Origin of the sequence: Brevibacillus laterosporus, assembly GCF_030489605.1 — a bacterium.
GTDB classification, from domain to species: domain Bacteria; phylum Bacillota; class Bacilli; order Brevibacillales; family Brevibacillaceae; genus Brevibacillus_B; species Brevibacillus_B laterosporus_E.
The window spans coordinates 173,014-230,684 of sequence record NZ_JAUKFY010000005.1 but is presented as its reverse complement, the minus strand read 5'-3'; the positions used below and the strand labels follow the sequence as shown (position 1 = coordinate 230,684).

The following is a 57,671-nucleotide window of genomic DNA, read 5'->3' as shown; positions in this document are numbered from 1 at the left end:
GGCCCGTTAGCATATAGAATTATGAAAAAACCGACTGCAGGCTGTACAGATCCCCCGCGGTCGGTTAGCTTTTCCTCGTTAGATTACATCGATCATGTCCCTCATGATGTTAAAGCCTTTGCAATAGCAATCTGCAGTAATTGGGCATTTTGCTTTGCAAAAACCTGTAGCATTTCCTCGTGCTGACCGATCCCCTGTTGTTCTGTATAGGAGGTGGTGGTGGCTTCGTTCCAAGCATCCACTCCTGCTGGCAGCGTAGTTATACTCTCTGATTTTAACAAACAGATCGGAGCCGCTATTTTCCCCTTATTAATCAATTGCTCGTAATACTGGTGGTAAGCTTTTGTTTTGTTTACAAGCCCATCGCGTACCCTGTGTATATCAAGGTAAGCTGTCACCATCTCATGATTCGCTTCAAGGATAGATTGGACGGTTTTCTCTCGTTCCTCGGAGGGCTGGTTCAGTTCGATCAGCTTACGGTACGAATCAATGAGGAGCAGTAGCGAAACACTTCTGCCTTGCTCCTCCAAAGCTTTGACTACCTCGAACGCCAAATTCCCACCTGCAGAAAATCCCCCTAAAACAAGGGTATCTGTCGGTGCCATTTGCTCAATCATTTCTACATAGCGACTAATTCTGTTTTCACTTTCCATAAAATCAAAGGCATGAACCCGAAAATGATTGAACTGGGAAGCGAACCGGTTGTACATGATTCCGTAGCCTAGCACGGGAGGAAACAGAAAGATGGATTGCTCCTTGGCAGCATGAAAGGTGATCATTTCAGGATATGCATGCAACTGCTGTTGGTCTGAAGGATTTGCCTGATGATCCAAATATCTAGCGATCGCTTCAACAGTAGGCGATTCAAACAACAGCGCTAGAGGAACCTCCATCCCCCATTCCTGAGAAATATGTCCGATCAGTTTCAAAGCATTTAATGAATTTCCGCCGTTTGTAAAGAAATGATCGGCTACCCCCACTTTCGCTATGCCGAGTACATCTTGCCAAATTTTCGCTACCTTTTCCTCCGTATGATTCCGCGGAGCGATGTAGCCAGCTTCCCTAATTACCTCTTGAGGTGAAGGTAAAGAACTACGGTCTGCCTTTCCATTAGACGTGATTGGAATCTCCCTGACAAAAACGAGGTAGGAAGGAAGCATATAAGCTGGGAGTTTTTTGGTTAAAAATGTTCGAAGCTGTTGATCATCCAACTCGCCATTTCTCACCACGTACGCACATAACGCCTGATCTCCCTGCTTGTCGTTGATCGTTAGAACAAGACTTTCCCGCACATCTGGATGAGAAAGAATTGCTGTCTCAATCTCACCAAGCTCCAAGCGATACCCGCGTATTTTCACCTGCTGATCCGAGCGCCCCAGATACTCAAGCTCCCCATTTGGCAGGTATCGAGCTAGATCTCCTGTCCGGTATAATATATCTTCTGTCTTGTAAGGATGAAAGATGAATCTGTCCCTTGTCAGATCTGCCCGATTCATATACCCTCTCCCAACCCCATGTCCCCCAATGTATAATTCTCCCGTTACTCCCATAGGGACCAGCCGTTTCTTAGAATCGAACAGATAACAACTCAATGTAGGCAACGGGACTCCAATATTGCTTCGATTTGTTATCAGCTCCTCATCTGTCAGCTCCTTATAAGTAACGTGCACAGTGGTTTCTGTTATCCCATACATATTGATGAGACGGGTAGATGGATAATGCGACTGCCAAGGGCGAAGCAGCATGGGTTGCAATGCCTCTCCTCCCAAAATCATATACCTTATCTGCGGTGATAGACCCTCCAGCTTGGTGAGTCTGATCATTTCGTCTTGCAAAGCGTATAGGGCTTTTGGCGTCTGATTTAAAATGGTTACCTTCCGATCAATCAATAGTTTGGCAAACTTTGCAGGGTTTTGTACAACCTCTGTTGGTACCAAAACTAATTCACCGCCATAGAGCAACGCCCCATACATTTCCCATACCGAAAAGTCAAAGCAATAGGAATGAAACATGGACCAAACATCTCGTTCATTAAAATCAAAGCAAGACGGGGTATGTCGTATTAGCTGGACAACCTGACGATGCTCAATCATGACACCTTTAGGCTTTCCGGTAGTTCCAGACGTATAAATGATATAGGCAAGCCGATGCGAGGTGTTGGTGCACAAAATATTTTCGTTATTCCCACGATATATTTCGGGAGCTTCTACATCTAGAACCGTACAATCAAATAGCTGATCCGTTATACATTCTCCGGTTGTAAGTAAAAGAGTAGCTCCACTATCTGCTACCATATACGAAATCCGTGACTCGGGATAATGCGGATCGATTGGCACATAAGCTCCTCCCGCTTTCAAAACAGCAAGGATAGCGATGACCATGAGCGGCGATCTATCCAAAAGCAGAGCGACGCGATCCTCAGGAGCAATACCTATATGCTGTAGCCTTCGAGCGAGCTGATTGGCTTTTTGGTTCAGCTCCTTGTAAGAGATGCTTTTCCCCTGATGCCAAACAGCAATCCGCTCGGGGTGAAGAGTTACCTGATTTTCAAACAATTGATGGATGGTTTTATCTCGTGGAAAATCACATTTCGTATCCCTATGAAGCAAGGTGTTTTCCTCTGCCTGAGTCAGTAGGCTGAATTCGCTCAGCTTGTCGTCCGGCTGACTTAGCATCTTGCTGATCATGATCTCTAAGTGACCTGCAATCTGCTTAATCAGTAACAAGCTATAACATTCGACTTGATATTCTAATTCAAGGGTGATTTGATCTGGCTGTCGGAGAAAATGAAATTGAAGTCCAGTTGCTACTAGCTTTGTGTAATCCTTTTCTTGAATGGAATCAAGGCGTACAACAGTTGGGCAAATGGGGGTACTATCCGGTGCTTTGTTGAATGAAAATAGCTCGGCAATCGCCTGAAACGGGATATTTTGATGATCATTAGCTTCAAGCAGACTCCCTTTGACCTGCTGTAACCATTGTTTGCAAGTTAGGTCATCATCTCTTGTCGCCGTCACTAATACAAGACAGTTAATGAAATCATTTTTTGGATCATTCTGCCGAAAAACAGGCATTCCCACAACAACGGTTGGCTGTGCCGTATATACAGCAAGCAGGGCTTTAACAGCGGCTAACAGCACTGTAAAAAGGGTATAATCAGAGCCTCCGCTAAGCCTGCATAATCGGTTACTCATTTCATGCGTAAATGTTTTTTGAAAATATGCCGTTCTGTTGCTCCCCCTGCCTAAGGAAAGACCATCAGTTGGAAATGCAGATAAAGCTACATCTTCTGTGCTCTTCTCTCGCCAGAAATCCCATTCCCTTTTCCAATGGACAAATCTCGCATCATGGGTTATACGAGCCCTCATCTCAGACTCCCTCCCTCTAAAAATGAAACTCAATTGTATCGGTCAGCATGTTTGCAAGCTGAGACGGCTGGTTTTTTATGATTACATTCTGAAGTGGCTGATCCAGATTTGCCAACATGTCTTGCAATAAGGTGAGATAATCCTGAGAGAGCATTGTAATGGTTTGTGTCTTAAATAAATGAACTGCATATTCCCATTGAATGAGAAGTCGTTTTTGTCTTTCTTCTGCCTTTAACGCTAAATCAAATTGCGCTACTTGCAGCTTTGCTTCGAAGGGCACTATCCTCAGTTCTCGAAGCTGTGCTACTTGCCAATCATTTGAATTTTGCATGCCAAATAGTGTATCAAATAACGGATTTCGTCCGAGGTCACGCGCTAAGCCTAGCTTTTCAATCAGCATTTCCAAGGGATAATCCTGGTGATCATAAGCATCAAGGAATCGATCTCTTACTTGTGTTAAAAACGTGCGGAAATCATCATGTGGATGAACCACACAGCGAATAGCCAACGTATTTACAAACATTCCGACCATTGATGGTACGTCAGGATGCGCTCTGCCTGCAATCGGGACCCCTACAATGAAATCATGCTGTCCCGTGTACTTATAAAGAAGCAGGTTATAGACAGCATATAAAAACATGTGCAGAGTTACCCCATTTTCAGCCGCCCTCTTATGGATCAATGCGGTCAGCTCCTCGTCAATCCACGTGCTAACCTGTTTCCCCTGAAATTGCTGAATAGCGGGTCGGGGAAAATCCATAGGAAGCGCCAGAGTTGGCAATGGCTCTTTTAAAAGGGATAACCAAAATTGCTCCTGTTGCAAAAATAATGCTGAATCCCTAAATCGCATACTCCAATCGGCATATTCTTTATATTGAATAGAAAGCGGTGCAAGCTCCTCCCCCTGATAAAGGGCAAACAGCTCTTGTAGAAGAATAGCCACGGAGATACCATCTGCAATAATGTGATGCAGCTCTAAGATGAACAAATAATGCTCTGGCTTCGTTTGAAACAATCCTGCTCGCATTAAAGGAGACTGGTGTAAATCAAGCGGTTTTTCAAAATATTGAAAAGCAAGGTCCAGCTTATGCTCGTCAATCTGTTCGAACAGTAAAGGAAAAGAGACGTTCTCCTCTACCCGCTGCACAATCTCACCTTGCACTACAGCAAAGCTAGTGCGCAGAGGCTCATGTCTATCTATGAGCTGTTGGAAGGCTTGCCGGAGTGCCTCCACGTTCAGGTTCCCTTCCAGCCAATACATAACCGGAATATGATAGCTTTTTCCCACGCTTTTATATTGGCTTACGATATACATTCTCTTTTGTGGTGAAGAGGTTTCGTAATAGTCCCTTTGGTTTAATGAAAGCAACGGCTCATAAGCATGCTGTTGCTTTTGACTTTGTACATATAAGGTGGTTGCCGCTACGTTTGGATTCTCAAAAACCTGACGGATCGGAATGCTAACCCCGTATTCCTTCTGGATTTGCGAGCACAGTAGCATCACCTTAAGGGAATGACCGCCGCGCTCAAAAAAATTATCATAAATGCCGATGGAAGTCACTCCGAGTACATTTGCCCAAAGCGATGCCATTCGGGCCTCATCTGTATTCCGAGGAACCCCTGCTTCTTTTGTTGAGTAAGTGGACTGCGCAGTTGGTGTCGGCAGTAATGAATCGTTGATTTTGCCGTTCTGATTAAGGGGCAACTGCTCCATCATGAAATAGAACTGCGGAAGCATGTAATCTGGCATCACTTGCTCTAAAAAAGAGCGTATTTCCCCCTCTTGCAAAGCCATTCCGTGTTGTTTGACAACATAGGCTGTTACTATCACATGACCTTGGTCGTTTGTAATAGCACGCACTACCGCTTCCTTTACTTTCTCAAGTGTCAATATACATGACTCAATTTCCCCCAGCTCAATCCGATGCCCGCGGATTTTGACCTGATGGTCGCTTCGTTCCAAAAATTCAAGGTTCCCATCAGGGAGTAATCTGACAATATCACCTGTCCGATATAATCTGGCTCCAGAGATAAAAGGATGCGGGATAAATTTTTCGGCTGTCAGCTCCGGACGATTCAAATAACCGGATGCAAGCCCCAGTCCGCCCAAGCATAATTCTCCCGGAGCACCGAGCGGTTGCAAACAATTACCGGGCCCTAATACATAAGAGGACGTATACGATAGCGGTTTGCCAATAGGCAGATTTATCATTTCATCAGATAATTGATTTATTTCATAAGAGGTGGCGCAAACCGTTCCCTCCGTTGGTCCGTATACATGAAACAGCCTGGTATACGGCAGCTTCGCTATTGCTTTACGAGCATGTTTAAGCGATGCGCGTTCACCGCCAAACAAAAGTAATCTTATCCCTTGTAAAAAGTCTCTTTCCTCATCTATTAGCAAGTTGAAAAGAGCAGTCGTCACAAACATGACAGATACTTTTTCTTCTACAATGATTTGTCCCAGACGTTCCAATTGTAAAATGGTTTCTTTGCTTGGAAGAAAGAGCTTCGCGCCATGTAGCATCGCCCCAAACAAATCAATTATAAAGCCATCAAACGTATAAGGAGACAAAGAAAGGAGAGTGTCCTGCGAAGTTATGCCAAAATCCTTGAGTTCTTCACAAAATGCTGCCATATTTCTCTGACTGATACCTACCCCTTTAGGCAGTCCTGTTGTTCCTGAGGTATACACGATATAGGCAATGTGGTCAGGATCAGCCTCGACACCCGTATAACTGCAACTGGTCGGCTGGAATAATCCTTCCTCAGCAACGAACACTGCTTCCTCATGGAGAAGCTCAAGACCTTTTGAATATTGCTTTTTGTCTGTTAGCAGCAGAGACGCTTGTGCATCTTCAACCATATATCTCATGCGAGACAAGGGATAATCTGGATCGATTGGGAGATAAGCCGCTCCTTGTTTGACTGTCGCCCAAATGCTGACAACCAGCTCCCAGCCCCGTTGAAATAGCAGCCCCACAATACTGCCTGGTCCTATCCCTTTTTTGTTTAACGCAAGAGCTAGCTGATTAGCTCTGTTGTTTAATTCTCTATAGGTAAAACGTTGCTCTTCTGTAATTAAAGCGATCTTATTTGGATGCTTCTGAACCTGTTTACCAAACTGTTCAACAGGAAGCTTCCCGCTAAGCCAAGTTGTGTTATTGCTCATCTCCTGTTCTCTAGCAATCTCTTTTTGCTGCTCTATTTCTGTTACAAGGCTCATCTCCGCTACCGATCGTTTAGGCTGACGCGCCGCTTGTTTTACTACCATCAGCCATTGATCCTTGATACGTTGAATAAAATCTGTAGGATATATCTGCTGATTGTACGAGATTTGAAACGTCAGTTTTTTCCCTGGCATGACTAGGATGTTCAGATCATAGTTTGTACGCTCAAATACACTTATCCTTCCAATTTGGAACCCTAATCGTTGCCCATTTTCATCCTCAACGCTCTCAAAAGGATAATTTTCAAAAACAATAAGGTGATCAATTAACTCTGCCTTGTCCGCCTGACTTCCTTTAATTTCATAGAAAGGAATATATTGGTGCCTCTCAGCTTGGAGTACCTGCTCTTGTAATGCTGTGACCAATTCTAAAAACGAGCTCTCCTGATTAAATCGAACGCGAGTCGGAACAACGTTAATGAAAGGTCCGATCATAGCTTCCACGCCTTCCAGCTCGACAGGACGCCCTGAAACAATGGTGCCAAAGATGACATCATTTTTGAGATGATAGCGGCTGAGCAAAATCGCCCAAGCCGCTTGAATAGCCGTGTTTATCGTAAAGGAATGCTGACTGGCTAACTCATGTAAGGCAAATGTATCCTCCTCGCCCAACACGAACGTTACCTCACCTGATATATATTCTTCGGCAGAATTTTCTGCTCTATTGCCTCTCCTTCTCTGTTCTTTAAAGGTGATCTGTCCCTCAAATTCGTCCAGATAGGCTTTCCAATAGGCCAACGAGGGCTTTTTGTCTTGGGTCTGCAGCCACTTAATATATTCCTTGTATGGTTTAACAGCAGTCAGAGAAATCGGTTGTACCAAGCGACTCGATTCATAATAGTGGAAAAGCTCAGAAATGACCTTGCCTAAGCACCAGCCATCTAGCAAAATATGGTGATAACTCCAAATCCAGATATATTCTTCCCTGCCTGTTATAAATACCGCCATCCGCATTAACACGTCTTTTGACAAATCAAAGCCTGTTTCTCTGTCTTGCTGTTTGTAGGCTTTGATTATGCGTTCCTGCTCTTCCCTTGCCAGATGGGAGATATCCTTCTTACGGATCGAAAAATCACGCTCTCTTAAGACTACCTGCACGGGACGTTTTACTTTTTCATGAATAAACACCGTGCGAAAGATATCATGACGATTACATAACCTTTGAACGCTTTGTTCCAGCAAATCAACCTGAAAAGGGCCTTTAATGGGAATGCTCATCTGCTCCACATAGTAGCTTTGCTCCGGATGAAGCAATGTATGAAACAGCATTCCCTCCTGCATAGGTGACAAATAATAAATATCCTGCACCTGATCCTGCTGAAATGTACCCATATTATATTTCACCTCGCCTTCCGATTAATTCCAGTCCGCTCTTCCATCACTTGATCACAGCTTATCTTCTAAGAGTGAAAAAATGTTTTCCACTTCCTCCATCTCCAGATCGCTCGCACTAAAATCACTTGGAGTTCGAATTGTCTCTTTCTGAGAAACGCAATGCTCAATGACGGCACGCAAGTCACTATGGAACCGATTCATCCAATACATGATCGTGTCTTCTGTGAACTCGTAGGGATGATAGGAGCATGTCATAATAAGCTGACCCTTGCGAATTAGTCCACTGATCATAAGAGCATAGGGAGACATAGAATCAGGTGATATCTGATTACCCATCGAATAAGGAGATGTCTGAATCGACGAGGGGCTGTTTTCATTATCAAATTGTCCTAAGTAGTTAAAAGCTATCTGTGGTGCTAGCGAAAATGTAAGCCCCTTACGAAGCTCTTTTTTCGTCAAGTATCGGAGCATTCCATACCCAATGCCTTTATTAGGGATTGTACGCAGCTGCTCTTTAACAGACCTAATCGAAGCTGAGATATCCTCCTCATCCATCTGAAAGACAACAGGATATTGAGTGGTAAACCAGCCTACAGTGCGGGAGATGCTCAGATTCGGCAAAATCTCCTCTCGTCCGTGCCCTTCCAGCAACACTCCCACTTGGGAGCTCTTCGTCCAAAATCGAAGGCTTAGCGCCAGCGCAGTTAGTAAAATATCGTTGATTTCCGTCAGATAAGCTTGATGTACCTTCGTTGTTAGCTTAATCGTGTCTTCTGCTGACAGCTCAAATGAGTAGCTAACAAGCTCTTTTTGCCTTCTTTTTTGTATCACGCGATCCCTTGGCAATGGCGTAAGCTCCAAGCTCTCTACGTGCGACCAATAAGGGAGCTGCTGAAGAAAGTCTTCTGTATTGGCATATTCTTTTAGCTTTTGCGACCATTCCAGAAAAGAATTTGTTTTTTCCGTTAGTAAAGGCACCTGTCCCTGTTCAATCTGAGCATATGTTTGAGCAAAATCCTCTAATAAAATCCTCCATGACACCCCATCTATTACCAAGTGATGAATAATGATCAGCAAATGATCCCCATCCGATGCATGATAAAGTGCCAGTTTTACTAGGGGGCCGGACTGTAGCTGTAAACTCTCCTGCATCTTATCGGCATGTTCTTCAATGGCTTGGGCTGGATGCTGATGATGGCGAACATCAACCTCGACTATTTGAAACGCCTCGCGGTTTGTTCCAGCATTATAGGGACGAATTAATTCAGACGAGATGTCATACACCATGCGAAGGGCATCGTGGTGACGTACTAGGTGCTGAAAGCTTTGGTGAACGATTTTTTTATGAAGACCATGAGACGAGTGAATCATCATAGATTGGTTCCAATGATGCTGATTGGTGAATTGTTGTTCAAAAAACCACCGTTGAATCGGTGTCAGCACTGCTTCCCCTTCTACTGGCCCTTGATTTGCTTGTGCCCCCTTTATCCATTGCAGATGTGAAGCTACTTGTTCAATAGTGGGAGAACGAAACAGCTCCTTCATCTCAAGCTTCCAGCCTTGTTTATATAAACGACTGGACATCTTGATGGCTTTGATGGAATCTCCCCCCAGCCAAAAGAAATGATCGGTGATGCCGATTCGTTCGACGCCTAAGACCTCTTGCCAAACCTCTACAAGAAGACGCTCCTTCTCATCGCGTGGGGCCTGATATCGTTCTGTTTGTGTCAATAAGTTGATAGCTGGCAATGAGGAGCGGTCTATCTTTCCATTGTGATTGAGCGGAATCTGGCTGATTTCTTGCCAGTACGTTGGAATCATAAATTCCGGTAATACACGAAGGAGATCTGCTCGCAGTTTCATAGGCTCCATTCTATCTGCCGGGACAATATAGGCACACAGGGACACTGCACCCTTTGCATCCATTCTATCTAAAACGGCTGCTGACTTGACCATTGGATGCTCAAGAAGCTGGCTCTCAATCTCGGCTAGCTCGATTCGATGCCCGCGAATCTTTACTTGCTGATCTATTCGTCCTGCATAATCGATCAGTCCATTTTCTGTCCATTTTGCTCGATCACCTGTTCGATACATTCGTTCGTTAGGATAAAATGGATCGGTAACAAAACGTTCGGCTGTTTCCTCTTGCCGATTTATATAGCCACGAGCTATCCCTTTGCCAGCAATGCACAGCTCTCCCGTCACTCCAATCGGAGCTAATTGATTCATTTCGTCTAGTATATAAACCCTTGTGTTATATACAGGTTTCCCGATTGCGATTGGATCTGCATTTGTGTCGATCACAGTGGACGTTGCTACAACTGTGGCCTCCGTCGGACCATAATTGTTTACTACTGTATAAGGAGTGGACAAAGCACGTTTTAGCTTTTCTCCTCCTGTTAACAAAATTCGCAGGGACAGAGAATGAGCCGGCAGTTCGATGAATTGTTCACATACCTGAGTCGGCAAAAAGCTGATCGTGATCTTTTCCTGCTCAAAAAATTTATGAAGCAGCATGAGATCATTTCGTATTTCCTCTTTTACCATGCAAACCGTTGCCCCAGCTAACCAATAGGGGAACATTTCCCATACAGAAGCATCAAAGCTGAAACCAGAGAATTTAGCAGATCGATCCTGCTGTGTTACGTTGAAAGTATGATTATGCCAGTAGCAAAGATTGACTAGCGAATGCTGTTCGATCATTACTCCTTTCGACATTCCAGTCGTCCCAGACGTATAAATAACATAAGCCAAGTCATTTACAGAAGCTTTTCCTTTTGGATTTGCTGCATCAAATGGTTCTTCTGGACAATCTCTTACACAGTCTTCAATCCAAATTACTTCGCCGTGATAGTGTTCCGGCACTCGTAATCCTGCTTGAATTAATAGGCAGGAAGCTTCACTGTCCTCTAGCATGTAAGAAATACGTTCAGAGGGATATTTGGGGTCAAGCGGGAGAAAGGCCGCACCCGTTTTTACAATTGCTAGAACACCCTGTGCCATTTGTAGCGATGGTTTAACCATAATTCCTACCCGCTGATTCGGTCTTATCCCCTTTTGAATCAGCACGTGCGCTAACCGGTTTGCCTGAGTATTTAATTGGCGATATGTCCATTCAGATGCTTCATACCTCACAGCGATTCCATCGGGTGTCAGCAAAACCTGCTCTTCAAACATTTCCTTGACGGTTTTGTTTGACGGTAGATCGGCAGCAGTTTGATTCCAATCCTCAAGAAGCCTCTTTCGTTCCTCTTCTCCGATTAGATCAATCTCTCCGATCGTAACATCTGGATGATGGACAACCTGTTGAATAATCGTCAGCAAATACCTGCTCCATCGTTTTATGGTCTCACGTTTAAATAAGACGGTACTATATTCAAATTGCAGCATGAGACACTCCGGCTGCTCAGCTGCAGCGAGAGTCAGATCAAATTTTGTTGTTCGGTGCTCTAATGTATAAGGAGTAATTGTAAGGCCGTCTAAATTCAACGCAGGTAACTCCATATTAGCTAGCGTCATCATTACATTCACAAGCGGGCTGTGACTCATATCCCGTTCCAGATGCAATTTACCAATCAATTCCTCAAAGGGATAGTCTTGATTTTCAAAAGCTGCCAGGCTTGTTTCCTTAATTTCCTGTAGAAATTGAGCAAACGTTTTTTCAGACGTTGGCCGTGATCGTAGTACGACTGTGTTGACAAACATGCCTAGCATATCCTTCGTCTCGCCATGTGTTCTACCTGCTACGGCTGTGCCAACCAGCATATCTTCCTGTCGGGTGAGCTTGTGAAGAAGAACGTAGAAGCAGGCCAGCAGAAACATAAACAGCGTTGTTTGCGTATCCCCGGTTACTTGACGAATCCCCCTCGTGATTTCCTTGGTCGTCTGGAAGAGCAAAAGATCACCCGAAAAGCTTTGCACGAAAGGACGTTTATCATCTGCGGGCAATTCTAAAACATGCGGAGCCTTCCCAAGCTGTTGCAGCCAATAGCGTTCCTGGCGTTTCATCCATTCTTGGCGGAGAGAATCTGCCTGCCATACAGCATAATCCTTGTACTGTAAGCGTGGCAGCTCTGCATCCACGCCTGCATAAAATCGCGCAAGCTCCTTCACGATCAAAGTCGTAGACACTCCATCGGTAATAATATGGTGCATATCTAGTAAGAGCAGATGATGATCCTTCTGCAAACGAATTACTTTTGCCCGCAATAAAGGAGCTTCCTGAAAATGCATGGGACGCATAAATTGTCTTATGTGCTCCTCCACACTCTCTTTGCTGCCTTGTGTAAGCGGCAATTGAAAATGAACCTGTTTGTAGATGACCTGAGCCGGAATTCCCTGCTGTTCAACAAAAGCGGTACGCAGAATCATATGCCTATCTATCAACATCTGAAACGCTTGCTCAAGGCGTCGATGATCAAAGTCCCCATGAAGCATGAGAGCTTGCGGAAGGTGGTAGCTCATGTTCTGTAAATCCAGTTGCTGCAAGATATACATTCGTTTTTGCGCTGATGACAGCGGATAATACTCTTGGTCATCTGCAACCTCGATAGGGAGGTAGGTATTTATCTGGTTTTTCTCCTGTTGCTCAATATACCTTGCCAAATCTTGTAGAACAGGACGCTCAAATAACACACGAAGCGGCAATGTTCGCTTGGTTTCTTTTTGCAAAGAACTAATAAATGTCATTGCTCGCAAGGAGTGACCACCTAATGTAAAGAAATGATCCCGTCTCCCTACTCTAGCTACGCCTAGAATCTCCTGCCACATCCCTGCCAATAGCTTCTCCCATTTTGTTTGCGGCGCGACATATTCCCTCGGATCAGCTTTACTCTGCGGAGTGGGCAATGCTTTACGGTTCACTTTGCCATTGCTTGTCAGCGGAATGAATGGGATTTGTACAAAAAAGCTCGGAATCATATAACTAGGTAACTCTGTTTGGAGGAATTCACGCAATTTATCAACAGAAATGGTCTGATCTGCTGTGAAATAAACACATATGTCCTCTACGACTCCATGGTCTGGATAGGCAACAGCTATTGTTGACTTTATTTCCGGATACTTGTAGATTACTGCTTCCATTTCCCCTAGCTCAATCCGAAAGCCACGACATTTTACTTGGCGATCCATGCGCCCTAAGAATTCAATTTCGCCATCAGGCAACACTCTTGCTAGGTCACCTGTCCGATACCGAATCTGTTTGGTTTCTTTCGGGTTTGCAACAAACCTTTCAGCTGTCATCTCCGGGCTAGCCCAATATCCACGACCTACGCTAGGTCCTGAAATGCACAATTCCCCAGGAATGCCGACTGGTTGCACACGACCTCGCTCATCCACAACAAGAAGCTTATTTTCCCCTAATGCTCTTCCAATCGGTACATAAACTCTTTTCTCATTAGCAGCAGTCTCTCGTTGAACATGATGGTACGAAACATCTACACAACACTCTGTAGGCCCGTATACGTTGGTAAGAAGAGGAACCTGCTCTTGGTAAGTAAAGCGACGGTACCATTCCCTGACGGCCGAATAGGACAGGGCTTCTCCACCAATAATCAAATGGCGCAGCGACAGCGTATTTACATTGTCTACCTGGGCAAGCATTTGTAAATGGGCAGGTGTTCCATCGGTTATCTCAATGGCATTCTCTTGATAAAATCTCACCAGCTCAAACGGATCGGCACTACTCTCCTGTGGTACTACATAGAGTGTATGGCCTTGCAAGAGCGCAGCAAAAATCTGTTGAACAGAGGCATCAAAATGAAAGGGTGCTACCATAGCTACTTTAAGCCTTTGTGGATGCTTGGCATAAATATGCTTGCGCAGACCTGCGACCAAGTGGCAAACCTGTCGGTGCTCAATCATGACTCCTTTTGGTTTTCCTGTTGTACCAGACGTATAAATGAGGTAGGCTAAGTCTTCTATTTGATTGATTCGTTCAGGATTTTTCGTTCCTTTTGCCAGTCGAATCAGCTTCTTTATATCCAATATTTTCCCGTGGTTGCTATCTGGAAGCTGAGCAACGTATTTCTCCTTGGTCAACATAACGCAGGCTCGACTATCTTGAATCATATAGCCCAGGCGATCGGCCGGCCATTTTGGATCTAGAGGCAGATATGCCCCTCCTGATTTCAACACTGCAAGAATCCCTACAATCATTTCAATCGATCGATCCAGAAGAAGTCCTATGATTTCATTTCGTTCCACACCCCTATTCCTCAGCTCTAGGGCAACCCGGTTGGCCTGCTCATTTAACTCTTGATAGGTAACCATTTTACTTTCACAAAAAAGGGCTGGAGCATGTGGAGTCTGTCTTGCCTGATCTTCAAATTGAATGTGCAGTGGATCAGTCCGGAATGTCATATTTTCATCCATATTTTTGTCATAAGTCATTTCGTTATGATCATCTGGAGATATCAAGCATAGTTCATTTATGGGAAGCTCCGGATTATCCACAGCGCTTTTTAACAGCCGTAAAAAAAGCTTGGTGTAGCACTGAATGGTCTTAGGTGAATACAGATCAGTGCAGTATTCCCAATAAAATTGAAGTCCTTCTTCTCCTTTTACTGCTGTCAGCGTCATATCGAATTTGGCGGTAGGGTTTCGAAGTGGATAAGGGGTAATCGTAAGTCCCTCAAGTTGAAGCTTAGACAGCTTGTTGTCCTGGACATTTAACATGACCTGAAATAAAGGAGATCTACTCGTGTCACGCTCTAACGGAAGCTTCTCCACCAACTCCTCAAACGGAAAATTCTGATGTGAAAACGCCTGTAGACTGGACGCTTTTACCTCCTTCATATATTGCAAAAAAGTAAGCTCTCCTCTAGGCTGATTTTGCAGAGCCAGCGTATTTACAAACAATCCCGGGATTTTTTCCATGTCAGAATGCGTCCTACCCGCTATGGGCGTACCTACTACGATATCTTCCTGCCTGGTTAATTTAGCGAGAAAAATTTGAAATGTAGCGAGCAAAACCATAAATAGCGTACAGTGATTATCACTGCACCACTTGTCTAAGCGTTTGCTGTACGCGCTATCTAGCGTAAAGACACAGCGGTCTCCCGCGAAGCTTTGCAGAGCTGGTCGGGGATAATCAGTCGGTAAATGAAGGACTGGGATGTCATGAGCAAACTGCCCCAGCCAATATTCCTTGGAGGCCTCCATGCTTTCCTGATATTCCTGTTGCTTTTGCCATACAGCCACATCCTTGTAGTGAAGAAGGGGCTTTGGCACCTCTATGCCTCGGTATAATTGGATGAGGTCGTTAACAAAAAGCTCCATCGAGATGCCATCTGTAACAAGATGATGTATATCGATAAACAGGAGATGCTGTTGCGCTGATAAGCGAATAATTGTAGCGCGAAACAGCGGGGCTCTTTCCAAATCAAAAGGGAGTAACAGCTTCCAGAGCAGCTCGTCAATCGAATCCTCCATTTCCTCTATAACATCTACAGTTGCCTCCGCCTTAGAATGAATGCGTTGAACGAGTTCACCCTCCACCATGTGAAAAGAGGTTCGCAGGGTTTCGTGTCGATCAACCAACTGTTGTATTACAGAGATAAGGTGATTGGTGTCTACATTACCTTCTAGCAAAAGAGCAGTGGGGATGTTATAGGCTACAGACTCATGCTCCATTTGACTAACAATGTACATACGCCGTTGTGCGGATGAGACTGGATAGTTTAACATTTCCGGGGTAGGCAAAATAGGTGCGTAGTTACCCTTGATGGGCTGATTCTGAATATCCTGATTTTGCTTTGTTACGTAAGCGGCTAAAAGTCGAACAGTTGGATTTTCAAACAGCTGTCTGATGGGAACTTCTTTTCCCAGCTTTTGATGAATGCTGGACGTGAGCATCATGGCCTTTAATGAATGCCCGCCTAACTCATGAAAAGAATCATCTAAGCCCGCGTGTTTAACTTGCAGGACTTCCTTCCAAATCTCAGCAATTGCGATTTCCATTTCCGTCATAGACTCATTTTGTTGGGGGGTAGTCTGAATTTGCTCCGGCTGAAAGGTTGGTTTTGGTAGCGCTTTGCGATCCACTTTACCACTAGCCGTTAGAGGGAATTGATCCATTATTGTATAGGTGTGGGGAAGCATATAAGGGGCGATTTTTTGCTGCAAAGATGCTTTAACGTGTGATAAAGAAAAGCTGTCCTTCACCAGAAGATATGCACATAGCACATTCTGCATGGAGCTGTCCGTCCAGACCGATACAACCGCTTCTTTTACCCCTTCGCACGAATAAATAGCCTGCTCAATTTCTCCTAGTTCTACACGATAACCGCGGATTTTTACTTGATCGTCCATCCGATCCTTGAATTCTATTGTGCCATTTGCTAGCCATCTCACCAGGTCTCCTGTTTTATACATAACAGCGCCTTTCGTAAAGGGAGTGGTTATGAAACGTGCTTGCATCTCCTCCGGTCGATTTACGTAGCCTTTTGCCAGGCCTTTACCTACAATGCACAATTCTCCAATCGCCCCAATCGGCTGGAGCTGCCCTTGTTTCCCTATAATGTATACTTTGGTATTGGCAACTGGTCGGCCAATCGTAATCTCATCGGGACTCATCCGACGCAGGATAGTGGTGTTTACGCTATTTTCCGTTGGACCATACTCATTGATTAATTCAATAGCGGCGTTTTTCTCCTGAGTCCGCTTCAGGAGAGCAGGAAATACCTTTTCTCCCCCAAGCGTAACCATTCGCAGAGAGCTTGCCTGTGTACTCGTGATTGCCTCGATAATGGTAGAGAAGAGTCCAGGAACACTAAATAGATAGGTTACTTGGTTCGCCTCGATTAGTCGGCAAATGGCAAGGGGATTCTGATAATCGTCCTCGGAAACAAGCACGTTTGCAGATCCAGATAACAGCGGGGTGAACAAACTAGTGACGAAAGCATCGAACGAGTAAGCAAGCACTTGTAAAGCAACGTCTTCCTGCGTAAAACCATATTCCTCTCTTCTCCATTGCAACCGGTCCGCTATACTGTGATGCTCGATTAAAACACCTTTAGGCTGACCTGCTGTTCCTGATGTATATATGACATAGGCTAAGCTTCCCGGTTGTTCTGGCAAGAGCAAGTTAGCATTGTCATACTCAGCGATCCTTTGATCCTCAATGTCAACCCTTTTACCTGTAAAAGCGATAGATTGTAGAAATTCAGCCTGTGCCAGCAGAACCTTGGCTTCGCAATCCTTTAACATGAACTGGATTCGTTGATCGGGTAGGGCAGGATCGATAGGCAGGTAGGCACCACCCGCCTTTAATGTTGCTAGAATTGCGATTACCTGTAAACAGCCCCGCCTGCTCATGATTCCTACTATCGTATCGTTTCTTACTCCTTTATCTCGCAATAAACGCGCAAGCTGATTGGCTGCTTGGTTCAGTTGATTATACGTATATTTATGTTTCCCCATGATCAGTGCCACCTGATGAGGGGTTCTTTCGACCTGTTCTTCAAAAAGAGCATGCAGTGTCCGATCTGGGTAATTAACAGTGGTATTGGTAAACTCTTCCAGAAGAGTATGTGTTTCGTTCGGTGTTAACAAATCAATGTCCTCTAAGAGTATTTCTGGCTGTTTCACGATACATTTGGCAATTTGCTTTACATGTTCAAGCATATGCTGGATGTCAAGCTGATCAAACTTATGAGCATTATACATCGCTTTTAACGTCCAGCTCTTTCCTGGAAACACAGAAAGCGTGAAGTCAAAATTTGTTTGTTCATAAGCGTTTATTACTTTTGCTGTAAATCCTAGTCTTCCTCCCCATTCCTCACTCTCTAGCTTTTGATCAAATGGATAATTTTCATACGCAATTAGATGCTGCACTAGCCCCTTCTGTGCTGCCGTCAGCTTTTGTATCTCGTACAGGGGGAGATATTCATATTCCTTCGCTTCCAGCGCTTGCTTGTGTACCCACTGAAGCAATTGTGCAAAGGTTTGTTTCTCATGCATCTGAATCCGTACAGGAATCGTGTTGATAAACAAGCCCACCATGCTCGCGATGCCGGGAATTGTAGAGGGGCGTCCCGAAACTACCGTTCCAAATGCAACATCATCATGATTATTATATCTGCCGAGCTGAATGCCCCACATTGTATGAAGCAGTGTTGAAGGCGTTACCTGATAGCGATCCGCAACGAGCAGTAACGCTTCTGTCAGAGTCTCCTCCCATTCTGACGTATATTCGGCATGCTTATAAACAGCAGTTGCAGCTGGGGCAAGCTTTTGTTCTAATAAGGTGCTGGGATGTTCAAAACTAGAAACTCGATTTTTCCAAAACGTTACTGCCTCCGTCTGATCTTGTTGCTTTAACCATTTCACATAGTCTCCAAAATCTCGCTGAGAAAAGGAAGGTAAAGGTTGCCCGAATCGGAGTGCTTCGTAGCTGGCAAATAACCTTTGGATCAAGAGTCCCTGACTCCACCCATCCAGTACAATATGATGATTGGACCAGATTAGCTGATAGGATTGATCTGCTAGGAAAAAGACGGCTAGGCGGATCAGGACATCTCTTTCCAAATGAAACCCTCTTTTTTTATCGTTTTCCATATACGTACGAATATGACGTTGCTGTTCCTCTGACGTCAGATGTATGAGATCTTCTATCCAAAAATCAGCTTTGCGTGTTGTCAAGACGATCTGACGCGGCCGGGACAGGTCTTGATAGACGAACGCTGTACGAAGCACATCATGAGTATCCATGATATGCTGCAAGCTCTTTTCTAACAGGACAGCATCAAGCTGTCCTGTTAGGTGCAAATTCAACTGAATCACATACGCTAAGGAATCCGAATCAAGCTCAGCATGGTAAAGCATTCCCTCCTGCAAAGGTGTTAAGGGATACAATTTCTGAATTTTTGATTGCCCCATATGTCACCTCATTTAGAAAATGTTTGCCTTTCATTGAAACGATTGAAATAACTTATCCATCTCTTCTATGGTCAGTTCATCATCCCCGAAATCACTGGGTGTCCGCTGACTCTCCTTCTGTTCTGCACAATGCTTAATAATCATCAATAAATTTTCCTGAAGCCGCTCGCTGAAAACATGCATGGTCTGTTGTTTGTACATGTAAGGATGGTATGAGATTCGCATGTGAAGCCTCTCATTTTCTATAAATCCAACGATTTCAAGCGGAAATAATTTTTCCGATCTGGGACTGATGTTAGGACCTACAGAAAGCTCTGATCGAGTAAATAGTCCATTCCCTTCCCTTTGCTGAAATTGACCTAAGTAGTTAAAGCTAATCTCTGGAGTCAATTGCAAAGAAAGCCCCTGCTTGTTTCGCTTCTCCGTTACATATCGCAATATTCCGTAGCCGATTCCTTTATGAGGAATACTGCGAAGATGCTCTTTTATTTGCTTGATTTGAGAGGGAAGCTGACTAGCTTGTGTTACGGGAAGAATGACAGGATATTGACTGGTGAACCATCCAACCGTACGTGAGATGTTCATTCCTTCTATAATTTCTTCGCGTCCGTGCCCTTCCAGATTGATTAAGAATTGCTCTTCACCCGTCCAAGCATGTAAGGCTAAACCCAGAGCTGTTAACAGAATATCATTCATTTCGGTATGGTATGCTTGATGCACCTTTGTCAGTAATTCTAGCGTATCGTCTTTACTCAATTGAAATTGCAGATGCAGCTCCTCTTGTCTTTTACATGACTCGATTTCCCCGTCTTTTGGAAGACGAGGTACTGTTGTCTGCTCAATGCTTTTCCAGTACTCCATTTCTTTTACAAAAGCTTCGCTATTTGCATAGGCCGCTACATTTCTGGCCCATTCCTGATAAGAATGCGTTTTAGCAGGAAATATAATTTCTTCTCCCCGTTGTGCCTGATAGTAGCCTGCTGTAAAATCCTCTAGCAATATGCGCCAAGACACTCCATCCACCACTAAATGATGAATAACAAATAGGAGATAATCGCCTTCCTCGGAAGTAAAAAGCCCTGCTTTACATAAAGGTCCCTCTGCAACTGCCATACTTGCTTGCATCTGTGCCGCTTTTTGACACAGCATCTTCACTCGTGTTGCATAATCCCCTTGTAAGGGAGAGGTGATAAGCTGACACTCCAACATAGTTGGACCGTAATTATAAGCAATTACTTCTCCGGCTTCCCTTAGGAAGGCCATCCGAAGTGCATCGTGATGTTCCCACAGCTTTTGAATAACCTGCTTGGTTATCTGCAAATCAAAGCCTTCCTTGGCATAAAGCAGCATATCCTGATTCCAGTGATGCTCATCCGTGAACTGTTGTTCAAAAAACCAATGCTGAATCGGCGTAAGCAGCACTTCTCCCTCTACCGGAGATTGGTCAATGTGTGTCTGCGAAATTTTTTGCAAATAAGGCGCAACCTGTGCAATGCTCGGATACTGGAACAAATCCTTCATCTCAAGCTTTAAGCCTTGTTGATAGAGGCTGGCTGTCAATTGAATGGCTTTGATAGAGTCACCGCCAAGTGTAAAGAAGTTGTCATGAAGCCCGACTTTATCAATTCCTAGTGCTTGCTGCCAGTGATGGACGAGCAATTCCTCCTGCTCGCTCATGACTTCTGTCTCATATCCCGGATCTGAAGGAACTGGAGGCTGAGGCAATGCGTTGCGATCTACTTTTCCGTGAGCTGTCAGCGGTAAAACTTCTAATTGAACAAAGTAAGATGGCAGCATGTATTCAGGAAGAAAATGCGTAAGCTGCTGACGTATTTCCTCCGGGGTGATGGTCTGCTCTGCCGTGAAATAAGCAATCATATAAGGTTGATCACGTGCATCCTCCCGTACAATCACGACTGCTTCACGTACATCACTTACACGTAACAGCCTTGTCTCAATCTCTCCCAATTCTATTCGATAGCCTCTCACCTTAACCTGATGATCCACTCTGCCTAAAAAATGAATATTTCCATCGGGCAGCCATTTCGCTAAATCTCCTGTTCGATAAATTCTGTCTGATGGCACAAACGGGTTTTCAATGAATGTATCACGGGTTAATTCAGGGCGGTGAAGATATCCGCGCCCGACTCCATCCCCCCCAACGTATAGCTCGCCTGCCACACCGATAGGCTGAAGCTGATTACTTCGATTCAAAATATAAACCGTAGAATTTCCTATCGGTTTTCCTATGGGAATTACATCCTGATATTCCTCATGAATGGGCATAATCGTCGAAAATGTTGTGTTCTCTGTTGGGCCATATGCGTTCCAGATCTTCAAGGCTGGACAATCTCGTCTGACTCGATTGATATAATGCGGAACAAGGACATCTCCCCCGACAATCAAATGCTGAAGTGGCGCAAACATCAAGGGATTTTGCTCAGCAAATTGATGAAACAGCGGCGATATCAGAAACATCGTGGTGATGCCATGCTTATCAAGAAACTGGGTAAATGCCTGCACATCTAGAAGCTTCTCTTTTTCAATCAGATACAGAGCAGAGCCATGCAACAAGCTACCAAACACCTCAAACGTACTGGCATCAAAACTCAAGGACCCCGTTTGGACCACTCGATGATTTTCATGGAAAGGCATATAACGGGTATTGTATACAAGTCGAATGATATTTCTGTGCTCAATCATTACGCCCTTTGGATTGCCTGTAGAGCCTGATGTATACATGACATAGGCCAAATCTGTAGGGTGATTCTCGTTGGGTAGATTCTCTGTCGATACCGCTGCTTCATAGGGATCATCAGCATATAAAAGGGGCACTCCTTCAAAGCGGTTTGCTAATCGACGCTGTGTAAGCAAGAGAGACGCTTTGCTGTCTTCGAGCAAATAGCGAATCCGTTCTTCAGGATAATGGGGATCAATAGGTAGATATGCAGCTCCCGATTTTAAAACGGCAAGGATGCTAATAATCATCTCAAAAGATGAGTCAAACGAAATTCCGACTATTCCCTCCCGTGCAACTCCGTGCTTTACAAGACGGTGGGCTAAACGGTTTGATCGTTCATTAAGCTGTCTGTATGTCAGGTGTTGATTTTCATAGACAATCGCTGTACGCTCAGGGTTTCGTTTTACCTGTTCCTCAAATAGGAGGGGAATGGTCTGCTCATAAGGATAGTCCTCTTTTGTATCGTTAATCATCTTCAATAGCTTCTGTTGTTCGTTCTGTGACAAAAGTCGCAGCTTCCCAATTTCCGTTGATGTTTCCAAGCCCACATGCTCAAGTAAAGCAAGAAAATACTCACCCCATCGCTTTATCGTCTGCATTGAGATTTGATTTGCGTCATAGTTCATTTGTACAGATAGCTCTTCTTTTGCTTCCATAATCAGTAAGGACAGCACAGATGATTCATCTATAATTGGCCCCTTAGAAGGAGGGTATTCTTCTATATCATCTGTAGCATACATGAACGCAGTGCTACATAAAGGACGTTTTAACTGCTCCTTCAGGTGCAATGCTTGTTTTTTCCAGTCATCGTTTAACCCCTGTCGATGTACATAGGATTGATGAAGGGCATGGTGTAATTCACGAGCAAATTCATTAAAGGCTTTCTCTTCTCGCGGGGTTGTTCTAATTGGAAATAACCAGCTTCGTTCAAAATCCATTTCAGAATAATCTATAAATGCAATGGCTATCTCCTCCTGATTAGTCATTCGGGCCAGCCAAGAGGAATACGCCGTAAAGAAAAGCGTTGATAACGGAATATTCTCGGATTTTGCAAACTGAACAAGACGTTGTGCGATATCCTTTTTTACCGTTATTTTAGTAGATTGAAGCACGGCTTCTTTTCCAGACTTCGAACTCTGTATATCTGTGGGTAGCTTTAGCAAAGGCCAGTCTTCCGACAATTGTGATGTCCAGTACGCTCTGCGCCTCTCACTAAACTCCTCGCCAGTAGAAACTTCGATCTCACTGAGCTGCCAATCAGGATGTGCAAGCATACACTCCAATACACGTATATACTGCTCTGTAAATGAGATGATCTGCTCTTGTTCAAAAAGCGCTGTGCTATATTCCACATAAATCTTCAATCTTTTATTGACTTCTCTAACCATAAATGTGACATCGTACTTGGCAATTTTGTTGAGAACAGGATACGGTTCTAGCATACTTTTTTCAAGCCTCACCTCCTCTAACTCCATGTTTTGCAGAGCAAATACCGTGTCAAACAAAGGACTTCGGCTTGGATCCCGCTGCATGCCTATTTTTTCCACAAGCAGCTCCAAGGGATAATCCTGATGCTCAAAGGCTTGTAGCACCGTCTCTTTGACTTCCATTATAAAATCCTTACATGTTTTCCTATCTGACGGGCTGCTGCGTATTGGGAGCATCCCAACAAACATTCCTACCATTTGTTGTACCTCGGGAAGTCTTCTACCTGCGATCGGAGTGCCGACTATGATATCCGTTTGCCCGCTATTTTGATGCAGGAATGTAATATAAGCGGCAAGAAGCACCATAAATGGGGTTGTTCCTGTTTGAGCACAGTATGCCTGCAAGCGTGCCATTAACTCTTCACTAATCTCGTTTGTCAGGAAATCACCCTCGTAGCTTTTCAATGCAGGGCGTTCTTTACTAGTTTTCCAGTTCAGCGGGGGAACCTGATTGGCAAATATGTTCATCCAATAGTTCTCCTGCTTTTGCCTATCTGAAGAGGTGAGCCATTGATTTTGCCAAGCTGCAAACTCTTTATAGCCAAAAACCGGTGCAGGAATCTCCTCTCCGCCATAAAGCTGGCTTAGCTCGTTCAGAAGGATTCCCAAAGAGGTTCCATCCGCCACGATATGATGAAAATCGAGAAAGAGAACATTGCGCTTATCTGCCAAATGAACGAGTTCTGCTCGAAAAAGCGGTGCTTTTTTGAGCTGAAATGGCTGGATAAATGCAGAAAATAACTCACCTATTTCCCTTTCACTTGTTACTTTTCGCCAAGGCAGCGTGAAATCTATTTTATGATGAATGCTTTGAACTACTTTGCCTGACACGGTATGAAAGGAGGTTCGCAGTGCTTCATGCCGCATAATCAACTGCTGCAAAGCCTGTTCTAAGCGCCCATGCTCCAGAGGCTCATCACTGATTAAGGCAATAGGAATATGATAAGCGGTTCCACCGCCCTCCAATTCACTGATTGCATACAGACGCTTTTGAGACGAGGAAACCGGATAAAAGGGGCGTTGGGGTAAGGACGTGATTCTTGGCTGATCATGTTTTGGGGAGCGTTCTGCATAATTAGCAATCTCTTGAATATTTTCTGCTTCAAAAATCACCCGCAACGGTATCTCTACACCCATCTGCTCGGCAAATTTGGAAATAAACATCATCGCTTTAAGCGAATGACCTCCACGAGCAAAAAAGTGATCGTTCATTCCCACCTGCTCACAAGCAAGCACTTCCTGCATTACCTGTACCACAGCCTTCTCCATGGTGCTAATAGGCGGTCGATAAGCATCATTTTCTTCCCTCTCTGCTGCTTCTATGGACAATAGTGCCCTGCGATCCACTTTTCCAATCCCAGTCAATGGAATGTTATCTAGCTGTACGATTCGTGTAGGCATCATATAAACAGGTAACTGCCTACTGAGATGTTCTCGAACTTCTTCACTGGGTATCAACCGATCAGCAACAAAATAAGCGAGCAATTCCATATCTTTCCCGGTTCGATTAACTGCGATTACTACCGCCTCTCGAATCGCTTCATGCTTCGTTATTTGATGCTCGATCTCTCCCAGCTCGATCCGATGCCCTCTGACTTTTACCTGCATGTCAGCTCGACCAACATATTCAATGTTGCCGTCCGGTAATAATCTCGCTAAATCTCCCGTGCGATACATACGGTTATGAGGATAGATAGGAGAGAAAATAAATCGTTCTGCTGTCAGTTCAGGACGATTCCAATACCCCAGAACCAGCCCAGCTCCTCCAAGACAAAGCTCACCCACTACACCGATCGGGTTAAGCTGCCCCCATGCATTTACGATATAAACCGATGTATCATTGATTGGTTTACCGATGGGAATAAACGCTGCGGACTTCGAGACCTTCTGTACTGGATAAAAGGTGGCGAATATCGAGCTCTCAGAAGGGCCATAGACGTGAATCAGTTTATCTGTTCCCAATGCTTTCACTGCTTCGCGCACGTGTTCCACAGAGGCACGTTCCCCTCCGAACAAAATCTTTCGCACGTTTTTGAAGCATTCCAGTTTACTATCCACCATCACATTAAACAATGCGGTCGTCATAAACAGAACACTAATACGTTCTTTTTCTATTAGCTGCGATAGCTGATTGATATCTAGCGTCTGTTCCTTTGTGGCCACCACAAGTCTGGATCCATTCAATAAAGCAGCAAAGATATCGAACAAATAACCATCAAACACATAATTAGATAGAGACAATACAGCGTCTGATTCATCCAGCGTCAAATAATTCATATTATGAGTGACCCGGATTATATTTTGGTGCATCACCATGTTTCCCTTAGGCAAGCCTGTTGTTCCAGAGGTGTACGTAATGGTGATCATATCGCTTGCTTTCATTTCTTGCCCTACATTTGTTGATTCCCCTTCATACAAGGAAGCATCCTCTGCATACAATTTTTGTCCTGAAAATCTGATCTGCTCCAGAAGGAAGTCCTGACAACGTTGAGTGATAAGTAAACTCGCCTTGCTATCTGCTAAAAGATAAGAAAGCCGCTCGGCAGGGTGCTCTATATCCAGCGGCATAAAAATCCCGCCTGCTTTCACAATCGCCACCGTGGTGACTACCATGTCAATAGACCTCTCCATTAGCATTGCTACAACCGTTCCTGCCTTAGTCCCTTTAGCTATCAGTGCACGAGCCAATTGATTTGCTCGTTCATTTATTTCGCGATATGTCATACTTGCTCCAAGACACTGCACAGCGACTTGATCGGGAGTTTTGTTTACTTGTTCTTCAAACAAGCTTACCAAGGTCTGATCGGGCAAATGAGAGTCAACCTGAGAATGGATAGATAAGACCTGCTCTCTTTCCTCGGGTGACATCAACGAAATCCCAGATATCGGAGCATCGGAGGCTAGTGTTAACGTTTGGAGGAGATAAACATAGTGGCCCAGCATACGTTTCATACTTTCGTTCGTAAACAGATTCGTGTTATAGTCCAGATCAATGCGTAGACCTGCCTGCTCCTCTTGCACCTGCATGGTTATATCAAATTTAGCAACGCGAAAATTTGTTTCAATTACCTCCAAACTCAAATCTGGAAAAGCTGGCAGCTCTGCTAAAGAGCTTTGCAGAATAAACATCGTATCGAACAAAGGATGCCTGCTTAAATCCCGCTCTACCTTAAGTTTTTCCAATAGCCACTCAAACGGGTAATCCTGATGTTCAAAAGCACCCAGTACGCATTTCTGTAACTCTTTTAAGAAATCAGCAAAGGTTTTTGATGAATCAAGCTTGGCAAAAATAGCTACAGTATTTACAAACATGCCCATGATTTTCTCCGTATCAGGGTGATTCCTTCCCGCTACAGGGGTCCCTACAACGAATTCCTCTTGCCCGGTGTATTTGGCAAGCAATACATAATAGGCGGCCAGCATAACCATATAAAGCGTGGTATCGCTTTGTTCCGCTACCTGCTGTAAATATAGCTTCTGTTCTTTGTTTAGCCAAAAAGTAACTCTGTCTCCATCAAAAGTTTGAATCGCCGGTCTTGGATAATCTGTTGGCAATTGGAGTACCGGAGGCTCATCTCTAAAACGCTCTAGCCAGTAGCCCTCCAGCCCTGTCAATAATTCTATACGGGATTCTTGCCAGCATACATAATCCTTATAATGCAGCGCCGGTTCTGGTAGCTGTTCATTTGCATACAGCTTTGCCATTTCGTTACACAGAAGCTGAATTGTTACACCATCGGAAATAATATGATGCATATCAAACATCATGACATGCTCTGTTTCATTGATTGAAACAATTCCTACACGTAAAAGCGGGGCTGTATGAAGGGGGAAGGGCTTAATAAATTCTGCCAGGCTTGTATTCAAGCTCTCTTTTGCAGCACCCAATCGCTCGATGGATAGTGAAGCCTCTTCATGTATCTTCTGGTAGGGAACACCCTCTCTCGTAACAAAGGCGGTTCGCAATACTTCATGACGTTTTATCACTTCATTCAAGGCTTTTTCTAAACGCTCGATATCAAGAAAACCCTTTAGGTGCAGCATGGCTGGCATATTATAAACAGTCGACTCTCCATTTACCTGACTGGATAAATAGATGCGGCGCTGAGCAAAGGAAAGGGGATAGACATCGCTTGTAGTAGCTGACTTTATCTTGTTATAGAAATGTCCCTTCTTAGCCTTCTGATTTTGAATATAGTGAGCCATGAAATGAATTGTCGGGCATTCAAACAAGGCCCGGATTGGCATCTCTACTCCCCATTCCTTGCAAAGTCGGTTAAGTAATTTCATCGCTTTAAGCGAATGCCCTCCCGTTTCAAAAAAGGAATCATGGATGCCGATCTCTTCAATACCCAAAACCTCTCTCCATAAGAGGAGCAAACGACGTTCTGTCTCGTTCTCTGGCATGGCGATATCTTTGTCACACACAAGAGACCTCTTTTGCTGTGCTAGTTCTTGCCGATTAATTTTCCCATTGGAGGTTAATGGTAGCTGATCCATGATGATAAAATGGGTAGGAATCATATAGGAAGGCAACTGAGCAGCCAGTGAGCTTCGTAGCACGGCAATCGCAGGAGGCTTTTCTCTATGTTCAGGCACAACAAAAGCACACAGCTCCCGCTCTCCCTGACGATCCAAAAGAGCCAGCACTACCGCTTTTTGAACATCTGGGTGACGAAGCAGGGTAGCCTCAATTTCACCTAGTTCGATGCGAAAGCCGCGAATCTTCACCTGATCATCTGCTCTTCCCAAAAATTCTAGATTCCCATCTGGCATCCATCGCGCCAAATCTCCTGTGCAAAACATTCTTTCCTGTAAATCAAATGGATTACCAACGAATTTTTCTGCGGTTAGCTTTTGTAAATTCAGATAGCCACGCCCTACACTGTCTCCAGCAATGCAGAGCTCTCCGACTGCTCCATAAGGTAACAGCCTGCGATTTTTATCTAAGATATAAAGTCGATTATTACCAAAACCATTGCCTATAGGAACGTAAGTACTATTCGCTGCAACAGGAGAGAGTGCTTCACTGGGAAGATCATAGGTAGTCACGTCAACGCAGCATTCTGTAGGACCATACACATTGGTGATTCTCGGTGTTACAGCGCCCGCTTCCTTACATTTCTCCTTCCATTTCCATACACTGTCCCACGGAAGAGCTTCCCCTCCCACCAGCATATGCTTCAGAAACATTCCATTAACATTCTCTGCTTCCAGCAATAACTGAAGGTGGGCAGGTGTAGCATCTGTGATCTCAATTTGATGTGTTTTATAAAACTCGGTCAATGCTGATCCATTCATAAGGGAAACAGTAGGAGCGATGTGGAGTGTATGCCCATACAAAAGGGAAACAAAAATTTGTTGAACAGATGCATCAAAATGTAGCGGGGCGAGTAAGGCGATTTGCAATGGATGCTCATATTGCCAATAAATCCGTTTTTGCAAGCCTTCCAAAAGATGATTCACCTGTCTATGCTCAATCATAACGCCCTTAGGTTTACCCGTCGTTCCAGAGGTATAAAGAATGTAGGCAAGCCGGTCAGGATTAGACTGATTTAAAAGCGATGGGTTCCTAAAATTCGTGCCATGACAGTCGGCTAGGTTTGTTTCCTTGCAGCATAGCAGCTCTTCTGTAAACAGAATGTTCTTAACCCCTTCTGCGTGGTTTAGCCAATCTACTTTTTCCTCTGTGATAAGCATCGTTACTTGAGCATCCTCGATAATATATTGTAACCGTTTTGCAGGAGCTGTTGGGTCAAGCGGTACATAAGCTCCTCCTGCCTTTAACACAGCAAGTATCGCGATGATTATTTTTTCGGTGCGTTCCATGAAAATCGCGACAGGTTCGTCTGCCTTTATTCCTTGAGCTTGTAAATATCGGCTTACCTGATCGACTCGCTCATGTACATCCTGAAAACTCAAGCATATGTCATCAAATACGATTGCTGGCTGGGTCGGATGTTTTTTCACTTGTTGATCGAACCTATCTGATAATGTTAATTCATTCACAGGCTCTTCTGTATGCCGCCTAGCGGGTTGCAAAAGAAGGTCTCTGTCCTCTAGCGGGCATAGCTCCATTTCCGTAATTTTAGCAGATGTTGAAATAGCCTCTTCTAACAGCATGATAAGGCAACGATAAAGACGATCTATGTCCTCATGTGTAAATAATTCTGTTGCATAATCAATATCTATGACTAGCCTTCCTTGATCTATGTATTCCTTGATGTGGATAGAAAAATCGTTAGCCTCTTCCCCTGAAAAAAGTACTTCTGCTTCTAAGGCATACTCTCGTTCTTTCATTTGGACAGCTTGAAATTCCAAGGTATGAGCAAACAGCCTGTTTAACCCTGCTTGTTTTTCTCGTAAATCCTGCAGTAAGAGATTATAAGGGTATTTTTGATGGCGAATAATTGCTGCTTGAATTTTATTTAATCGCTGAGCTGTGGTGAGAAAATCGTCGGATTCTCTAAGCTCAAAACGTATGGGAACCGTTGAAACAAACATTCCCAGCATTTGTTTTTCTGCTGCATTCGTGCGATTTGCCAGAAAGGTTCCAATCACTTGATCAGTTTGGCCAGTCATTCGATATACGTAGATATAGAGAAGGGAGAGAAAGAAAGTGTGTGGGCTTATGCGGTGTTCAGAGCAGAAGTCTTTCATGCCTTGATGGAGGATGTGAGGAATTGTGTTGGTAAAACGCTTTGCCTTGATATGTGAGCGATGGCCTTCCTTGATGGTAAGCCGAGCTACCTCAGGAATATCTTGAAAGGTCGTGTTCCAAAACCTTTTGTCTTTTTGAAATCGTTCAGAGGTAATATAGGCCATCTCACTTTGTACATATTCCAAATAAGAGGGAAAGGATGCAGATTCAGCTTTCTTCCTTGCAACAAGCTGTTCGTATGTATCAAGGATGTGGTTAGCAATCATCACTAGGGAAATCCCATCCATGATAATATGATGGACTTTGAAAAAAATCCACCCCTCCTCCTCATTGATTTTGCAGATGGCAGAGGAAAACAAATCATGCTCATACAAAGTCATCGGATTCTGTGCTTCCTGCTGACACCATTTTAGACCTCGGATTCTGTCTTGTTCGCAGGTCACAGGTATGCGTTTTATAGGAAACCTCTCATATTTCCCTTGGTATTGATAGGGTTCTCCGTCCTGATTCACCATGATTTTAATCCGTAATGAATCAAAAAAACGAACTGTCTCATGCAAAGATGAAATGAGATGATCATCCCGTACACCCTTGTGGTCCTTTATTTTTAAAAGAAAGCTTAGATTGGAAATGCTTGTTCCGGGATAAAGCTGTTCCGTATACCAAATTCGCTTTTGAGCTTGCGTCAAAGGAAAATATCCTTGCATAAATACCCCCCTTTATGCTAACAATCACAAGTTTACCCATTTGTTTACTTGGTTTAATTTCCCTATACACTTGAAAACAGCTTACTACTTTTCCACTTATATGCTACATATATACAAGTTATTTTTAGAAAAGATGCCTTTTATTAAAACAGGATTTTTTTACTACAAAATATCTAAAACTACACTAGCTCCAAATTGTAACAAGGAAGGATTGAGCAGGAAAGCAAAACAGACCAGAAACGTGATGACACTCTGCTCTTCACATCTCTAGTCTGCATCTGAATGACTTCTTTCTTCGTTTCCTTGATAAAAATATTGTCATTACTTCATCATATGGCAGGGGAAAACCAACGAGACTGTTGTTCCCTCTCCTACTGCTGAGGATATGCTCACTTGATGATCTAATTTCTCGCTAATCTGTTGTACCAAATACAGCCCCATTCCAGTTGATTCTCGATATTTACGCCCATTCTCTCCAGTGAAGAAAGGACGGAATACCCGTTTAATATCTGCTTCGGGAATTCCTACGCCTCTATCGGTAATTTCTAATCTAACCTCTGTCTCCTCTTGGGTCGCAGAAATGGTAACCTTTTGCTTAGAGCCTGCCGAATATTTAATCGCATTCGTAATAATTTGATTTAACATAAAAGGAAGCCACTTCGAATCTGATTTTACATACAGCCCATCTGGAATTTGTACATCTGGATACACCTGATTACGAATAAAATAGGTTTTATTATCTTGTATGACCCGTTGGACAATAGGCTTCAATTCAATCGAATCAACACGGAAGTCTCGCTCGAATACTTCTAAGCGGGATGTATGCAGAACCATTTCCAGTCCTCGTCCAATCCTTTCCGCCTCTTCTCTTATACTAGGGAAAGGCGGTTCATCCTCATCCTGTACTAATAACTGAATGACAGATAAAGGTGTCTTCATCTGATGAACCCATTGATTCATGAATGTGACATGCTCGTCCTTCTTACGCTCATGCTCAAGGATCATTTGCTGATACATCCGATATTGACTTTGCATCGCTTCAGCATACGCTTCACTGACTGGTGTTTCGTGAAAATCAACTAAAGAATCCTCCAGTGTTTCCATCGGCTTTTCCAAATGCAAATAAAATTCTCTTGAGCGGATGTAGGTAATAAAAAGGTAGATGGCTAACAAGCCTAAACTTAAAACAAACATATAGATTAACACGGAGTTTTTAGCATATCCGTCTAATAATAAGATGAACAAAACAAACAGCAATTGAAAAACCTGAAAGAATATCAGTCGCAGGTGTTCACGAAAGAACAACTTCACGCTTCATTCCCCCACGTTAGCACTAATCGGTACCCGGCTCCACGCACTGTTTCAATTGCATCTTCAATTCCTAATTCCTGAAACTTTTTACGGACGCGTGTGATATTCACATTTAATGTATTATCGTCCACGTATACCTGATCATCCCATAAGTTTTCTAGCAAACGCTCACGGCTCACAATGCGGGGGTAGCGTTTCATTAGCTCCTCGATTAATACAGCCTCTTTTTTGGTTAAACTCACCATTTCATTATGTAATGTGAGCTCCATTCGTTCTGGGTATAATGTTAATCCAGCCTGCTGTACAATTCTCTCCTGCATTTTAGGCGCATAATCTCCATAGTTGCGGCGTAAATGGCTGCGGATTTTGGCCATCACCACATCATAGTGAAACGGTTTAGCTATATAGTCATCTGCTCCGTTCTCCAAGCCTAGAATCTGATCCATTTCCCCTGCTCGGGCTGAAATGAACAGGATTGGACATGTAGAAATTTTTCTGATCTGGCGACACCAATAATAACCATCGAATTTTGGCAAATTCACATCCAAAAGAACCAACTGTGGATTCAGCTCTTGAAATTCCTCTATCACACGTTCAAAGTTTTTAACAATAACAGCTTGATATCCATATTTTTCAATATAACTTTGTAAGAGTTCAGCTAGTTTGGGATCATCTTCCACGATGTATACAGTATTTACGTTCATCTCATTTTCCCCTTTTCCAACCGTTTGCTTCCCTTTAGTTTATCACATTTTTATCCTAATACATTATCGCATGCTAAAAAAGTCAATGATACAAAATCGGCGACTGTCTGCCAAGTTAGTGAACGACCATTTCCCGACAAGCTGCTCCGCATTGATAGCAAGCATGGGCGCATGCCTGGCAATGTTCTTGTTCATACTGACTGCATATTTTTGCACAAGCTTCGCAGATTTCCGCCGTTAATTTGCAGATTTGACTACAAAACATGCTATCCAAGGATAATGCACTGATTGCCAGCATACATATCTCTGCACTTTGTCGTACGATGAAAAGACAATCTCGGTATCTATCAAGCTCACTATCCTGTAAACAGGCTGCATAGCATTCATTGCAGGCCTGTAAACAAGCTTTACACACTTGTAGGCAATTCTCTACCTGTTGAGGTGTTACTTGCATCTTTTCTACCTCCGTCTCTTTCGTTCCTAGTATTTACCCGTTGTGAGAAAAGGAGAATCAGCAGAATTTCACTAAAACATTCAAATAAACATTTGAATGTTTGGCGGTTTGGTTATATAATATAAATCAAACAAGGCAACAATACATAAACATCTATCCACGTTTAAAGAACTTTAGCTTACTCATTTCTTTTTGAAAGGAGCAATTATATGGGACACCATCATGATCATTCTCACGGAGGAGGGCATCATCATCACGGGAAAGGAGCGAACAAGCGAGCTCTATTCATTTCCCTGTTGATAATCACTGCTTTTTTAATTGTAGAGGTAGTTGGCGGCTTTCTAACAAACAGTCTGGCCCTTTTGTCGGATGCAGGGCATATGCTAAGCGACTCTTCTGCTCTATTTCTTAGTCTGATCGCCATGTTTTTTGCCGCTCGAAAACCTTCAGCCAAAAAAACATACGGCTTTTATCGCTTCGAGATCCTAGCCGCTCTCATTAATGGTGTAATGCTCGTGGTTATCTCCCTTGTCATCATTTGGGAGGCTTATCAACGATTCTTCGCACCACCTGAAGTAGCAAGTCTGTCAATGATGGGAATCGCGTTCGTTGGTCTATTGGCTAACATTGCAGCCGCCTTCGTTCTGATGGGTGGAGATTACAAAAACAACCTGAATATTCGCAGTGCTTTTTTGCATGTTCTTGGTGATCTGTTGGGATCAGTAGGGGCTATTCTAGCAGGTCTTCTCATGTGGAAATTCAATTGGTATATCGCAGACCCCATCATTAGTGTAGTGGTAGCGGTCCTGATTATGTTAAGCGCCTGGCGTGTTACCAGAGATTCTGTTGATGTTCTCATGGAAAGCACACCAGCTTCTATAGACGCTGATCAAGTTTCGGATGCTCTATCTAAGATTGAAGGAGTTACTAGTGTTCATGATTTACATATCTGGACGGTTACCTCTGGATTTGATTCACTCAGTTGCCACTTACATGTTAAAGATGGCTTAGCCAGTTACCCTATTCTGCAAGAAGCCCTACACTTGTTAGAACATCGATTCGGAATTACCCACTCCACCATTCAAATTGAAGATTCAAGTATTTTACATCAAGAGCTCTTATGTGAAACAGGACCTCAAACAAGCGACAAGCATGCGCATGAACATAATCATAATCATGAGCACAGTCATTAACCCCCAAGTCTTTCCTTTTTTAGGAAAGACTTTTTTGATTAAACCTGCTTGATTTCGATCACACTAAGACAAATCCATTTTTAGTAAATGGAGGATATCTTGTGAAATATAGAAATAAACCTATTACGTTCCTGCAAGCCTGCTGTATTCTCTTTCTGTCAGCAGGACTTCTTAACCATGTTATTTTAATTCCCTTATTACTTCGAACGGTTGAAAGAGATGGTTGGATCAGTATTTTCATCGCTATGATACTTGCAATTTGCTGGCTTCCTCTGTTGCTGTTCATTATTCGTCGCCAAAAAGGGACGAATTTATTTTCCTGGATTACGCAACAGAGCAGTATTTGGTTTGCTTGGATTATCATCGGGCTGTTCATACTTTATTTACTCTCAGATATATATGTAACTACTTTAGATATGACCATGTGGACCAAGATTTCCTATTTACCGCAAACTCCGGTCTTTTTAGTAGCTGCCAGCATGATCCTCTTATCCATGCTTTGTGCTTTATCTGGTATCCAACCCTTAGCCATTTGTGCTGGAATCATATTACCAATCGTTATTTTATTAGGGTATTTCGTGATGGGCTCCAACTTTCAGTACAAGAATTATTCCCTTTTACTGCCCATTCTCGAAAATGGCTATCTTCCCGTTCTAAGAGGTGCAATGATCATTGGAAATGGTATGGTAGAAATCATCTTTCTTTTGATGCTACAACACCACATTTCTACCTCGATCACCTTTAAAAAGGCAGTGTGGCTCTGTATCCTGCTCGCTGGTCTAACGCTTGGACCCTATATGGGTGCAATAGCTAGCTTTGGGCCAAAAGAAGCTGCGAATCAAATGTATCCAGCTTTTGAACAATGGCGTCTTGTAACCATTGGCAAGTATATTGAGCATGTTGATTTTCTCTCCATCTTCCAATGGTTATCTGGGGCATTTATACGTGTATCCCTAGCTTTATTCCTTATTTATGACGTCCTCCCCATAAAAAAACGCGGCCATCAAGTTCTAGTAACGTTTTTATCTGGCATCCTGATTGTCGTCATTATCTTATTGCATACACAGGACCCTTTATTAATTGATACTTTTAAAAGAATCTACTTTCCCCTAGCTTTATTTATTTTATTGGCTATTTCCCTCTTACTTGCTCTCATTGGAAGCTGGTCAAAACAGAACGCGAGAGGTACGGATGAACATGCAAAAGGCAGCAAAACAACCTAACCAACCTACCAATACAAACTGCATCGTAAGCATACGTCAGCTTCTCTGTGACTATTTTGCAAAATGTGCTGATGTAAAAGTAGAAACCTTTCAGTTTGCTACCGCAGATTCATCTGTGCCTATCTCGTTTTTTTATTGTGACGGACTTATCGATGCTCGAATGTATCGGCAGTTTGTGTTTTCCGATCTCCAGAAAAAATTTAGCAGATATTCCTCATCAGAAGAATTGGAACAATATCAAAGCTTACCCATGCAGCCTATAGATTTGCCTATTGATCTAAAAGAAATTGAGCGAGAGCTGTTTACTGGGAAGCTCATCATTACTCTAGATACATATGATCGGGCCTTTGTACTGGATATTTCAGATCCCCCAAATCGTTCTCCTGAAGAATCTAATACGGAGATTTCAGTCAAAGGCCCGAAGGATGGTTTTACAGAAAGCGTTTTAATAAACATAGCGCTGATTAGAAAAAGACTTCGCTCTGAATCAATGTGGAATGAAAGCTTTACGATCGGTCTACGCAGTCAATCTCAGGTAGCTTTTTTGTATATAAAAGATATTATTGATCCCAGACTCGTAGAAGAAGTACGGCATCGGCTTACCAGCATCAGTGTAGATTCATTAGTTAGCAGCTCTCAGCTTGGGGAAGCCTTAGGAGATTCCTCTTATGCCCTATTTCCTCTGTTGGATTATATTGGACGCCCTGATTATGCTGTTCAGAGCTTATTGCGCGGACGCTTTATCATTTTTATTGAAGGCTCTCCTATGGCACTCATTGGGCCTACCAATCTTCTTATGACCTTAAAATCACCTGAAGATGCCCACTTCCCCTTCTATTTTGTTACCTTTGAGCGTATTCTCAGGCTCCTTGGATTGATCGTTTCCATTTTTACGCCTGGATTCTGGACTGCTTTGATTTCCTTTAATGTTGAACAATTACCGTTTCCTCTGTTAGCTACAGTAACCACTGCACGGGTTGGACTGCCTCTTTCATCCTCCATGGAAATGTTCTTGATGCTAGGCTTGTTTGAAATTTTTCGTGAGGCTGGTGTTCGTTTGCCAAAAGCAGTAGGCCAAACCGTAGCGGTAGTCGGAGGATTAATTGTTGGAGATGCCTCGATCCGTGCTGGGCTTGGATCACCCACTACCTTGGTCGTTGCTGCAGTAACGGCGGTAGCAACCTTTACCTTAGTCAATCAATCGCTGAGCGGAACGGTGAGTGTCCTGCGCATATTTGTACTCATTGTATCGTCCTTTTTAGGGATGTACGGTTTTTTTCTCTCCGTTTTATCCATTGTGCTTTATCTGAGCACGCAGGAATCGTTCGGTCTTCCTTATTTAGCACCAATCTCTCCGCCAACCTTTGGAGATATGCTTCAATCGTTAATCGCACTTCCCTTAAAAGCAATGAGAAAACGGCCGAAAATCCTGCATACAACCGATCCCACTAGACAAGGCAGTGATGAAGCGTGAGGAAGATGTATCGGACATGTATCTCCTTTCTATTGACAATCCCTCTGTTGATTTCATTAACCGGCTGTTGGGATAATAAAAATATTCAAGACTTAAATTACGTGACAGCACTCGGGATTGATTATAAGGATGGAGAATTTATTATCTACACACAGTCGCTTGATTTCACGAATATCGCTAAGCAGGAAGGAACTGGTAACAAAGTAGACAAGCCTATCTGGACCGCTCAAACCAAAGGAAAAACAATTGACCGAGCCATAAATCGTTTTTTCAAATCTAACCAATTACGTGTTGTTTGGGATTATATTACCGGAATTGTTCTAAGTGAGAGGGTGTTAGCGAAAGATATTTTGACAAATATCGATAGCCTGCTTCGTTATCCTGAGGTACGATACACCCCTTGGGTTTTCGGCTCAGACAAGCCTATTGACAGCTTATTTACTACTCCATCATTATTTGGACTGTCTTCGATCCTGACCATCTTACATAATCCGGAAGAACCCTTTAAACAGAATTCGATCATTGAACCGATAAGGTTTCAACGGTTTGTTTGCGAAATAAGGGAGCCTGGGCTTACTTTATTACTGCCCTCCCTAAGTCTTAGCCAAAAGGAATGGAAGAAAAATCAAAAGAAAACACCTCAATTCCAAATAGACGGCATCTATGCCATCAAAGCGGGGACCAATGGCGGGTGGTTTCCAACTGCGCAAATTAATGGTCTACGCTGGATGACACCCCGTACTGTTCAAACCTTCGTTCATCTAGATCGTGAAGATAAACCATTGGCTGATCTGTCCTTTTCCAAGCCCGAACATCAAGTAAAGTTTACATTTGATCAAAGTGGACAACCTCGGTTTTCCATATCTGTAGAGGTACATGGATCAATAGATGAATTATCCGAGAAGGCGGATATGGAGGAGCTTCGTAAAAGGGCAGAGCAGAAAATAAAACAAGAAATTAGAGATACCTATCAACACGGAATAAAAAAGGGAATTGATCTATACTCACTAAAAAATTATCTGTACAAACAAGATATTCAAGCCTGGAAGCGTCTGTCCGACAATAATGGAATTACCTTAACAAAGGCGTCACTAAAAACCATTCAAGTCCATGTTAAACTGGATCACTCTGGCTTGTATCGCATAAAAAAATAGAGGAAGTCAGCAAAAGTGTCCGTACCATTTGCTGCTTCCTCATTTTTGATGCAAGCATTCTCATTTTACTTGAAATTCCTCAGGTCGATCCAAACGATATAGGTTCATATAGCGAGGCTCATTGTTCATTAATTCTGTATGTGTTCCTCGCATGACAATCCTTCCATCCTCCATAAAAATGATTTCATCCATATGCTCAGCCCCCACCAAATGATGAGTGATCCAAATGAGCGTTTTTTCGTTCATGGTGGTAAAAATAGTCCGCAATAGCTCCCGTTCCGTACGAGGATCTAATCCTACAGTAGGTTCATCGAGCAATACGATCGGTGTATTTTGCAGAAGGATACGTGCAAGTGCAATTCGTTGACGCTCGCCGCCCGAAAAGCGTTGCCCTGTCTCATTCATTTGCGTTTGATACCCTTCCGGCAAGGATTCGATTAAACGATCCAACCGAACCTGCCGGCAAACCTGCCTCAATTCCTCATCAGACGCTTCGAGCTTTCCGAGTCGAATATTATTTTCTACAGTAGTATCAAACAGATGAGGGCTTTGATTTAATACGGACATGATCGTTGGAATATGCTCTCCATAATGATCTGCCGGCATCCCCTGAATGCTGACACGCCCCTGAGTTGGAAGAAGCGCTCCCTGTATTAGCTTTAATAACGTTGATTTACCAGCACCGCTTCGTCCGATAATTGCTATTTTTTTACCCTGCGGCACAGTAAGCGAGACCTGTTGAACAGCAACAGGCGCTTCTGGAGCATATTGATAAGTGACTTCCTCGATACGGATGTGGGCATCCTTATGAGCTAATTGCATTTGTTGCTCATCTATCCTTGAATGGAACTCGCTTGTGTGTTTTTTTCCATCTGACTGATCAATACTGTTCAGGCGGTCTAATGAGTTTTGATATTGGGGGATTTTCTCAATCGCTTCTGAGATTGGTAAAAAGATATCCATCACCGGAAACATTACCAGTACAAACGCAGCGATCAATGTGACAGCAATTTCACCCATAGCATATTGATCACCTGTCCAAAATAACATGGCTACAACGATACAACCCACAATAGTTTGTCCTAAGAAATTACGCCACTTGCTCCATTCGCTTAACGTAGCGTCAATGCGGGCTACTTTGGCCTCATCCTGCTCGTAGGAATGAACAAATTGCTCCCCCCTGCCACTAATTACCCAGTCACTCATCCCCATAACGGCATCCGTTAGCTTTTGATATAACCCATTGCGTTCTGATTTGCTTTCTGTTTGGAGTTGTTTGGTCAGCACCAGTGAAATCGCTGGAAACACAAACAGCAATAACAGGATTAAAAAAGCCATGAACAAGGCAAATCCCGCATCAAACCAACCAATGACCGCAAGAACCATCACATACATAACCAACGCTACGATGCTAGGAAAAATAGTGCGCAAGTAGACATTTTGAAGATACTCGACATCATCAGCCAGAACACCCAGTAGATCACCTGTGCGAAAGCGTGAACGAACAAATAAAGCTTGCGGTTCCAAAATCTGATACAACCGTAAACGCATTTTTGATAAAATCCGCAAGATTGTATCATGCCCAACCAAGCGTTCCACATAGTGGACGACAGCACGACTGATCCCAAACGTACGGACCAATACTACAGGCACATAGACCAATAAAATATTTTCAGGTCGTAATGCCGATTTAGAAATGAGAAAGCCTGATGTAAACATCAAGGAACTGGCTGCAAGAGCCGTACATACGCCTAAAAGGACAATAAGAGCAAACCTGCTCGCATAAGCTTTCAAGTAGGGGAAAAGCCATTCTTCTCGCTTCATTAGATTTCCTCCCCTTGCATTGCAATCATTTGATAGTAGGTTCCTCGTTTGGCAAGCAGCTCTGCATGTGTACCTACTTCTTTTATCATCCCCTGCTCCAAAACGATGATAAGGTCCATATCAAGCATCCAATGAAGCCTATGTGTCGCTAGCAGGACTAATTTATCTTCAAACAAAGAGAGCATCGTCTCTTTTAGTTCATATTCCGTTTCAATATCAAGATGAGCGGTCGGTTCATCTAATAAAATAATAGGTCGATTACTTAAAAATGCACGAGCAAGAGCGATGCGTTGCTCCTGTCCACCGCTTAACGTACGTCCGCCATTCCCGATTCGTTCTTCACCTTTTCCAGGCAGACTATTGAATAAATCCCCCAGACCAGCAGCTTGGATCGCCTTATCTATCTGATCATCGCTAGCTGTAGGAGAGTAAAACCTGACATTATCATATAACGAGCATGAAAAAATATATGGATGCTGAGGAATATAGGTTGTTTGGCTTTGCCATTTTGTTTGACACAGCGAAGATACCCGTTGTCCATTCAACTCCATTTGTCCGGAAGTGGGGGCTAAAAATCCAGCAAGTACATCAATTAACGTAGACTTACCAGCGCCACTTTCCCCGATAATTCCGATCTTTTGCTTACCTGTTATGCTAAAAGAGATTTCTTTTAGGGAAGGCTTGGCTTCCAAGAAAGCTTGCTCTTCCTGAATTGGGTTTGTTTGACTCTCATGCTTCAAACCAATAGAAGTAAGGACCAGAGAGCTTTCATTTGTCCATTCGCTTATCGTGACGCTAAGATCTTCTTCCTTGCCTTGAGCTGCCTGCTGTTTCAGAATCGCTTGAATCGCCTCTCCGGCTTCTTTCCCATTTAATGTCGCGTGGTAATCAGCACCCACCATACGGATTGGCAGGAAATATTCGGGGGCCAAAATCAAAACGGTTAATCCTGTTAGCAGAAAAATTTCCCCAGAAATAAGCCGCAGCCCAAGACTAACCGCAACACAAGCCACAGAAAGCATTGTGAAAAAATCCAGCGCAAATGATGATAGAAAAGCTACCCGCAAGGTGCCCATCGTCGCAGAACGATAGCGATCACTCACCCGCTCGATTGTTTTGCTATGAGAACGGCTTAAACCTAAATATTTAAGGGTTTCCAATCCACGTAATGCATCTACAAAATGGTTGGATAAAATGCGATATGATTTCCATTGACGATCCATTTTCCCCTTAGCCGCAAGACCAATTAGAATCATAAACACAATTAAAATCGGCATCGTAACAAGCAATATAATTCCAGAAATGATATCCTGCCAGGCTACGTAAGCAAGAATGATCCAAGGTGTGATCGCCGTACTAACCATGCGGGGAATAATCAATTCGAGATAGGTACGAAATTGCGCAATTCCCTCGATCACGAGCGTTACCACATTCCCTGTGCCCTGTGTTTTTGCAAAACGCGGTCCTAACAAAAATAGTTTTTCCATTAATTTTTTACGTACATCACTGCCTGTTTTCATCGCAAAGCGATAGGCAATTTTCTGTTGCAGCAAGCTGGTCATATGACGAACAAGAAATGCCAACAAAAACAAGCCTAAGCCCATATATAGTTCCTGTAGTTCTTGACCAGCAAAAAGGGCGGAAATAACTTCCGCCAACCATTTTGCCTGATATAGAATGGACAAGCTTTGGATAAGGACAAGCACAGCTACTGCTAGTAGAACTGGCACAATTCCTTTATAACCGAGTAAGTTTTTACCCATTAATATTCCAAGTGCTCCTTCTCATGTACACGTTTATGAAATACAAAGTAACTCCAAATTTGATAGCCCAATACAAATGGTAGCAAGGATAAGGCTACAATCGTCATGATTTTAAGAGAGTATGGACTAGATGATGCATTTTGAATTGTTAGGTTGAACATACTGTCAATAGAGCTAATCATTACGCGCGGGAACAATCCAATAAATACGGAACTAATGGAAAGGGCAATCACTGTACCAGTCATACCGAATGCCCAGCCATCGCGTTTTTTTGAAATAAAGTAACCAGCTAGCACATAAGCAATGACACCTAATCCGGCTATCACGCTTAGTATTCCACCTCGAACGGCAAAAATATCCGTCATGAAGTAGGTCATACCTCCAAAGATAACCAATAGAAGGGCTAGTGGAACCAACAGCATTTTTGCCTGCTTGCGAGCACGCAAGCGCAAATCACCTGTTGTCCGTAGTGTTGCAAACAAAAGACCGTGTACCTGGCAAAGAACAACAACAGTTACTCCGCCCATCACGCTATACAAATTAACCATGTCAAACAATCCAGCGTTCATTTCCATGTTTGCATCAATTGGTAAGCCTTTTAATAGACAAGCAAATACTACACCCAACAGGAATGGCGGCAAAAAGCTACCGATAAAAATCGCCACATCCCAAACTTTTCTCCATACAGGATTATCTACTTTACCACGGTATTCAAAAGCTACACCGCGACCAATTAACGCTAACAGAAGAAATACTAACGGCAAATAAAAGCCGCTGAACAGAGTTGCATACCAGTTAGGGAATGCAGCAAACATCGCTCCCCCTGCGGTCAATAGCCATACTTCATTCGCATCCCAGAACGGACCAATTGAATTGATTAAAACACGGCGCTCCATGTCTGATTTAGCTAGGAAAGTAGTAGACATTCCAATTCCAAAATCAAAGCCCTCTAAAAAGAAGAAGCCAATAAATAAAACAGCGATTAAAACAAACCAGAGTTCATTAAGAGAAAGCATGAGTTTCCTCCTTATTAAACGGGTCATTTGTGCTTGCTTCTGCCTTCACTAGAGCATAAGGACCCTTCTTGATAACACGAGTGAACAAATAAAGGAGTACAATGAACAAAACCAAATAAATCGTACTAAAGGCAATCAGGGAGAATAACACCTCACCGGCAGATACGCTAGGTGAAATACTATCTTCGGTTTTCATCAATCCAAAAACAGTCCATGGCTGACGACCAAATTCAGTCATAACCCACCCTGCTGTATTTGCGATAAATGGTAAAGAAATACTATATACCATTGATTTCATAAACCATTTATTTGGCTGCTCTAGCTTTTTGCGCCATGATAGATAGAGTCCAATCATTGAAAGGAGAATCATTAAACTACCACCTGCTACCATGATGCGGAAGCTCCAGAATGTCGTGCGAACAGGTGGAATATAATCGCCAGGACCATATTTTTGTTCGTATTCAGCTTGTAACTCATTCATTCCAGGAAGGTCACCTGAGAATTTGCTATAGGATAGATAGCTTAACAGGTATGGAATTGAAACCTCTATTCCATTTTTCTTGTTTTGTGGATCAATCGTAGCAAATACTGTCCAAGGAGCTGGGTCCGGACTTCTTTCCCACAATGCTTCACTTGCAGCCATTTTCATAGGCTGTGTTGCCACCAGATATTGAGCTTGTTGGTGACCAAACACAGCTACAAGGATAGAAGATATCAGTGCAACCACAATCGATAACTGAAAAGATGATTTAAAGAATGATACCTCTTGTTTACGCAATAATTTATAAGCACTAACACCAGCTACTAGAAAAGCGCCTGTCGCAAACGCAGAAAAAATTGTATGCGGGAACTCCACCATTAGCTGACCATTCGTAACGAGCGCAAAAAAGTCATTCATCTCCGCTCGACCATTGTTGATTTCAAAGCCTACAGGTCGTTGCATAAAAGAGTTGGCTAACAGTATCCAGAAAGCAGACATTGTCGTACCGAAAGCCACCAGCCAAATACAGAGACAGTGAACCTTTTTAGACAAACGCTCCCAACCAAAAATCCATAAACCGATAAATGTAGATTCCAAAAAGAAAGCTAATAATGCCTCAATTGCAAGGGGCGCACCGAAAACGTCACCGACAAATCTTGAGTAATTAGACCAGTTCATACCAAATTGGAACTCCTGTAGAATCCCTGTTACAACACCCACACCAAAGTTAATCAGGAACAGCTTGCCCCAAAACTTTGCCATGTGCTTATATTTTTCTTCCCCTTTGACCACATACATCGTTTCCATTATTGCGATTAGAAAAGATAATCCAATCGTCAATGGGACGAAGATGAAGTGGAAAATCGTTGTGGAAGCAAACTGAGTACGTGATAGCATTACCAGATCCAAATCCATTGATTTCCTCATCCCTCTCTCTTGATAGTTTTTTAACTAAAAGGTATTTTATCTATCCTTGCGTTATTTTCTCAGATTGTTCCATACCCCATGTGTGATATTTATCACATTTAGTTCGTTAGTTTCAATCTAATTTGAAAAGATTCATCTATCCGACAAAAAGTAACATTTTAACAAAAAACTATTCAGAAAATTACCTATATAACAAAGATAATGAACCTGCTAATTTATAGGGGTAAGTTTTTTGAAAAAATGTTATTTTTTTGATAAACAAAAAAGATGACCACTGTTTTATGTAGTCATCTTTTTTATTTTCGTTTTACAAATTATTTTTTCTCTTTTTAAAGCTTTACCCGTTGCAATCGCAAAGCATTTAACACAACCGATACGGAGCTTAATGCCATCGCTGCACCTGCCAGCCATGGAGCTAATAACCCAGCAGCCGCAATGGGAATCCCCAAACAATTGTAGGCTAGCGCCCAAAATAAATTTTGTTTGATGTTCGTCATTGTTTTCTTGCTCATCGTGAAGGCATCCGCAATGCTATTTAGATCGCCCCGCATCAACGTAATATCGGCTGCTTCCATCGCTATATCTGTACCCGTTCCCATAGCGATACCTATATCTGCTGTTGCTAATGCTGGAGCATCGTTAATTCCATCTCCAACCATCGCAACTTTTTTACCAGCTTGTTGTAATTTAGTTACTTCTGCTGCTTTTCCCTCTGGCAACACTTCTGCAATCACATGCTCGACACCAACCTGTGCCGCGATCGCTTTTGCTGTTCGTTCATTATCGCCTGTGACCATATAGACGCTTAAACCCATTTCTTTTAAGCGAGCAATCGCTTCTCGGGAGGTTTGTTTGACGGTATCCGCTACCGCGATCACTCCGGCATATTGCTGATCAATGGCAGCCAGCATCGCTGTTTTACCTTCCTGCTCCCATTTTTCCATAATAGGCAATGCGAGATCAATTTGTACCGCGAATTTCCCCATTAGCTTACGTGTTCCAACTAATACTTCTTTCCCCTCAATAATGGCTCGCACACCGTACCCTGGAATTGCTTCGAATTCGCTAGGGCTTTTAAAGCCAATCCCTTGCTCAATGACACCCGCTACAATTGCCTCTGCTAGAGGATGCTCGGAATTTTTCTCAGCAGTCGCGATATACTGAAGAAATTGTTGTTTTTCCCAGTGATCTGCTGTCCGCACATCTGTCAATTCAGGTTTACCTTTTGTAATCGTCCCTGTTTTATCAAGCAGGACTGTATCAATTCGATGTGTCGCTTCCAAATGTTCTCCTCCCTTAAATAGAACACCCGCTTCTGCTGCCCGGCCAGAACCTGCCATGATTGAGGTTGGGGTTGCCAAACCAAGTGCACACGGGCAAGCAATGACCAGAACGGCGATTAGAATTTCTAGTGCGCTGGTAAAATCGCCTGGAGTAATGAAGAAGTACCAAATCAGAAAAGCCAAAACGGCAAGCGATACTACAATCGGAACAAAAATACCTGAAATCTTGTCAGCCACACGTTGAATCGGCGCTTTAGACCCCTGTGCTTCTTCCACCACTTTAATGATTTGGGCCAATGCTGTTTCCTTGCCGACCTTTGTAGCCTTTACTTGTAAAACACCGTTTTTATTAATTGTAGCTCCTATCACTTGATCGCCTGATTCTTTTTCAGCAGGAATGCTTTCTCCCGTTAGCATTGATTCATCCACCGAGGATTTTCCCTCAACAATCTCTCCATCTACCGGTATTTTTTCACCTGGCTTCACGAGAAACAGATCATTAACCTGCACTTCCTCCACAGCAATGACCAGCTCTTGACCATTGCGAATAACCGTAGCTGTTTTAGCCTGAAGCCCCATTAAGGTTTTAATGGCTTCTGATGTGCGTCCCTTTGCTAATGCTTCAAAAAGTTTTCCTAATAAAATTAAGGTAATAAGTACAGCACTAGTTTCATAATAAAGATGGACATCATGATGCATGGCCTGCATACTTCTAATCGTTTCATAAAGGCTGTAAAAATAAGCTGCTGATGTTCCTAATGCTACTAATACATCCATGTTTGCTGAGCCATTACGCAGTGCCTTGTACGCTCCTTGGTAAAATTGCCACCCAATAATGAACTGTACAGGAGTGGCCAAAAGGAATTGTATCCATGGGTTCATCAAAATCTCAGGAGCCCAAATAAATGAGGTAAACGAAAAATGCTTCACCATCGTCCATAGCAAAGGAAGAGATAGGATTGCAGAGAAAATCAGTTTACGCTTTTGTCTAGCGATCTCTTTATTTCGATGATCAGACTCGGCTGCTTGCTCATCCTGCTTCAGACTTGCTCCATACCCCAGATTTTCTACCTTTTTTATTAACTCAGCCGTAGTTATCTCGGAAGGCTGATACACCACCGTTGCTCGTTCCATCGCTAGATTAACACTTGATTCCAAGACCCCAGGAAGTTTTTTAAGACCTTTTTCGATTCGAGTCGCACATGCAGCACATGTCATTCCGGTAACAAGCAGCTCTGCTTTCTCCTTAACCGTGCCATACCCAAGGGATTCTATACGGTGCTCCAGATCAACCACACTTACCTTTTTAGGGTCAAACGTAACCGTAGCTCGTTCTAAGCTAAGGTTAACTGAAGCATCCTGAACCCCCTCTGTCTTCTGCAATCCCTTTTCGATCCGTCGGGCACACGCTGCACAAGTCATTCCAGTGATTTGCATCGTGGTTTTTTGTTGCTTGGTTGCTGCGACGTTCTCCGCCATGCTACTACCTCCCTTACCTATACAATACCCTATATAGGTATATTATATCGTTTTAAAAAAGCCCACCTTCTGTGAAGCAAGGGCCCTTCAATACAAAGATTAGCTTTTCTTGGATCTTCTTATCATACTATAAAAAATCACTGTACCGCGATAACCCTGTTTCAGTCGCTTTCGCTGTCTTAGACTACCTTATATCCCAATTTCTCTACATGTTCTTTTAAAAGGATGCTTTCTAGGCTATTGGAGTCATGCTCTATTTCTACTTGCTTTTGAACCAGGTCTACCTGAACTTTTTTAGCACCTAATGCCTTGCAAGCTTGTTCAATCTTTGCTGCACAGCTCTTGCAAGACATTCCTTCTACATGCAAAACTGTTTTTATCATCTTGATATCTCTCCTTACCAGCATTTTAAGTTTATAATACTATACCCCCCTATCCTATGTAAATAGTAAAAAAGAAAGACCTACATGATTGTAGGCCCTTCTTTCGTTTTTTATCTAATCGTATTCGATGGAATCATCAGCTTGTAGCTGACAATTATCATGACCAAAGCCAGTAAAAGAAAGTACATTGGCATAGGCAGCAGCATTCCATTATGAAGATAGCTCATCCCTGTCGTAATAAAACTAACGAGAAAGTAGTAGCTTAGTCCAAATATAGCACCTGCTGTACCTTGCGTATCATGATAATTTACCAATGCTAAGCTTAAACAATTCGGTATAGCCATTCCAATCCCCATCAAAAGTATAAAAACACAACCAACAAGCAATACCAATGACAGGATGGACGAATCCAAACCAATAAGCACCAGAGCGGTTAGGCTCCCGGCACCCAATGCCGTTACAAGCGATCCTACATAAATAATCCGCTCGGCTGAAAACTTCTGTAGCAATTTCTTTGAAAGCAATGCACCAAGTATGGACGCTAAAGCTACAAAAACACCAAAAAATCCAAACACGCCTGGTGTCATATGAAAAAACTCCATGTAAATAAAAGGAGCTTCTGCATAGTAACTGAACAAAATTCCATTCGTTATTCCAATCAGCAAGCCAAACAACCAGACTCTTTTATCACGAGCCATACGTTTAGCTACCAAACTCACACTACTTTTGGAAGTTACAGACAATTTTGTCTCAGGTAATGCCTTACATGTGTAAACAAAAACAAGCGCCCCCATAACAACAAGGGTAAAGAAAACAGCCCGGAATCCTAAAGCCTGATCAATAAATCCTCCCAGCAAGGGGCCAATCGCGGGAGTAAAAGCAAGCGCAGCAGAAATCTGAGCAAACACAGCATGACGTCTAACCCCGTCTATGCTTTCACGGAGAATTGCTTGCGTCACCACAGAGCCAGTACTTGCTCCAAAGGCCTGAATACATCTACTGATTAATAGCCACTCAACTGCATTTGACAGATAGCAACCCAGACTGCCAGCTCCATATATAAATATGCCCCATAGCATTGCTGGCCGTCTTCCAAATACATCAGATAGCCTTCCCCAAAAGAAAACACCTAGGGCAAAGCCAAAGAAATAAAGGCTTAATGTCAATTGAATAATATTGCTACTAACTCCAAGCGCCTGTGAAATATCAGGTAAAGAAGGTGTATATATCGTTTCACTAATTTGCGGAAAGCCTACAAGAATAATAAATAGTAGCAGTGACGGTGTTGAGATTTTTTTGGTCATACCGATTCCCCCTATCATGTGCAAATCTCAAAACTCTGCACATAACGATTACGGAATAGGGGGTTTACACTTACTTAATCTAGTAAATGAAAGCATTTCTATCACCATACTTTTAATAGGGGGAGTCAAACCTTTACCAAAGATAATAGCATAGGTGATACCGGTCCTCAACCTTGGTCACGCTATTCCAGCTATTTTGGCTATGCCACTGCTTATCCACGCCAGTGATAGAATTTTTTTGACTTCTCATCTGATCTTCCGGGAAGTAAATACGGCTTTCCGCTTCCTGGGAGGCCCATTGCTGATGATGTTTTCAGCTTTGTCTTACCAATATGTACTTTCGTTCCTAATGGGACTAAGCTATACAATTCTTCCACATCACGGTTAAACAGCCGAATGCAGCCTTTAGACACTGCTTTGCCGATAGAAGAAGGGTCATTCGTCCCGTGGATAGCATAATCGGGATTACTCAATGCTAGAGCACGCGTTCCATATACTTTAGTTGCTGATCTAGGCTTATTTACCTTTAATGCAATGTTAAAATCCCCTACAGGTGTCTGGTTGCGAGTTCCTAACGCCACTGGGTAGGAGCGCAATACATAGGAACCACTAACCACATGCAGTCGAAATTCAGGAATCGAGATATTAATCTCAATCGGTTGAAGCCCTTTCGCTATCAGATGCAGCCCCTTTGCCCCTACTACCTGCTCCATACTTTCCCAAGGCCTTTGCGGTTGAAAGGCGGCCGGGTTGTAAATCCAGCCTTTGTGAGCGCCCGCTGGAGGTGCAGGGATTTGGGACAAATAATTATTAGGAGATGCTTGCACCAATTGATTAAGCTGCTTTGGAAGCGTATGTGTTCGAAGATAGTAATGATAAAGTGCTGTCCGTAAAGATAATAATCCTAGTAAAGAATGCTGCTGTTCATCGATCCTTTTTTTGATGGATGCCACAAGCTGTTGACTATTACATGCACACTGTTCATCCGTCATCGGAAACCACTCCCCGGCAGCATTCGTAATCCCAAGAACCTGTTCTGGGGTGTAAAAAGGCAGTGCCTTATACACTGGGAGTTGGTTATTAGGCGGTACTACGATGACTAAAGGAGATTCCTGTCCTGTCTGCTGTACGTCTTGAAACAACGGGACTAAAGAGCTGGAAAGTTGCGTTTTGATCAAATCCTCATTCGCCCCTTTTGGCAGCTGCGGTCCCGCAATAACAACCAACGGACGCTTTTGCAAAAGTGATGCAATTGAATCCGTATGCAGCGTCTTTTGTTCAACAGTAGACAAGAGTTTATCGGAGTTAAGTGAATTAGTTGTAAATTGATCCGAATTCACCAGTTTTCCTTTTATAATCTCCGAACCTCCTAAGAAAAGGGTCGTAACATACATGAACAGAATGACTAGAAAGATTACAATCCTCCGTTCGTTTACCATGTGTGCCTCCTTCCTCTTTTCGGAGCCAGCAATCTAAAATTCTCTTCTTTTATGTAACGACAAATATTGGCTTTTCTATGAGTAAAAAGCCTAACGCTCCTTTCCACTAGGAAACACGTTAGGCTTTTTGTCTGTACAAATCACTGCTTTTCCATAAATCTAATTTCAAGTAAATCCAGCAGGAATATGAAGATCGGAATCCCCAGTATTAGTCCCCACACCCCGATAAAGTGTTCTGAAATAATCAATACGGCAAATGTGACAAAGATCGGTAACTTGGTTTTGGACGACATCAGCTTAGGATTAAGCAAATAAGCTTCGATAGCATGCAATACAGTAATCATGATAAGTACATAGATAATCTTGATAAAGCCCCCGATACTAAAGGCGATAGCACACAGTGGGATCAATGAAATAATGACACCTGCCACCGGAATCAGGCCAAGTACGAAAATCATGATTCCTAATGCAAATAGATGCGGAAAATCCATAATCCATAAGGCAATTATTGACATGATGCAGTTAACCAAGGAGATCATAAATTGTACTTCAATTACTTTTCCAAAGGACTGCGTAAACTTATTGCCAAAGTAACGAAAATCCTCATAGAAATAAGATAGCTTGCTTGTTCTTACTTTCGAGGTTAAAAAGAAAATCTTTTCTTTTTCCAGCAGGAAGAAGAGACTTAAAATCATGGCAATCACAAAATTGATACCTAGCTTACTTGCATTGGTAACAACACCAACTAAAAATTCCATCCCATTATTCACATAGCTTGCCAGGTTAATCTTTTGCAACGACTCTACCATGAATTCCAGAATTAAATTATCCACTGGAATAATCGGTTTCTCATAAAAAGCAATCACTTGCTGTACAAGCGGCGATAATTCAGTAATCACACTCGGTAAAAATCGTAGTAACCCAATGACAATCAGTGAAATAAACACTGCATACTGAAGAATCAATGTGATTTTCTTCAGTATCTTTCGCTCGATGCTCAGCCGACGAACAAGAAAATGATGCAATTCATTCATCAAAAAGGTAATGATAAAAAAGAGCAAAATCATGTTCATCATACTTCGAAACACGTAGACAAATGCAACTAAGATAAGTAATACAATAATTTTTTTCATGATTGTACTTTTAAATACTTCTTTTAGAGAGGTCATATAAGGGTTTCGTGCTCCTTTATGTTGGTATATCTTAATACGTTTAATAACGTAATCAGGTTTCAAATGAAGGTAAGCATATTAGTAAAGTAACATGTTAGTGAATCCAAGTCCATTTTTTTCCTCTCTATCTCATTACATGCTGATAAAAATATAATTATTCATCCTCATCACGAAATAACTCTGCAAGCATTGCCTCTCTATTTTCCAAAAACCGTTTCGTAATCTGATAGTGCAATGTTTGCTCATAGCTAGTCGTCGAAATAGGAGATTGGTCAAAGTTATAAATTTGTGCTTCTGGAAATGCTAGTAGTATCGGAGAGTGTGTAGCAATAATAAATTGTGCTGATTTCTCTAGATCTTTCATTAAACGTAATAAGGAAAGCTGTCGTGCAGGCGACAAGGCCGCTTCAGGCTCGTCCAGTAAATAAATGGCTTTGTGACCAAACCGATTGCGAAAAAGAGACAGAAACGATTCACCGTGTGACTGAGCATGTAAGGAACGTCCGCCGTAGCTACCCGTGCCATCTATACTGTCTATGTGACTAGCAAACTGATAGAAGGTTTCTGCCCGCAAAAAAAAACCATTCGTAATCTTAGGTAGCCACGATAGTTGAATATACTCTGCTAAAGGGGCATCGGAAGCATCCACTTCATAGTAATTATGTCTGCCCCCACCCGCTGTATGGAAATCGCATTGATAAGCAATGGCTTCCAGCAAAGTAGATTTTCCCGATCCATTCTCACCTACAAAAAAAGTGATATTTTTATCAAACGATAAACTCTCTAGGTTTTGGAGTGCAGGAATCGAAAAGGGGTACTCCTTACGATTAGGGTATTTTTCTGTTAGCAGCCTCACTTGGCGAAGATACACGTTCTATCCCCTCCTATCTAAGAATCCTTGCTTATTTAAAAACCTGTATTCGTTTATTTAAACCCCGATTTGAATAAAAGCTTCTCTTTATTATACAACATCGTGTAGGACCCTAACGTTGCTTTTTTGTAAACTTACACTTTTTTTGCTTCTCTTTGTGTAGCTTTATTGTCTCCTTTTACCTATCGTTGCATAAATGCGATATCTCCAGAGGTTGTTTGAACGTGAACGGTACGTTTGACCTCTTTCCCATTCGTGGCCTCTACGCTATCATTTGAGATACTATTGAAGCGGAACCCTTCTAGATTGGTCTGAATCTCTCCAGAGGATGTCTTTGCTATAAGCCGAGTATCTGCAGGTTGTTTAGTCGTAACGATATCAATATTTCCACTGGATGCTTCCAAGGTTAGATCGTGCGCCACTTCAGCCATGTTTAGATCAATGTTTCCCGAGGTACTTTTTGCTTTTATCTCTCCAGTTGCTTCTTGTACGTCTATGTTTCCCGAGGTAGATTCAAATATAGAATACGTAGCTATAAGCCGGGAGATTTCCACATTTCCTGAAGTAACCTGAATATCATTCTTTTTACTTTCAAGCTGTTTAATCTCTATGTTCCCGGATGTACTGGATGCTACAAATTCTTGGGTCAGCACATCGCCCGCCGTGATATGACCTGAAGTGCTACTAAGCTTCATTTTTTCCCACGTTTTTTGGGGAAGCGAGATAGTCAAGCCTTTGTCATTCATGCTAAAATCAAGGCTAAACCAAGTCCGGGGGCGTATGGTTGCAATCAGGAGCTTGTCATTCTCCTCTCTCACTTGCAGCTCTGTATTTCTGGTACCCAACCATCCAGATGCCTCGTTCAAACGAATCTTTATGTAATCACCATGACTTGGAACAATATGAATATCCTCACTAGCACTATCCACTATAAGTTGTTTGAATTGTGTATCCTCGATTGTCTTTTCGGTAGTTGTACTTGCTGCTTTTTGTCCATTAATTCCCCCCTGTAAAACCCAGCCTACACACCCAATGACACCTATTATAATAAACAGTACGCCTACGATAGCTGATTTTCTCACCTGAACCCTCTCCTATTTACCTTCTAGACACTAAATTAGCCAGATGTCGTTAAGAAGCCACATGTTTTGACCTTACAATCGCACTATTCAGCAATTTTTTCACTCCTCAATGTGTTTTTGACACCAGTAGCAAACATTTTTCACTCTGAAACCAACTGTTGCCTGTACAGCACAACAACTTCTCTTAGCATGTACCAGCTGATTACTTTTGAAGCTATCCCCCTTCTTTCTATGTCTTCTCTCATTATAAATGAAAAAAACCGAATAACGGACAGATTACTGTCTATTATTCGGAGAAATTAGTGTTATGTCTTGAATTATTTATTACTTTTCCTTCTGCAGAATTGCCTTACTTATCTGTTGGTTTTCTTTTACTTATTGCTTATTTCTTATTCTTACTTTCAATTAAATCAACAATGATATCCAACTGCTTCTCCAAATTCAATCCATCTGTCATCCAAAACTTTTTTGAATCAATCATGTATACATGATTATGTTTTACTGCCTCTAGATTTTTCCAGATTGGACTGTTCATGATTTCCTTTGCACGCTCGGCTCCACCGTCTGGTTCATATACGCTGATAAACATGTGATCAGCAGCATAATCAGGCAAAAGCTCTATGGAAATATCCTTCCCTTGACGAGTAGGGAGAATCTCTTGTTTCACTTTCTCTGCCGGCTTTAACTCAAACATTTCCATCAGATTGTAGCCAGCGTCACGTGTTTTTGGCCACACCCAGAAATTTTTGGCCCAGATTGAATAGCTCCCTACTGTTTCATTTGATCCAATGATGCCTTTTACTTTTTCTTTAGCCGCTTTAGCTTTTTCGTTATAACGAGTAATAAATGCTTCTGCTTCCGTTTCTTTTCCTAACAGCCTTCCAAAAGTACGAACTTCCTCAATTGGGTCAGTACCTTCAAGTGTTCCCGAAGGTAAAGAAACCGTCGGGGCAATTTTTTTCAACTGCTCTGTCATTTCCAAAGGCAAATAGGTTGGTACAATGATTAAATCAGGATTCAGCTGCATCACTTTCTCAATGGAAACATCCCCTACATTTTCCACGCCTTCCAGCTCTTTAGACAGCAATACAGAATTCTCTAAGGCAATTGATCCAGCTCCTACTGGTTTTACACCCAGCGCTGCCAGATCACCTAAAAAAGTAATGCTGACGATACGCTCTGGATGAGTGGGAATTTCGATTTCTCCCGTAGCATCTTTAAAGATCTTTGTCTTTTTTTCTGCAGAAGAATTACCCTCGTTATTTGGCTGCGACACGTTGTTTGATGTCGTATTGCAAGCACTAACCATCAAAGCCAGAAGCAGCATCATTATAATCGGCATGAAGCCTCGTTGTTTGAAATGCAGCATGTTCATCCTCCAATACGTAAGTCAGATTGTTACACAGAAACTCATGATTTTGATAACGATTATCAACCATTTCTTCAGTCCACATTTTAACTTTCTATTAAAAAGAAGTCTATATTAAATTTTGCCGTGTGGTAGAAAGTGAGTACCTCGCTCCCTTTTAATGAAAGAACACATTTGAGCAAAAAAATGGCGAATTTTTCTCAAATTCTGTGTAACTTATTCCCTTCTCCAACGTCTCTATTTACGATTACCAAAAATATGCTTTGGGGTTACCAACGACTTCCCTTTGTTTTGCCCTGCTTTATGGCTTAAAGAGGGAGTAGGTTGCTGTCTACAGGCAAAATTTTATGGATATTCAGGAGGAAAACAATGAGGAAACAAATGAAAAAAAGCGCATTCTTACTGCTAGCCACAACTCTGGCAATCACACCCCTACTCTCTGTGCCACAAGGTGCTTATGCTGTATCTGATTTAAGTATCGACGCCAAGAGCACCAAAGCAGGTGAGAAAACTACTTATACGATAGAGTTTAAACCAGATAAAAAACTATCTAAAGGTAGTAAAATCACGGTAGATTTTGATTCCAAATTTGACTTGGACAAAGTTGATAAAGATTCTGTTCAAGTAAATGGTGATGATGCAGATGAAGTTAAAATTAAAAACGGTAGAATAACATTTGAACTGGATGAAGCCATCTCTAAAGGAAAAAAAGTCAAAATTACCATAAAAGATGTCATCAACCCTGATAAGGCTGACGATTACAAAATCTCCGTCGATGATGGCGACAGTGAAGATGATGAAAAAATCGAGATCACAAAAGGCTCTTCCAGTAAAAGCGGCAGTGAAAAAAATGCCTTCTCTGTGTCTTTAGGCAGTAGCTACTCAGATGAAAAGACCTCTATTGAGCTATCTAAATTTACTTTAGAAGACAAATTGGACGATTCAAAATATATTGAGGTTATTTTCCCTGAATCTAGCATGGTTCCAAGCAGACTTAGCACAGACGATGTAGAAATTAACGGTCACACTCCGAAAGAGGTCAGCGTCTCTGGCAAAACGGTAAAAATTAAACCGAGCTCCAAGGACAATGATGAGAAAAAACTTGAGATTTCATTCAAAAAAGGGGCTGGCTTTAAAACTCCATCCTCCAGCTCTTCCTATAAAATTGAAGTTGAGTATAAAAACACGACCTATACATCAAAAGAATTTGATGTAAAGAAGGGCTCTTCTTCCGTTAACAGCGACTATAGTGTTTCCCTGTCAGACAGCTCGGTTGGCGCACGTACAACTGTATCCATGGAATTAAGATTAAAAGAAGACCTACGATACGGTAACGATATTTATATCGAATTCCCGTCCCAAGATATGCTACCTGGTTACATGTCTGCTGCATCGGCAACAATTAATGGTACACAGGTTAGCTCTGCAAATGTTTCTGGACGCACGATTTCTCTAAGAACACCGAGTAATTTCTCTAGCACTGATAAAATACGGATCGATTTTAAAATGGAAGCCTTTATTAAGAACCCAACAACGTCAGGCAGCTATGAATTGGCTGTAAAGCATAATGATGTTACCTATCGTTCAAAATCTTTTACTGTTTCAGGTACTTCCGTAACACCTACGAATCCAACATATCCAACTAATCCGACTAATCCTACTCCAACCCCAGTGCCAGTGAATAACAGCACTGCTACGGTAAAATTGAGTAAGCCGAATCCAAATGCGATTTCAGGTATGACAGTTGGAATTAAAGCGCTGGGAGTTGGACTCAATACAAATGATTTTATTGAAGTAGCGATGCCAACTTCTTTCCGTGTACCTACTACGATCCCAACCAATACAGTGACAGTAAATGGTGCGTATCCTAGCTATGTAGGCACTCGTGGTCAGAATCTGGTTATCTATCCATCGCTTGCTATTCCAGCAGGTCAAGCAGTAAGTGTAACCATCAATGAAAATGCTAAACTTCAAACACCGGCAGCATCCAATGTTTACAATATTGGGGTTTATACATCAGAGGAAAGAAATCCACTGTTCATTCGTCAAGTGATGGTAGGTGCCCAAAACGGGATTAGCTTCAAAGTTGGTACAGCTTCCTATAAATCCCAAGGGAAAACCTTCCCATTAACTGCAGCACCGCAAACTGTGAATGGAAACACAATGGTACCAGCTACTTTTATTCGTGACGGGCTGAAAGTAAGCACATCCTACACAAAAACAGGTGCTACTGTTAAAAGCGGCAACACAACCATGGTATTTAAAGTTGGATCAAAGATTGTTTCTATCAATGGTAAAAATTACACCATGACAGATGCTGTTCAATTGAAAAACAATATCCCAATGCTGCCAATACGTACAATTACAGACAATTTACGTTTTAACATGTCTTGGGATGAAGCATCCTCTAGCGTCGTTATTTTTAAATAAGAAAAAGGCACTTGCGAAGCTCCCCTTTGCAAGTGCTTTTTTTGATAAAATTCATAATGGTACCTGCGGTATGCCTCTATCCTCGTGGGATGACAAGACGTTGATAACAAGAATGTTTTTCAGAAGCTGTTACCTCACGCCTACGTGATTCGTAATATAATATGAGCCTAAATGATCATTGCAGATTCATTCAAGGCTCATACTTATTTGAAACCAGAGGACTTTTACATGAACATGATTTTCAAACATCTGAAAAAACTAGACTGGCTCATCATGTTGATCCTAGCTATTTTTCTCACTACTAGTCTTCTCTTTATTTATAGTAGTCAGCAAACGGGTCAATACGGACAGACAAACTTCGTCGGAAAACAAACCATATACTATGTCATTGGTTTTGCTCTCATGCTCTATGTTTCTATTTTAGATATGGAACAGATTAAGAAATTGTCTTGGGTTTTTTATGTTTTTTGTCTGCTTTGTATTATCATTCTTAAATTTTCTCCGGAAAAAATTGCACCTGTACTTAATGGGGCAAAGCGATGGTTTTCCTTGCCTGGAATAGGTTCCATTCAACCATCAGAGTTCTTAAAGGTTGCTATTATCCTTTTAGCTAGTTATCTGGTAATGGAGCATCAAAAAAAGCATATTCTGAAAACCATTGGAAGCGATCTGTTATTAATTGCCAAATTACTAGGTATTACCCTGCTTCCCTCTATTTTAGTGTATACCCAGCCAGATACTGGAATGGTTATTCTATATTTGGTTTCCATAATAGCAATTATGTTCCTTTCCCAGCTGCAAACGAAATTAATCCTAACACTCTCATTAATTCCCGCCTTTCTGGTATCCTTTTTGCTGTATTTGTATTTTGAATTCCCTGATGTGTTCAGAACCTATGTCCTTTCACTCTTTAGTGGCCACAGACAACAG

25 protein-coding genes (1 of these 25 running past the window's edge) are annotated in these 57,671 nt (G+C 42.5%); 6 read left to right on the top strand and 19 right to left on the bottom strand.

All coding sequences use genetic code 11. The features are described 5' to 3' along the window. Positions 1-101: 101 nt before the first annotated feature. The 7 genes from QZ995_RS08115 to QZ995_RS08085 all read right to left on the bottom strand — a co-directional run bounded on the left by QZ995_RS08115 (position 102) and on the right by QZ995_RS08085 (position 32,874). Positions 102-3,368: a non-ribosomal peptide synthetase gene (locus QZ995_RS08115; protein WP_301805311.1), complete on the bottom strand. Its 3,267-nt coding sequence runs from the start codon at positions 3,366-3,368 to the stop codon at positions 102-104. A gap of 16 nt (positions 3,369-3,384) precedes the next feature. Next, complete coding sequence (locus tag QZ995_RS08110) at positions 3,385-7,929, bottom strand: non-ribosomal peptide synthetase (RefSeq protein WP_301805308.1); 4,545 nt, start codon at positions 7,927-7,929, stop codon at positions 3,385-3,387. Between the two features lie 54 nt (positions 7,930-7,983). After that, positions 7,984-18,810: a non-ribosomal peptide synthetase gene (locus QZ995_RS08105; RefSeq protein WP_301805306.1), complete on the bottom strand. Its 10,827-nt coding sequence runs from the start codon at positions 18,808-18,810 to the stop codon at positions 7,984-7,986. A gap of 30 nt (positions 18,811-18,840) precedes the next feature. Next, entirely contained in the window at positions 18,841-30,405 is an 11,565-nt protein-coding gene (locus tag QZ995_RS08100) for a non-ribosomal peptide synthetase (RefSeq protein WP_301805303.1), read from the bottom strand. A gap of 321 nt (positions 30,406-30,726) precedes the next feature. Continuing rightward, positions 30,727-31,716, bottom strand: a complete 990-nt coding sequence (locus QZ995_RS08095; RefSeq protein ID WP_301805299.1) for a sensor histidine kinase — start codon at positions 31,714-31,716, stop codon at positions 30,727-30,729. Further along, complete coding sequence (locus tag QZ995_RS08090) at positions 31,713-32,420, bottom strand: response regulator transcription factor (protein ID WP_003337929.1); 708 nt, start codon at positions 32,418-32,420, stop codon at positions 31,713-31,715. Before QZ995_RS08090 ends, QZ995_RS08095 begins: the two co-directional genes overlap by 4 nt. A gap of 115 nt (positions 32,421-32,535) precedes the next feature. Beyond that, positions 32,536-32,874, bottom strand: a complete 339-nt coding sequence (locus tag QZ995_RS08085) for a four-helix bundle copper-binding protein (protein ID WP_301805292.1) — start codon at positions 32,872-32,874, stop codon at positions 32,536-32,538. A 209-nt stretch (positions 32,875-33,083) separates the two neighbouring features. Here QZ995_RS08085 and QZ995_RS08080 point away from each other — a divergent pair, with 209 nt between their 5' ends. The 4 genes from QZ995_RS08080 (at position 33,084) to QZ995_RS08065 (ending at position 37,918) form a co-directional block, all read left to right on the top strand. Continuing rightward, positions 33,084-34,067: a cation diffusion facilitator family transporter gene (locus QZ995_RS08080; protein WP_301805289.1), complete on the top strand. Its 984-nt coding sequence runs from the start codon at positions 33,084-33,086 to the stop codon at positions 34,065-34,067. A gap of 101 nt (positions 34,068-34,168) precedes the next feature. Then, on the top strand, positions 34,169-35,290 hold the full coding sequence (locus tag QZ995_RS08075) for a GerAB/ArcD/ProY family transporter (RefSeq protein WP_301805288.1): 1,122 nt from the start codon (positions 34,169-34,171) through the stop codon (positions 35,288-35,290). Then, complete coding sequence (locus QZ995_RS08070; protein ID WP_301805287.1) at positions 35,259-36,764, top strand: spore germination protein; 1,506 nt, start codon at positions 35,259-35,261, stop codon at positions 36,762-36,764. Before QZ995_RS08075 ends, QZ995_RS08070 begins: the two co-directional genes overlap by 32 nt. A gap of 5 nt (positions 36,765-36,769) precedes the next feature. Continuing rightward, on the top strand, positions 36,770-37,918 hold the full coding sequence (locus QZ995_RS08065) for a Ger(x)C family spore germination protein (protein ID WP_301805615.1): 1,149 nt from the start codon (positions 36,770-36,772) through the stop codon (positions 37,916-37,918). Between the two features lie 60 nt (positions 37,919-37,978). Here QZ995_RS08065 and cydC read toward each other — a convergent pair whose 3' ends face one another. From cydC to QZ995_RS08005, 12 genes are all read right to left on the bottom strand, one after another. After that, positions 37,979-39,742 (bottom strand): thiol reductant ABC exporter subunit CydC, encoded by a 1,764-nt coding sequence (gene cydC / locus QZ995_RS08060; RefSeq protein WP_301805286.1) that lies wholly within the window; start codon positions 39,740-39,742, stop codon positions 37,979-37,981. Then, entirely contained in the window at positions 39,742-41,505 is a 1,764-nt protein-coding gene (gene cydD, locus QZ995_RS08055; protein WP_301805284.1) for a thiol reductant ABC exporter subunit CydD, read from the bottom strand. Before cydD ends, cydC begins: the two co-directional genes overlap by 1 nt. Then, positions 41,505-42,521, bottom strand: a complete 1,017-nt coding sequence (gene cydB, locus QZ995_RS08050) for a cytochrome d ubiquinol oxidase subunit II (protein WP_301805282.1) — start codon at positions 42,519-42,521, stop codon at positions 41,505-41,507. The genes cydD and cydB overlap by 1 nt, the downstream gene beginning before the upstream one ends. Next, positions 42,508-43,917 carry a cytochrome ubiquinol oxidase subunit I gene (locus tag QZ995_RS08045; RefSeq protein WP_301805279.1) on the bottom strand — a complete coding sequence of 470 codons (1,410 nt, stop codon included), beginning with the start codon at positions 43,915-43,917 and terminating at the stop codon, positions 42,508-42,510. The genes cydB and QZ995_RS08045 overlap by 14 nt, the downstream gene beginning before the upstream one ends. Positions 43,918-44,258: 341 nt before the next feature. Further along, on the bottom strand, positions 44,259-46,691 hold the full coding sequence (locus QZ995_RS08040) for a heavy metal translocating P-type ATPase (protein ID WP_301805276.1): 2,433 nt from the start codon (positions 46,689-46,691) through the stop codon (positions 44,259-44,261). 179 nt (positions 46,692-46,870) lie between these two features. Further along, a complete protein-coding gene (locus QZ995_RS08035) occupies positions 46,871-47,074 on the bottom strand; it encodes a heavy-metal-associated domain-containing protein (RefSeq protein WP_301805274.1) in 204 nt (67 codons plus the stop codon). A gap of 110 nt (positions 47,075-47,184) precedes the next feature. Further along, positions 47,185-48,378: a multidrug effflux MFS transporter gene (locus QZ995_RS08030; RefSeq protein WP_301805272.1), complete on the bottom strand. Its 1,194-nt coding sequence runs from the start codon at positions 48,376-48,378 to the stop codon at positions 47,185-47,187. A 212-nt stretch (positions 48,379-48,590) separates the two neighbouring features. Continuing rightward, positions 48,591-49,817, bottom strand: a complete 1,227-nt coding sequence (locus QZ995_RS08025; protein WP_301805270.1) for a L,D-transpeptidase — start codon at positions 49,815-49,817, stop codon at positions 48,591-48,593. 140 nt (positions 49,818-49,957) lie between these two features. Then, positions 49,958-50,986, bottom strand: coding sequence for an AI-2E family transporter (locus QZ995_RS08020; RefSeq protein WP_301805268.1), 1,029 nt, complete (start codon positions 50,984-50,986; stop codon positions 49,958-49,960). Between the two features lie 157 nt (positions 50,987-51,143). Continuing rightward, a complete protein-coding gene (locus QZ995_RS08015; RefSeq protein WP_301805266.1) occupies positions 51,144-51,860 on the bottom strand; it encodes an AAA family ATPase in 717 nt (238 codons plus the stop codon). Between the two features lie 182 nt (positions 51,861-52,042). Next, positions 52,043-52,942, bottom strand: a complete 900-nt coding sequence (locus QZ995_RS08010) for a DUF4097 family beta strand repeat-containing protein (RefSeq protein WP_301805263.1) — start codon at positions 52,940-52,942, stop codon at positions 52,043-52,045. 382 nt (positions 52,943-53,324) lie between these two features. Then, complete coding sequence (locus QZ995_RS08005; protein ID WP_301805261.1) at positions 53,325-54,311, bottom strand: ABC transporter substrate-binding protein; 987 nt, start codon at positions 54,309-54,311, stop codon at positions 53,325-53,327. A 369-nt stretch (positions 54,312-54,680) separates the two neighbouring features. On the opposite strand from QZ995_RS08005, the gene QZ995_RS08000 reads away from it, so the two are divergent. Continuing rightward, positions 54,681-56,741 (top strand): stalk domain-containing protein, encoded by a 2,061-nt coding sequence (locus QZ995_RS08000; RefSeq protein ID WP_301805259.1) that lies wholly within the window; start codon positions 54,681-54,683, stop codon positions 56,739-56,741. Between the two features lie 228 nt (positions 56,742-56,969). Then, positions 56,970-57,671, top strand: partial view of an FtsW/RodA/SpoVE family cell cycle protein gene (locus tag QZ995_RS07995; protein WP_301805256.1) — the 5' portion only. Its footprint extends 456 nt past the window's final position; 702 of the gene's 1,158 nt are visible here — the first part of the coding sequence; it begins with the start codon at positions 56,970-56,972; its stop codon lies beyond the right edge, outside the window.

Coding starts and splice junctions, on each gene's coding strand:
- QZ995_RS08115 (WP_301805311.1), bottom strand. CDS start 3,368: ATGAGGGCTCGTATAACCCATGATGCGAGATTTGTCCATTGGAAAAGG.
- QZ995_RS08110 (WP_301805308.1), bottom strand. CDS start 7,929: ATGGGTACATTTCAGCAGGATCAGGTGCAGGATATTTATTATTTGTCA.
- QZ995_RS08105 (WP_301805306.1), bottom strand. CDS start 18,810: ATGGGGCAATCAAAAATTCAGAAATTGTATCCCTTAACACCTTTGCAG.
- QZ995_RS08100 (WP_301805303.1), bottom strand. CDS start 30,405: ATGCAAGGATATTTTCCTTTGACGCAAGCTCAAAAGCGAATTTGGTAT.
- QZ995_RS08090 (WP_003337929.1), bottom strand. CDS start 32,420: ATGAACGTAAATACTGTATACATCGTGGAAGATGATCCCAAACTAGCT.
- QZ995_RS08085 (WP_301805292.1), bottom strand. CDS start 32,874: ATGCAAGTAACACCTCAACAGGTAGAGAATTGCCTACAAGTGTGTAAA.
- QZ995_RS08080 (WP_301805289.1), top strand. CDS start 33,084: ATGGGACACCATCATGATCATTCTCACGGAGGAGGGCATCATCATCAC.
- QZ995_RS08070 (WP_301805287.1), top strand. CDS start 35,259: ATGAACATGCAAAAGGCAGCAAAACAACCTAACCAACCTACCAATACA.
- QZ995_RS08065 (WP_301805615.1), top strand. CDS start 36,770: ATGTATCGGACATGTATCTCCTTTCTATTGACAATCCCTCTGTTGATT.
- cydC (WP_301805286.1), bottom strand. CDS start 39,742: ATGAAGCGAGAAGAATGGCTTTTCCCCTACTTGAAAGCTTATGCGAGC.
- cydD (WP_301805284.1), bottom strand. CDS start 41,505: ATGGGTAAAAACTTACTCGGTTATAAAGGAATTGTGCCAGTTCTACTA.
- cydB (WP_301805282.1), bottom strand. CDS start 42,521: ATGCTTTCTCTTAATGAACTCTGGTTTGTTTTAATCGCTGTTTTATTT.
- QZ995_RS08045 (WP_301805279.1), bottom strand. CDS start 43,917: ATGGATTTGGATCTGGTAATGCTATCACGTACTCAGTTTGCTTCCACA.
- QZ995_RS08040 (WP_301805276.1), bottom strand. CDS start 46,691: ATGGCGGAGAACGTCGCAGCAACCAAGCAACAAAAAACCACGATGCAA.
- QZ995_RS08035 (WP_301805274.1), bottom strand. CDS start 47,074: ATGATAAAAACAGTTTTGCATGTAGAAGGAATGTCTTGCAAGAGCTGT.
- QZ995_RS08030 (WP_301805272.1), bottom strand. CDS start 48,378: ATGACCAAAAAAATCTCAACACCGTCACTGCTACTATTTATTATTCTT.
- QZ995_RS08025 (WP_301805270.1), bottom strand. CDS start 49,817: ATGGTAAACGAACGGAGGATTGTAATCTTTCTAGTCATTCTGTTCATG.
- QZ995_RS08020 (WP_301805268.1), bottom strand. CDS start 50,986: ATGACCTCTCTAAAAGAAGTATTTAAAAGTACAATCATGAAAAAAATT.
- QZ995_RS08005 (WP_301805261.1), bottom strand. CDS start 54,311: ATGCTGCATTTCAAACAACGAGGCTTCATGCCGATTATAATGATGCTG.
- QZ995_RS08000 (WP_301805259.1), top strand. CDS start 54,681: ATGAGGAAACAAATGAAAAAAAGCGCATTCTTACTGCTAGCCACAACT.